This is a genomic window from Streptosporangium sp. OZ121, assembly GCF_051918885.1.
Taxonomy (GTDB): Bacteria; Actinomycetota; Actinomycetes; order Streptosporangiales; family Streptosporangiaceae; genus Streptosporangium.
Genome location: NZ_JBPXMC010000011.1, coordinates 54,822 through 110,362, shown reverse-complemented (window position 1 = coordinate 110,362; position 55,541 = coordinate 54,822). Strand labels below are relative to the sequence as shown.

Below are 55,541 nucleotides of genomic sequence, written 5' to 3'. Positions count from 1 at the left end.
CGGGGTTCTCAGGCCGTGCCACTCGCGTGCCAGTACGGCCGGGGAACAGAGGGGAATCACGGGGACTCACGGATTGGGGAAGACCTCTCTCACCTGCATCGCAGCAGTTCGAGGAGCCGTGTACCGAAATCTTCCAAACTGGTGATGTGCCGCTACAACTGAACTTGCTCTCATGTCGGCTGTGTCTATTATGGAAATGAACCCAAGACCTTCAAGCGCAGCGCCTGGACTGACATGCTGTAGGCATGATCGAGAAGCAGTCCGCGCCACCCCACCAGTACCAGAAGAAAGCTTCGCGGTTCAAGACGTTCATCGTGTGCTCCATCACTGCAAGCTTGGTGCTCATCGGCGGCCTGTTCTTGCTTAATCGTGACGATTCTCAGCGGACAGACATGTCCACCGTGCTCAACCAGCTCCGTTCGGGCAAGGTCTCGGCCGCCAAGATCATCGAGGCTGAGCGGAGAATCGAGATCACCACGATGGACAAGAAGCACTTTCACTCTTATTGGAGCGAGGTCGGCGATCAAGGCTCAGAGCTTGCCGACGAGCTCAATAAGGCCGAGCTTCCGGACGGTTACATAGTCGTGGTTCCCAAGCGCTGGGGGTGGTTCTCGCCGTAGGGTGCCGCCGGGTACCGTTGCACTTCGGGTTGCAATACAGGAGCGTTCAGAACCGTTCAGGATGGACCGCACAGGCCCCCTGACCTGCATTGAACCGCCTGGAATAGCCCGGGGTCGATCTTTTAATCCGCAGGATCATGATTCGAGATGCGCGACGTTCGAGGCTCTCTACTGCAACGAGTACTGCAACAGCCCCTCACAACAGCTCACGATCACACCCGTCCATCACCATCCGAGGGCGGGTCAGGAGCCTCTGATCACGGCCGGGATGGTCCTGATAAGGAAGCGGTCGCCGAGAATAGGGCCACTCTATTCGCGTGCCAGTAAGGCCGGGGAACAGTAGGGGAATTACGGGGACTGACGGTCACCCGAGCTGTATACCTCCAGGTCAACCGCAGGGTTGGCCGCCTTCATGGCCGAGCAGAAGCGATCTTGGCCCGGGCCGCCGGATCACGTCTGCCGTGGATCAGCAGGCGATAGGCGATCCAGGCAGCCCAGAAGACGAACGCAAGCAGGCTGATCTCGTTGAGTCCGGTGAGAACTGTGATGAGAGCATCCGATGGGCCAGCGTCGCCCCATACGGTGCCCGTGTAGAGAAGGATGCTCAGAAGGAGCCAGGAGCCGGTCATCAGGATGGCTAATGCGGCGATCTTAGAATGACGCCAGGTCATGCCGCCGATGACGACGAACCAGACGCCCATGCTGTCAGAGACCATCGCTCTCGGCGACCAGGAGTCGATATAGACAACCGAGCCATAGAGCTGTAGACAGACGAGGGCGGCTACCGGCCAAAGTGCTCCTGACGCGAGAACACATCGCTGCCAACGCGCAGGGGGGCGGAGGATGCGCAGGAGCGCAGGAGTGATCAGGATAAGGGAACTAAAGTACGTGATCTCGTCGATGTAACCCCAGAAGAACAGCAGGAACCTCGCGTTAACAACTGCCGCTGTGGCCGCGCACGCAGCCAGGATGCCGGATACGGTTATCGTTGCGTGTAGTAAAGAACTTCTGGCTGTGATGCTGCTCTCGATGCTAGGTATGTCGGACACGAAGTGATCATGATGGTCGCCTAGTCGGGAGTCAACTCACAGTCATGCCGTAGTGCGTGCGCGCTGAGTTCATCAAGCTGGGCTTGACTCGGTTTGATGGACATCTGAGATCAGGGGTTCATCCCCGGAAGGATGTCCATCATAGAGAGCATGGGGACGAAGAAGCGTCGTCCTCGCCGCTCGTTCACACCGGAGTTCACAGCTGAGATCGTCGAGTTGTGCCAACGGGGCGACCGCTCGGTCGGCCAGGTGGCCCAGAACTTCGACCTGGAGGAACATCCGCCGGTGAACGGCACCCGAAGACGGGCTTGCCCCTCCGCCGCCAGCCCGCTGCTGCTTCGTAGTGGGTCGAGGCAGACGGGATGATCAGGCAGGCGGAGGTATGCGCGGCGCGCAGCTCGAACCCTGCGCGGGTTGCAGTTTGGGTTGCAGTTCACCGCCGTGCAGCCCCGTTCAAAACGGACCGGCTGCGCCTGTTGGTCCAGGTTGAACCGATCAGGACGACCAAGACCCGAGCTGCTAATGCGGTTTGGGTTTACCGCCCATCCGGGGTTCAAATCCCCGAGCCTCCGCAGATCAGAGGCCCTCTCCCGGGATACGGGGAGAGGGCCTTTTTGATCTCTAAGAGCGTCATGGTTGCAGTCCTAGTTGCAACGAGGGCTCAGGACTCTCCCCAGAGTGCCGAGGCCAGGCGCTCGCCGGCGTCGCGCATGAGCGGTGTGGACACATGTGCATGACGCTCGGTCGTGGTCACCCTCGTGTGGCCCAGGACCTCCCGAACGACCCGGATGTTCAGCTCCGCTTTGGCCCCGTCGGCACTCCGTTTCCCTGGGAGCCAAGGTGGGAGCCGAAGGGCCGTATGGCCTGGCACCGAGTCGGATGGATGTGAACAGGGTGCTGCTCGTGTGCGATCCGCGCGGCGAATCGGTCTGGACGCCCTCGGAGACCATTTGGGGGACCTGCGGATCCCATGTCGGAGGGACGGCCCGGTTGTGGTTCTAGTCCGGCCGCGTCGACCGGTCGATTCGGTACACGTAGTGGGCGCGGTCGTCGATCGGGTTGTCCGGCTCCAGGTCGCCTTCCGCGACTCGGCCTAGCCCGGCCTTCTCCAGTGCTCTCCAGGACGCGCGGTTGGCCGCTGACACGGGAACCAGAACGCAGGTGGCGGTCGGGACCTCCACCCAGGTTCGCTGGATGATGTCGCGGATCATTCTCGGCCCGAGGCCGCGACCGACCTGTTGCGGATCGCCGATCAGATAGTCGATGCTCATCGCGCCCTCGGGAACGGCGACGATGGGCGTCAACTCGGCCACGTACTCGGGGTAGTCGGCCAGCATCATCCGCTGGACCAGGCCGAGCGGCCGGCCGTCGAGGAAGACGAGCAGATCCTCGGACGGCTCCTCTCCCTTGACGGCGGGGCCGAAGTCGCGTGCCACCGCCTCCGCCGAGGTTTCGTGATTCCACCAGCGGGCCACATGCGGCTGCTCCAGCCACTCCCTCAGCAGCGGGAAATCCTGCTTCTTGAGCCGACGCCATGTGATCATTGGGACGCTCCGGGGGTGAGGTGCCGACGGTAGTACCGGGCCTGCCGATCCCTGTGGCCACACGAGGGATGGCACCAGCGGCGACGCGGGTGGCTCTTTACGAAGATCAGCGAGCAGCCGGGGCCTTGGCATCGCCGTACTTTTCCCGCCTCAGGCCCGGTCAGCAACTCGATGCAGCAGGTGGCGATCCGGCCGAGCACCGCGGTACTGCCTGTGGTGGTGTCGCGCCACCGCGAAACCGGTCCCCCGGTACCGGCCCAATCCAGCCGCAGACGTGTCGGCGCCGCCGCCGCGAAGCCGTTGACCCGTTCGACGGACACCGCGTCGGGCGTTCGCTCGTCGATGGCCGCGGAAAGCAGGGAGTGCACACAGTCGCGCAGCATCCGGACGCGCTCGGCGTCACGTCCCATCGCGGCTGGAGCCGTCACCCCGTGCTCCACGGAAACCAATGCGAACCACTCGTTGATCCATTGAACAGTCCGCAGGAAGTCGATCTGTTCGTCCCCGCTGCCGTAGAGCGTGTTGGCCAGCTCCACCGCGAGAGGTTCCGTCCCGAGAATCGGGAACTCCGGACCAGGCATGAGACTGACGGTAGCATTTCCATCTATCCGTCAGCATCCCAATATCCGCAGGAATCTCGGCGCCCACTCAGAAGGCACGGCGGCAGCTCCGGCGCGACCGTGACCAGCCTGCTGCCGCGCGGCTTCGGCACATGGAATTGTCAGAGCCTGGTTGCAATTCAGCTCTACGCAACCCTGTTCGGGAAGACCGGTGAGCCCGGCAGGCCAACCTGCTCTACGCGCGGGAGCGCGATCGAGGCGAAGAGCGACGAATCTGGGCACGGGTCAGCCTTGGTCTGTCCCTTCTTGATCGAGCTGTGCCGCCCGCCTATCGGTACGACCGAGGGAGGAGCGATGCCTCCGCGCGGACCCTGCACCCGATCGTCACCGACGTCTGCGCTTCCGTTACCGCTTCAGCCCTACGGCCCTGGCATGCGGCCTGGGGGCCGGTCCCAACCGGCGGAGACCCGGGCCGTCCACCAACCCGCGCACCTGCCGTACCCAACCCAGCGCACCCGCGTACCCAGCCCACTCGCCGACCCCGGCGCCGGGCCGCCCTCAGATCTCCCGCCACCCTGGTTTCACGCGTCAAGATCATCCGGCACACTGACTTGCATGACAACCGCCCCCCAAATCCTGAGGCCAGAAACTCTCGCCGCGAGACGTCACCGTTTCGCGGCTTCCCTTATCGACGGCCTGATCTGTTTCATAGCAGTCTCACCGGTCTACCTGCTGCTTGAAGATGTCGAGGTGCCTGAAGAATCGATCCTCGTCAGTTATCTCAACCCCTACGCGGGAAATCCCAACTGGCCGATCGAAGTCGCGATCACCGTCCTTCTCGCCACCTACTTCTGGGTACAGCACGCGCTATGGGGTCAGACGCTTGGTAAGCGACTCTGCCGCTTGAAGGTGGTGTCCAGCGCAACCGGAGAACCGCCGAGCCTCCGTCATGCGGGAATCCGCGCTCTTGTTTACCCTATTATGATGTCAGTGCCGTATTTTGGGATTCTGCTCAACCTGGTCGATATGTTGTGGATATTCGGCGACCCGAAGCGTCGATGCCTACATGACGTGATTGCCAAAACCGTAGTGGTCGACCTTAGCGGCCATAACAGGAAAGGGCTCGGAGGATCCGGCTTCCTGTTCGGCCTGGGCATCGTCATCGCCCTCTTCGCCGCCCTCGTGCTCATCTCCGTGCTGGTGGCCTTGTAGTCGACTATGTCGACAGAAGACGCAACCTCCGGCAGGGCAGCTCCGGGATGATCGTCAGGAGCAAGAGCCGGGTTCGTAGGTGGCCGGGTGCCGGATCCTCCTGTCGCCTTCATCCCAGGACGAGCCGAGCAGACCGGGGCCAGGGCGCCAAGGTCGTTCGTCCGTGGGGCGCTCCACCTTGGCGCCCTGGCCCCGGCCCGCTTCCCGGAGGGCGGGACGACGGCGACGGGGAGATCCAGCGGACGAGGTGTGCGTCCCACGGGGTTCTCAGGCCGTGCCCTCCGTGTTCCGGTAAGCAGGGGAACAAGGGGGAATCACGGGGACTCACGGACAGGGGAAGACCGCCTCTGACCAGTGCCGCAGCTCACAGGGTCGCGTGCCGAGATCTTCCGAACTGGTGAGCAGTAACCGTGTGACAGCTGATTCGTAAACTACGGAGATGATCGAGTTAGGGTCGCGAGAGCGTACGCAGCCGCCGCCCCCTCACGTCGTGTGGGAGAGCTTGGCCGACCCTCGGCGGCGTGGTGGACGGCAATGGCTGGACCTGCGCCCCGATGAGGTCGAGCCACGCATCCTTCGGGCGGTGGAGCCGGAACTCGTGATCTGGTCGTCGTTGTGGCCGGAAAGGCCTAATGATGAGATCCGGTTCGACATCCGGCCGGCTGAGAGCAGTTGCTCACTGCGCTGGACGTTGTCGACACCTGGGGAGGCTCCGGAACAGGCTGTGATCGACGCCCTGCGTCACCGGCTGAACTTCCTGATCAATGCCCAGCTCCGGTTCTCCTTCGGGCAGTGAGGGTTCTCAGCGGGCGCGTACTGCAACAGAGGCACACGACGGCTCACGTCCACACCCGTCCAGCGCCGCTCAGGACTGGCCTTCCCTTTGGGTTTCCCCCATGGCGTTGAGGCCGGCCCTGAGAGAAGGCCGGGTCGTGGCAAGCAAGGGGCGCCGGTTTGATCCGAAGTTTCGGGCGGGCGCGGTGCGCATCGTCAAGGAGACCGGCAAGCCCGTCGCGCAGGTCGCTCGGGACCTGGGAATCAACCCTTGCACGCTGAACGACCGGATGCGCATGGACCGGCTCGCCGCGCATCTCCCGTGACCCGCGCGTGGCCTTGCCGGGTCCGACAGCGGACGAGCCCGGTCGAGCGTGGTGGCTCGACCGGGCTCGTCAGGTGGGAACGGATCAGGCGAGGTCGAACCGGTCGAGTTCCATGACCTTCGTCCAGGCCGCGACGAAGTCGGTCACGAACCTCTCGGAGGCGTCCTGGCTGGCGTAGACCTCCGCGAGGGCTCGCAGCTGGGAGTTGGAGCCGAAGACGAGGTCGACCGCGGTGGCGGTCCACTTCACCTCATCGGTGTTCACGTCGCGGATCTCGTACACGTGCTCCTCGGACTCCGACGCCTTCCACCGGGTGCCCGGGGAGAGCAGGTTGGCGAAGAAGTCGTTGGTGAGCACGCCGGGCCGGTCGGTGAGGACGCCGTGCCGGGTACCGCCGACGTTGGCTCCGAGAGAGCGCAGGCCGCCGACGAGGACGGTCATCTGGGGCGGGGTCAGGTTGAGCATGTAGGCACGGTCGACGAGCAGCACCTCCGGCGGGGTCTTCTCGCCGGAGGACAGGTAGTTGCGGAACCCGTCGGCGCGGGGCTCGAGGACCCGGAAGGACTCGACGTCGGTCTGCTCCTGGGTGGCGTCGGTGCGGCCCGGGCGGAACGGTACCGTCACCGTCACGCCGGCCTCGCGTGCCGCCTTCTCGACGGCGGCCGAGCCGGCCAGCACGATCAGGTCGGCAAGCGAGATCTTCGCGCCGCCGGCCTCGTTGAACTCACGCTGGATGCCCTCGAGGGTGTCCAGGACCGTCGCGAGCTGCTCGGGCTGGTTGACCTCCCAGCTCCGCTGCGGCTCCAGACGGAGCCTGGCGCCGTTGGCGCCGCCGCGCTTGTCGGTGGACCGGAAACTCGCGGCGGAGGCCCAGGCGGTGGAGACCAGCTGGGCGGTCGTGAGGCCGGACTCCAGGACCTTGGCCTTCAGGGAGGCGATGTCGCCGTCACCCACCAGTTCGTGGTCGACGGCCGGCACCGGGTCCTGCCACAGCTGGGGCTCGGCGACCCACGGTCCGAGGAAGCGGCTGACCGGACCCATGTCGCGGTGCAGCAGCTTGTACCAGGCCTTGGCGAAGGCCAGCGCGAACTCGTCGGGGTGCTCCAGGAAGCGGCGGGAGATCTTCTCGTACGCCGGGTCGACGCGCAGCGACAGGTCGGTCGTGAGCATCGTCGGCCTGTGCTTCTTCGACGGGTCGTGGGCGTCGGGGATGATCGCCTCGGCGTCCTTCGCGACCCACTGCTTCGCGCCACCGGGGCTCGTGGTGAGCTCCCACTCGTAGCCGAAGAGGATCTCGAAGAAACGGTTGCTCCACTGTGTCGGCACGTCGGTCCACGTCACCTCGAGACCGCTGGTGATCGTGTCCTTGCCCTTGCCGCTGCCGTAGGTGCTCAGCCAGCCCAGCCCCTGCGACTCCAGCGGCGCGCCCTCGGGCTCCGGCCCCACGTGGTCGTCCGCGATCCCGGCGCCGTGGGTCTTGCCGAACGTGTGGCCGCCGGCGATGAGAGCGACGGTCTCCTCGTCGTTCATCGCCATTCGCCCGAAGGTCTCGCGGATGAAGTGCGCCGCCGCGGCCGGGTCCGCGTTGCCGCGGGGACCCTCCGGGTTGACGTAGATGAGACCCATCTCGGTCGCGCCGACGTTCGGTGACATCTCGTTTTCGGTGACGTAACGCGTGTCGCCGAGCCAGGCGTCCTCCGGACCCCAGAAGATCTCCTCCGGCTCCCAGATGTCCTCGCGGCCGAAACCGAAGCCGAAGGTCTTGAACCCCATGGACTCCAGGGCGACGTTGCCGGCGAGCACGAGCAGGTCGGCCCACGAGATCTTCTGGCCGTACTTCTGCTTGACCGGCCACAGCAGCCGGCGGGCCTTGTCGAGGTTGGCGTTGTCGGGCCAGCTGTTGAGCGGGGCGAAACGCTGGGAGCCGTCGCCGGCTCCGCCGCGACCGTCGTGGATGCGGTAGGTGCCCGCGGCGTGCCAGCTCATCCGGATCATCAGGCCGCCGTAGTGGCCGAAGTCGGCCGGCCACCAGTCCTGCGAGGTGGTGAGCACCTCGGTGATGTCCTGCTTGAGTGCCTCGACGTCGAGCTGCTCGAGCTCCTTGGCGTAGCTGAAGTCCCCGGCCAGCGGGTTGCTCCTGGAGGAGTGCGCGCGCAATGGCGAGAGGTCGAGCTGGTTGGGCCACCAGTCCCGGTTCGTGTGCGGACGACCGCCGGTCTTCGGAGTCGGCGAGTCGATGGCCGGGTTCTCGCTCTCGCTGCCACGCGCGGTCACGGAGTCGTGCGCGATCGGACAGCCGCCTGCCTCACCCCCGCTCTTCGTGTCGTTGACGATCGCGTCGTGGTTCTCGGTCATGGAAATCCTTCCGGATCAGCTGGCGGTGGAACAGTTGAGGCACACGCCCCAGTAAATGATCTCGGCCTCGTCGATCACGAAGCCGTGATCGTTGGACGCGGTCAGGCAGGGCGCCTCACCGATCGCACAGTCGACGTCGGCGACGACACCGCACGATCGGCACACGATGTGGTGGTGATTGTCGCCGACCCGCCCTTCGAACAGGGCGGGACTGCCCGGCGGTTCTATACGGCGGACGAGCCCCGCGGTGGTGAGCGCGTGGAGGCCTTCGTACACGGCTTGCAGGGAGACCTGGCCGATACGGTCACGCACTCCCGAGGTGAGCGCCTCGACATCGAGATGGTCACCGGTTCGGACGGTTTCGAGCAGCGCGACACGGGCCGCCGTCACCCGTAGGCCGGCACCTCGCAGCTCCTCGGCGGTGGTCGGGGGCTGGGATGCGGTCATGACTCCAACATACCCCCATGAACATGAACAATTTAAGATATTGACTGATTCAAGTCTTGGTAGGTCCCCTTTGATGTCCTGGAGCACATGCGTGTACGTGTTCATGATCAGCTCGATCCGGCTGTGACCCGGCGCCTCCGTCACGACCTGAGGCGAGGCACCGGAGGTGAGCGGGAACGAGGCGCGGGCATGGCGCAGGTCGTGGGGCCCCGGCCGGTCGAGTCCCGCCCCATTCAGGGGAGCACCGATTCCGGGTGATCGGCTTCCGGGTGATCGGCCCGACCCTCACGGTTGTCCCGCCGCGCCACCGCGGTCTCCTCCAGGTCCATGTCCGCGAATGCCTGGATCAGGAGTCACGCCGCTTTCCGCGGTCCCGCACCGGGCTCCTTGTCGTCCATGATCGTAGGTCCAGGAGGGAGCCGCCACGTTCGCTCATGCCGGGATGAGCGCGATGTGGCAGCCTCGCGGGGCGGCCACATCGCGGAGGAGAGTTCACGGTTGGGCGGTGAGTTCCTCCAATGTCGAACGGACCGGCGTGGCCGGGCGCCGGAGGAGGTTCTCGAGCTCCGGTCCGGTGGTGGAGAACTCCCCACGGCGCGTGGCGTGGAACATGCCGAGCAGCATGTTCGCCTGGTCCGCGGGCACACCGTGGCCGATCATCGTGGCCGTCCACGCCGCGTCGTCGGCGACGACGCGGCGGATGGTGCGCCCGGTGAGTTCGGTGACGATGCCTGCGATGTCCGCGAGGTCGAGCGCGTCCGGTGCGGTCAGTGGCGGGGTCGGACCATCGAACCGGCCCTCGTCGGCGAGGATGATCGCGGCCGCCTCGGCGAGGTCGGCGTGCGCGGTCCAGGAGACGGGTCCGTCGGCCGGTGCGACGAGTTCGCCGGTTTCGAGCGCCCGGCCGAGTAGGTGCCGGACGGTGTCGGCGTAGAACCCGTTCCTCAGTGCTGTGAACGGTGTGCCCGTCTTCGACAGGTAGCGCTCGGTGAGGGCGTGGTCGGGCATCGGCGCGAAGACCGAATCCTCGGCGGCGCCCTGGTGGCTGGTGTAGAGGATGCGCTTGGCGCCGGCATCGCGAGCGGCGTCGATCGCCGCGGTGTGCTGGGCGACCGCTGCCTCGCCCGTCTGGTTGGTCGAGACGATGAGCACCTGCGTCGCGCCCTCGAACGCGTCGGCGAGGGAGCCGGGGTCGGTGAAGTCGCCGCGTCGCACGCGTACCCCGCGTGCGGCCAGGTCGCCGGCGCGGTCACTGTCGCGGACGCTCACGCCGACCCGGTCCGCCGAGACCCGGTCGAGCAGCCGATCAACGATCTGGGAGCCGAGCCGGCCGGTACCGCCGGTAATGATGATCATGATTCACCCTCTCCTGCTAACGATGTAATGATATTTATGCTATCAGTGTTAGCAACAGTGATAACAAGAATGCGTTACCATCGGATGTATGGCGGAGGCTAGGCCGGACGGCGCCGGCAGGCACAAGACGCGGGCGAATATCATGGAGTGCGCGGCGCGGCTCCTGCGTGAGCAGGGCGCGAGCGCGGTCACCACCCGCGCGGTCGCGCAGGCGGCCGGTATGCAGGCGCCGACCATCTACAGGTTCTTCGAGGACAAGGACGCGCTGCTCGACGCCGTTGCCGAACACGTCTTCGCCACCTACGTCGCGGAGAAGTCCTTCGCCAAGGAAAGCGGCGACCCGGTTGCGGACCTGCGGGCGGGGTGGGACACGCATATCGGCTTCGGTCTCGCCAACGCGGCGTTGTTCGGTCTCCTCACCGACCCCGGACGCGGGGCGCGTTCACCGGCGGCGGCCGCCGGGCTGGAAATTCTGCGCGGCCGGGTGCGGCGCGTCGCGGCGACAGGCCGGCTTCGGGTCCCGGAAAGGCACGCCGTCGAACTCATCCACGCCGCAGGCACCGGCGTCGTGCTCACCCTGCTCGCCACCCCGCCCGAACACCGGGACCTCGACCTTGCCGACGCGATGTACGAGGCGGTGACGCGATCGATTCTCACCGACGCGCCGATGCTTCCCACGGACAGCGCGACCGCGGCCGCTGTCGCGTTCCGGACCGTCACCCCGAAGCTGACGATGCTCACCGGTGCCGAGCGCGCCCTGCTGTCGGAGTGGCTGGATCGAGTCGGCGACGGCTCGACCACTCCTGATGCCGCGGCCGGCCCCGGCTGAGACCGCGATCAGGTGCCGTCCGAGGTTGACCGCATCCGCGAGAGGTGTTTTCTGTCCGGCACGCTGACTGGCATGAGGACCGCCTCCCGATATCCGGCGACACGAACTCTCGCCGCGAGGCGTTACCGTTTCGCAGCTCTCCTTGTCGACGGCCTGATCTTTCACATAGCGATCTCGCCGATCTATCCCCTGCTCGTGGAAGATTTCGAGGTATCCGAAGAAACGGCCTTCGTCGGTTATCTCAATCCGTACGCGGGGAATCCCGGCTGGCCGATCGAAGTCGCGGTCACCGTCCTGTTCGCCATCTATTTCTGGCTGCAACACGCGCTGTGGGGCCAGACGCTCGGCAAGCGGATTTACCGCTTGAAGGTGGTGTCCAGCACAACCGGAGAAACACCGGGCATCCGCCATGCGGGAATTCGTGCCCTTGTCTATCCTGCTTGTGTCGACGCCGTATTCCGGGGCGCTGATCAATCTGATCGACGCGCTGTGGATATTCGTCGGACCGAAGCGTCAATGCCTGCACGACGTGATCGCCGAAACCGTCGTGGTCGACCTTGGCGACCCCAGCGGGAGAGCTTCCAGGAGAAACGGTTTCCTGTTCAGCCTGGGCATCACCCTCACCCTCCTCACCGCTCTCGTGTTGTTCGTCTCCCTGGTGATACCGAAGTAGCCCACCACGTCGACGGGAGACGCGGCCTTTGGCGGGGACACTCCGGCTCCGGGATGACCGCCAGGAGCATGAGCCGGGTTCGTGGACGGTTGGGGCCGGATCTTCCCGTCGCCGTCGTCCCAGGGCGACTCGCGCTTCCGGGTCGTCCTCTCGGCTGTGGCTCGCTCATGCAGGTCACCCCCGAACGGCGTGGTCCTCCGTGGCCGGGCTCGTGCGGGTCAGTTGGGTGACTCGGCGCAGCCGTCCGTCATCGGCGAGTCGGCCGAACATGTAGATCTCGGTGGTGATGACGTTCCCCTTGCGCATTGACGCGATCAGCCGGTAACGCGCGGCGACCCGGTCGCCATCGACGATCGCCTCGTCCACCTCCACCTGGACGGCGGCCGCCCGCTTGCGGGCGGGGCGGATGTGGTCGAGCAGTCGCCTCCGGTCAAGGAGAATCCCGTCGTTGACGAGCTCGTAGTCGGATGTGTGATACCGGTCCATGACCGTTTCCGGCTCCTCGTCGCCGAAGGTGATCTCGTGGGGGTAGCGGGTCAGGTATCCGGCCAGATCAGTCGCGGGCGTCATGTGCGTGCCGGCCATGCGTACCTCCGGAAGTGTGGTCGGCGCGATGCGAGCGCGCCCCTCGTTTATCTCTGACAGTCATGTCCAAGCTATCGCCATAAGTTATCCTTGACAATCGTGTCTGAGATAAACAGCGACAGGCCCAGGCGTCGTCGCCGTTCCGACGCCGACCGCAGCGCCGTCGCCGTGCTCGGGGCGGCGGTAAGGGTGCTGGGACAGCGGCCCGACGCGAGCGTGGAAGAGATCGCGGCCGCGGCGGGGGTGGCCCGCCAAACGGTCTACGCCCACTACCCCTCGCGGCAAGCGCTGCTGAGCGCGGTGGTCGACCAGATCACGGATGACGTGATCGCCGCGATCGACGCCGCCGACCTCGACGCCGGCCCGGCGACCGCGGCTCTCCTGCGATGGCTGGACACCAGCTGGCACCTCTTGGAGCGATATCCGTTACTGCTGGACCCGTCGGTGGCGACGGCCGACCCGCGGAAGTCCTACGAGAGGCACGTTCCGATCATCGACCGGCTGCAGAGGCTGATCCGACGCGGCCAGGACACCGGGGAGTTCGACCCCGCTCTCTCGCCGACCTGGCTGCTGGCGGCCACGATGGCCCTGGGACATGCGGCCGGGGACGAGGTGGCCGCCGGCCGGATGACCTCCGCGCAGGCCGGCGGAGCACTGCGGGAGAGCGTCCGGCGCCTGTACAAGACGGCCGGTCCGCAGCCCATCGACGAATGACTTCGCTCACCGGGGTTCCGCCGACGGTGGTCACTCCCAGCGACCGGCCGCCACCGCACGCCAGGTGAGGTCACACGACCCTCGTCCTCAATGCTCTCTGATCGCGGTTCCGGTTGCGATCCAGCCCCGTTCGACCCCGTTTCGAGCAAGATCCTCTGGCGTGGACCGAGGAAGCCCCGCGTTCCCATCCCGGGTGGTGGGAATTCAGGGAACTCGGAACTCGCTCACCGCGTGCTCACCCTCATGACGGTCGAGCCCTGGTCCATCCCCTCCTGATCGAACCGTGCCGCTCTTCGTCGTTTCAGCGCCCTCGGCTTCGACGGTCATGCTTGAGAGCCAGCCTCACGGCTCCATAGATGATGAAGAACAGGATCAGGCCGACGATCAGCCAGAAGACCGCCAGTGCGAGCCAGCCCGTCGTCCCCATATACATGCGCCGCTCCCTTTTCCGGTCGGACTTGCCCGCCTTCGCAGGCTATGCCATGAGATCGGTCTCATGATTACCTGAGGCGGGCTGATTTCCGTACGGGGTCGGAGGCGGTCGACGGTCAGGCGCCTCGTCGCTCGGCATCGGCCCACCGGGGATCGGGACAACCGCGAGTGGCCCTGGTCGACCGGGGGTTCGGCTCGGCATCTCGCCGGCCTCCGGCACCTCGCGGTGTCCTTGCCGGGCCTCCTCCAGCGACGCGCGTGCCGAGGCGGACTCGGCGGAGAACGGGTTCGTTACCGCGGGGTCATTCCCGCCTTCTCGCGGTCAAGGCGAACTCGTACTCGACCTGGTCGATCAGGTTGCCGTCACCGAAGTCGTGTCCGCGGACCGCGCCCGACTCGGTGAAGCCGCTCTTGGCGTAGAAACGGCGTGACTGGGACGTATCGCGTAGCGTCCACAGGTGCACCCGGCTGAAGCCGGTCTCGCGCAGCCTGCGCAGGGTCGCGGTCATCAGGGCGCCCGCGCTGCCGGTGCCCCAGCCGTCCGGGTGGCCGTAGAAGCCGAAGATCTCGGCGGCTCCCGGCCGCGTCGGGGAGGAACCGAAGTAGGAGAAGTTCAGCGGACGCCCGTCCAGCGCGGCGAGCAGGACGGTGTCCTGCCCCTTGGCGAGCACGTCGTGCCACTTCCCGCGCCGGTGTCTCACAGCCTCGGCGCAGAACTCCGGGGCGAAGAAGCCCGCGTAGGCCGCCTTCCAGGACTCCGCGTGGATCTCGCCCAGCACGTCCCCATGGTCGACGGAAGCCTGGAAGATCGCGAAGTTCCTGGTCACGGGATCACACTAGGGGAAGCAGCGGCCGAGCCGGTCGTCGCGGTACGCGGGACGGCGCGTGCCCCGGGGGCGGGGCGCGCGCCGTCGTGTGCCGAGAGGAGACGTCAGGAGATGGTCAGCGAGCCGTTCGAGTTGCGGGCGCACGTGACGACCGTGCGGGGTGCGGCGGTGAGGGCGCCGGTCAGGCACTGGCCGAGGACGACGTGGCCCGCGGCGTTGGGGTGCCACGCCTCCTGGCAGGTCTGGAAGTAGGTGCCACAGGTGTTCGCCGCCTTCTGGACACGGATCTTGTCCCAGCCGGACAGGCTGGTGACGAAGTTGCCGTTCGGCGACTCCTGTATCCGGACCGGTGTGGCGAGCGCGTTCTCCGGGCTGCCGGGGTTCTCGCAGAGCCGGGCCCCGTCGAAGGCCTTCTGGACGTCCAGGACGCGCAGGTTGGCCGCCGGACGCTCGGCCGCCAGCGTGTTGTAGGCGTTCCTGACGAGGTTGCCGAGGTTCTGGGAGAACACGTGCCCGGGGGCGAGGCTCGCGCGGTGGATCGGGCAGCCGGCGGCGTACCGCTCGGCGCCGAGGTCGCGGAACTTGTCGCGGGTGTCGGTGCGGTTGTCCTCGTCCCGGTACTGCGGGGCGACGTCGAGCGGCAGCGGGTTGGTGTAGTTCTGCAGGACCACCTGGTGGACGCCGTCGGCGTCGACCTGGGCGAGGGTGTCGAGGATCTGGCGCAGGGCGGCGGTGGTCTCGGTGGTGGCGGCGGCCACCTCGGCGTCGGAGGCCAGGTCCGAGACGGTGCAGGGCTCCTGCGGCACGTCGCCGCCCAGGTAGGCCCAGAACTCCCACCAGCCCGTCCAGGCGTCGGCGATGAAGCGGTTGGCGCACAGCGTGGCCACGTCGCCGAAGGTGAAGTGGCTGTTGTTGGAGCCGAGACCGATGAGGACGACGTCGATGTCGTGGGTCTGGGCGACGGCGCGCAGCTGGTCGAGCTGCGAGGCGACGGAGCGGCCGTTGGGGCGGGCACTGGAGGCGTTCGCGATGTCGGCGGGCCGGCCGCCGGAACACGCGAGGTTGAAGCGGTCCTGGACGCCGGGGAACGACGCCTTGAAGAACGAGGCGTTCGCCGACCGGTGGCAGAAGTAGGCGTTGCTGTTCGCCGCCGACCAGCCGGGGAAGCCCTGTGCCGTTCCGGAGGTGTCGACGACGGGTTGGTAGTCTCCCGCGCCCTCCCCGCTGACGAAACTGTCGCCGAGAGCGACGGCGGCGGTGGGCAGGGCCGCCTGCGCCGCTCCGCCCTGGATGACCTGGACGCCGACCGCGCCCACCAGGAGCGCGACCATCGCGGCCGCACGCCGGAGAACCCTCACAACTGCCCCATTTCCTACTAAATGACCATGGAACAACGACTGCCTAGATCACAACATGTTGCGCCAATGGCGTCAAGATTTCTATGAGGCTGGCTCGTGTTTTCTTGAGAGATCGCGTACGCCCTGATCGCCAATCGCACGCTTGCTTGTTCGGAGGGCGTCCGGCGACCGGGTCGGCCCGGCCGAATCTGGGTGCGCGGACCCGTGCGCGCGGGCATCCTGCCGGTCGGCGGCGACCGCTTGCGGGCGGCGTACCGGTCGTGCTGTTACCCCGCCGTTCCTGTCCCGACGCGCGAGAGAGCACCAGCCCACACGAGGGGAACGGGTGCTCTCGGATGTACGGGTTACGGGCGTGCGTACGGGTTACGGGGCCTTGGTCCGCGTCGGGGTCCCGGTTTCGCCCTTCGGTCCGGCGGGGCCGTGCGGGCCGGGCGGGCCGCGCTCACCCTGAGGTCCACGCGGGCCGGTCGCTCCCTGCCGGCCGGGACCGGAGACCGCGGTCTGGCCCTGGCCGCCCCACGAGAAAGGGATCTCGTTTCTCCGGCCCCGAGACGGCGGCCGGGCCGCCACGTGCGGACGGCGACCGCTGCGGTGAGGTCGCCGTCCGCACCCGACGGCCGGGCCGGCGGCGACCGCCGCGGGGAGGTCACCGCCGGTTGGGCATCACGGTTCCGTACGTCTCGACGGTGCGCGACGCCCCGGTGGTCGCGCCTTGTCACGGCACCGTGGTCGGGGTCTCAGGCGGGAGAGGGTTGAACATCCGGTCGCCGCGGCGACATGATGATCATGGCTCCTCCCGGAGATCCGAGTCGGGGAGACCGGCTAACCGAGATCGTGCCATCGGCTCGGATACGCGCCGTATACGCCACGTATATTCGGCCGGCCGCGAGATCGGATCGTCGCGTTCACACTCGACGTCGAGTGCCCGCCCCGGGAGGACGGTCAACCCGGCGGAGCGGCACCGAGCCGGTCGAGGTGGTCGCGTACCACTCCGGCCTTGCGGTGCCCGAGGTCCTCGAAGAGCGCCAGGGCGGCCTCGAGGCGGGCCACCGCCTCCGCGGCGCGTTCCAGCGAGGCGTGGGCGAGGCCGAGTGCCTCGTACGCCTCCGCCCGCAGCAGGGTGTCACCGGTCCGGGTGGCGAGCGAGAGGGCGCGCTCCCCGCACGATATCGCCTCCTCGTACGCGCCCATGTCGTGATGGAGCGTGCTCATGCTGACCAGGATCTGGGCGATGTCCCGATCGCCACAGCTCGTCTCGCTGATCTCCAGGGAGGTCCGGTAGTGGCGCATGGCCTGGGGGAGGCGTCCGGCGAGGTGGTGGGCCTCGCCCAGGTTGCTGTGCAGCAGGGCGGTGAAGTGGCGGGCGTCCGTCAGCCGCGCTCCCAGGGATCCGGCCTCCTCCAGCCACCGGATCGCCTCTTCCGGGCGGTGGGCGTTGATGCACACGGCGGCGAGGTTCAGCAGGGCCGTGGCCGCTCCCAGGGTGTCTCCGAGCCGGAGGCGGAGCCGGTGCGCGCGGTGACACGCCGAGACGGCGCGCTCCGTGTCGCCCAGCAGGCTGTGAACGATGGCGAGCCGGCCGGTGACCATGGCCTCGCCCGCGGGGTCTCCGGCCGTCGCGGCGGCCTCCGCCGCGACGGTGTAGAGGTCGGCCCACTGCCTCGTGTGGTGGCGCCGGTTCAGCCACCCGAACATGGCCGCCGCGATCTGCCAGGCGAGCGCCGGATGCGACTCCGCCGCTCGCCGTACCGCGGCGTCGAGGTTCGCGGCCTCCGCGTCGAACCAGGACAGGGCGGAAGCCGCGTCGGCGAACTCCACGGGCCGGGCCGGGGAGGCGAAGTTGGGCCGTTCCTTCGGCCGGAGTACCCGGTCGGCCGCGTTGGCGGCGTCGCGGTACCAGGTCAGCAGCGCGGTCACGCACCGCTCGCGCTCGCCCGCGCTCTCCTCGGCCAGGCATCGCTCCCGGGCGTAGATTCTCACCAGGTCGTGCATCGCGTAGTGGTCGCCGGACACGGGCGCGAGCAGGTGGACGGACACGAGCCGGTCGAGCGGCTCTCGCGCCTCGTCGGCCGCCATGCCCGACAGGACCGCGGCGACGGCCAGTGACGGTTCGGGGCCGGGATGCAGCCCGAGCAGCCGGAACATGGCGCGGACCGGTTCGCTCAGCGGGCGGAGCGAGGCGCGCAGAACCGCTCGGATCGATATCTCGTTCCCGTCGACGGCGAGCCTGTCCAGACGCACGCGCTCGTCGGTCATCTCCGCCACCAGAGCGGGCAGGGCCGAACCGTACGCCGACATCTCCAGGCGGGAGGCCGCGATCCGGAGGGCGAGGGGGATCCGGTCGCACAGCTCGGCGAGCTCTTCCGCGTCCGTGATGTCACCTGCGACCCCGCCTGTGATACCGCCTGGGGCATTGTCCGGGACGGCGTTCGCGGCGCTGCCCGTGACGCCGCCTGTGGTGCTGCCTGCGACCTCGCCCGTGACACCGTTCGTGGCGCCGCCCGTCTGGGCGAGCCGGTCCCGGATCAGGGCGACGGCGTCGGCCACCGGCAGCGGCCCGAGCGGGATCCGCGGGACGCCGTGCGTGGTGGCGAGCCCGTCCAGGCGGAGCCTGCTGGTGATCAGCGTCAGGCTCGGCGCCGCTCCGGGGAGCAGCACACGCGCCTGCGCGGCCGAGGCGGCGTTGTCGAGCACGATCAGCATCCGCCGGTCGGCCACCAGCGACCGGAACACGGCGGCGCGCTCCTCGGTGTCGGCGGGGATCCGCCATGGCGGGACGTCCAGGGCACGCAGGAAGCGCTCCAGCACCAGGCCCGGGTCCAGCGGCCCGTCGATCCCGAACCCGCTCAGGTCCACGAACAACTGCCCGTCGCCGAACAGGTGGCGCGCGAGGTGGGCCCACCGGACCACCAGGGCCGTCTTGCCCACCCCCGGCGGTCCCACGACGGCGACGACCCGGGCCTCCTCGTCGGTGTCCGCCGCGATCTCGTCCAGGCGCGCGAGCTCACCGGCGCGCCCCACGAACCCGAGAGGCCTCGCCGGTAGCTGGGCGGGCGCGGCCCGGTGGCCGGGTGCGGGAGGACGCGCCGAAGTGGCGCGGGCGTCCACCCGGAGCGGCCGGTTCCCGGCCGTGTCCCACAGCCGCGGGTCGGCGGTGAGGATGGCTCTCTCCATCGAGCGCAGTTCCCGGCTGGGCTCCAGTCCCAGCTCGTCCGCGAGGATCCCGCGTGCCCGCCGGTAGGTCTCCAGGGCCTCCGCCTGGCGGCCGGACCGGTAGAGCGCGAGCATCAGGTGCGACCACAGCCGCTCGCGAAAGGCGTTCCGGTTCACCAGCGCCGTCAGTTCGGCCACCAGGGAGGCGTCCTGCCCCAGGCGCAGGTCCGCCTCTATCCGTTGCTCGAGGGCCACCATGCGCCATTCCTCCAGGCGGGACCGCTCCTCGCGCAGGGCGGCCTCGGCGGGCAGGTCACAGAACGGAGGTCCCTGCCACAGCTTCAGCGCCTCGCCGAGCGACCGCCGGGCTCCGGCGGCGTCGCCCGCCGCCAGGGCCGCCTGCCCGTCATGGACGAGCCCGACGAAACGGCAGGCGTCGACCTCGCCGCAGTCGACGTCGAGCCGGTACCCGGCGCGGCCCTCGCGCAGGATCCGATCGGTTCCCAGGACCAGGCGCAGGCCACGCGCGTAGAGCCGTATGTTGGCCTCCGCGGAGGGCGGGGGCGCGGAGGCCCACAGCGCGTCGACCAGGTGGGCGACGGAGACGAAGCCGTGCGGGTGGCCGAGCAGCACCGCGAGGAGGAGTCGTTGCTTGGGCGGTCCCAGCGCCGGGGCGGTGTCGCCGGACCGGACATGTAACGGACCCAGAACCTTGAAATGCACAATCACGTTCCTTCCGCGCGCCGCGTACGGCACTGCCGCGGATGGCCGCCGCGACGGCGTCTCCCGGCGTCGGCGGCCCGGGATCACGCGGGTACGGCTACCGCGCCATCGGCGAGTGCTGTGCCGGCGACCAAACTCAGGCGGTGATCATGGGCCAAAGCGTAGACCAAACCAGGACGGCCGGCGGGTGGTCCCGAAGGACGGGCGCCGGGCGGCCGGACCGGCCTCCGGGCCCCCGCGATTCGAGGCCTCCGCGATTCGAGGCCTCCGCGATTCGAAGACCCTCTCCCGGAAACCCGGAAGTCGTGAAACCGGGAACCCGGAAACCGGGAAGTCGGGAAACCGGGAAGTCGTGAGACTCGCAAACCTCCGTTCCAGGGGTCACACGAGGCCGCGACGGCTGGCCTGGGCACCCGCCTGGAAGCGGGTCTCGGCGTTCAGCTCGTCCAGGAGGTGGCGCAGGCGGCGGCGGAGGCTGCGCGGGCTGGTGCCGAGCTGGCGGGCGATGGCGTCGTCCTTGAGCCCGGCCGAGAGCAGCGCCAGGAGTCGGCGATCCTCCGCGTCGAGTTTCGCCCCCTCCTTCTCCTCGTCCTGGCAGGGCTCGCCGGCCGGCTCCGGCGCGCCGTCACGGGGCGCGGGCTGCGGGTAGATCGGAAGCGCCTCCTGCCACAGGCGTTCGAACAGCTCGACCAGGGCCACCACCATGGTGGTCCCCCTGATCAGCACGCCGCGCGTCAGCGGCAGGTCCATGTGCAGCGGCACGACCGCCTGCCACCGGTCGACGATCGCCATCTTGAACGGCAGCTCGGGCAGGACCCGTGCCTCCTCGCCCGCCTTGACCAGGCTGCCCACCTCGTCGAGCGCCCCCGCGTGGTCGAACGCCTCGGGCACGTAGATGGTCCGGTAGCGGACGCCCTTGCGGAGCAGGCCGGTCTGCACCGGGTTGTGATAGTCCAGCACGTACGGGGGCCGGTCGAAGGTCAGCACCTCCTCCTTGGCCTCCTGCTGCAGCCGGACGTACGACCTGGCCTGGTCCTCGGGCCCCGCCAGGACCTCGAACTGGCCGCCCTCCTCCAGGTCCTGGCCGACGGTGCGGAAGGTCTCCTCCAGCTGGTCGGCCGTGTCGGTGAGCCGGTCCAGGTTGCTCTGCATGCCGCGTACCAGCGAGCGGATGGCGGTTCCCGGGTTCGTCGCCGTCCAGCGGGGCGACCGTCCCCACAGGCGGCTGACCAGGCCCTTGGTGCGGAGCCTGGTCAGCGACGTCTGGATGCGCCCCGAGCTCTCCCCGCTCCTCATGACGAGCTCCTGCACCGTGATGCCGGGGCAGGCCAGCACCTCACGGTAGATCCGCTCGTCGAACGCGCTGATCCCCACGACCGCCAGTGCCGGAACGTCATCAAGCATGCCTACGAGCTTGGCCACTTTCGGCAGTTGCCGCAATAGGCCACATGAACCACCTTGTCACCAAAATTCGCATACCGTTAGAAATCGGGATGTGCTTCAGAGAACCGTCCTTATCGGCAGTGTGGTAACGGCCCTGATGGCGGCCGCCACGCCGGTCCAGGCGTCCCCCACCCCCGCCCCCACCCCCAAGACCTCGGCCTCCCCCCAGGCCGGGCAGGCCGCCGCGAAGGCAGGACCGCCCAAGACGATCACTCTCATCACCGGGGACAAGGTCACGCTCCGCGTGCTCCCCGGCAAGCAGACCCAGCTCGACGTCGAGCCGGGCCCCGGCAGGGAGAAGATCAAGTTCGTCCACCGCCGGGCCAAGGAAGGGCTCAGCATCGTCCCCGTGGACGCGATGCCCCTGCTGGCCGAAGGCAGGCTGGACCCCCGGCTGTTCAACGTCACCCGGCTCGCCGAGCTCGGCTACGACGACGCCGCCAGCCCGGCGCTCCCGCTGATCGTGACGTACTCCGGCCAGACCGACGCCGCCACGCTGCGCGCCGCCGGCGGGCGTCCGCTGCCCGCGATCAACGGCATCGCCAGGAGCGAGCCCCGCGCCGCCGCCGGCACGCTCTGGAAGTCCCTGTCCGGGCAGGCCAGAACGGCGTCCGCGCCCGAGAAGATCTGGCTGGACGGCAAGGCCAAGCTGTCCCTCGACGTCAGCGTCCCGCACATCGGCGCGCCCAAGGCCTGGGAGGCCGGCCACACCGGCAAGGACGTCACCGTCGCGGTGCTCGACAGCGGCTACGACCCCGATCACCCCGACCTGCGGGGCCTGGTCACCAAGACGCAGAACTTCACCGCCGAGCCCGACGTCCGCGACCTCAACGGCCACGGCACCCACGTCGCCGCCACGATCGCCGGATCCGGCGCCGCCTCCGGCGGCAAGCACAAGGGCGTCGCCCCCGGCGCGAAGCTGCTGATCGGCAAGGTCTGCGAGCAGAGTGGATACTGCCCGGACTCGGGCATCATCGAGGCCATGACCTGGGCGGCGGAGAGCGGCGCCCGCATCGCCAACCTCAGCCTCGGCGGCCCCGACATCCCCGGTGTCGACCCGCTGGAGCAGGCCGTCAACACCCTGTCGGAGCGGTACGGCACGCTGTTCGTCATCGCGTCGGGCAACGACGGCCCCCAGGCGCTCGGCTCGCCGAGCAGCGCCGACCACGCGCTGTCGGTCGGCGCCTCCTACCGTGACGCCGACACGGTCGCCCAGTTCAGCAGCACCGGCCCGCGCGTCGGCGACGCCGCGGTCAAGCCCGACCTGATCGCGCCCGGCGTGGGCATCGTCGCGGCCAGGGCCGCGGGCACCTCGGGCGGCTTCCCGGTGGACGACCTCCACACGGAGATGAGCGGCACGTCCATGGCCACCCCGCACGTGGCGGGAGCGGCGGCGATCGTCGCCGGACTGCACCCCGACTGGAAGGCCGGCCAGATCAAGGCGGCGCTGATGGCCTCCACCGCGCCCGGCGAGGAGCTCGGCGCCTACGTCCAGGGCTCCGGCCGCGTGGACGTCGCCCGCGCCGTCGACCAGCGGGTCACGGCCGAGCCCGCCTCGCTGAGCCTGGGAGAGGTCGAGCTGCCCAGCTCCGGGCCCAAGAAGAGCACGCTCACCTACCGCAACGACGGCGACGCCGCCGTACGACTGGACCTGAGCGTGAAGGCCAAGGACGGCCGCGGTGAGACGGTGACGCCGTTCAAGCTCGGCGCCACCACGGTGGAGGTGCCCGCGCACGGCACCGCGCAGGTCGAGGTGACCGCCGAGCCGGGTGCGATCGGCATGTACAGCGGCACGGTCATCGCCACCGGCGACGAGGTCTCCGTGCGCACCGGCATCGGCATGCGGGTCGAGCCGGAGAAGCGCGGCCTCAAGCTGGCCTTCACCGGCTCGGACGGGCGGCCCGTGCAGAACGCCTTCGCCGGGGTGATCGACCTCGACACCAAGGAGCAGGTCAACTACGACATCTCCGGCGGCACGCTGGACCTCAGGCTGCTGAAGGGACACCGCTACACGATCGTCTCCCTCATGCTCGACCACGACGGCACCCTGGTGATGTCCGCGGAGCCGGAGTTCACCCTCGACGCCGACCGCACCGTCACCGCCGACGCCCGCAAGGCCAAGCCGGTGGACGTGCGCACCGAGGAGCCGACCGCGCGACTGGCCATCGGCATGCTCGGCATGCTCCAGCTCGCCGACGGCGTCCAGCCGATGGGCGTGGACGTCGAGCTGGCGGACATGTGGGGCGCGGACCGGATCGAGGGCATCAAGGCCATCCCCACGACCCGCACGGCGAGCAAGAAGTTCGCCTACTACCGCTGGACGCAGTGGGCCAAGCCGAAGGGCGACGGCACCTACAACGACAGCCCCTACTTCTACCACCTGATGAAGGCCGAGCCGCGCATCCCCGCCGACCCCGGCTACCGCCCGCGCGGCCGCGACCTCGCCAAGGTCACCTCCACGTACGCCACCCAGCAGGACGCCAAGTTCGGCGAGCACTTCGCCCTGCCCGTGCTGTACGGGACGGAGCTGGCCTGGATGCCGTACGGCAGCCTGTCCCACTTCCCGCTCCCGTTCCAGCGGACCGAGTACTACACGCCCGGCGACACCGGCTGGTACCCCTCCTTCATCCAGTACAAGGCGCTGGACGTCTGGGAGAACATCGACCAGTTCTTCTTCGGTGAGACCACCGTCTACCGCGCCGGCCAGAAGACCTCCGACCGCTGGAACGCCGGCGTCTTCGCGGCCGGGCTCATGCCCGGCGGTGACTACTCCTGGCGCGAGGAGAACATGCTGCAGTTCGCCGGCGGGCTGTTCGAGGACAGCGTGCCCGAACGCAACTCCTACGGCGAGTACACCGCCCCGCAGGCCAAGCTCTACCGCGACGGCAAGGAGATCTTCACCGACACCTACCTGCCCGGCAACATCGAGGTGCCCGCCGACGGGAAGGAGAGCGAGTACCGGCTCACCAAGACCGCCGACCGCGATCCGGTCATGACCAAGTTCTCCACGCGGGTCGGTGCCGAGTGGCGGTTCAGGTCCAAGACCCCCGAGCCGGGCCGGCGGCAGGTGCTGCCGCTGATGGTCGTCAGGATGAGCCCGGAGCTGGACGACCGAAACTATGCCGGTACGGGTCACATGCGCATCCCGCTGCGGGTCCAGCGCCAGGAGGGTTCACCCGACCTGAAGGTGAGCACGCTCTCCGCGGAGATCTCCTACGACGACGGCCGCACCTGGTGGCCCACGCTGGTGCATCCGACCGGCAAGGGCACCTGGGCCGCCGAGACCTGGCACCCGGCCGGCGCGCGCGGCAAGTTCGCCTCGCTGCGCGTCAAGGCCGCCGACACCGGTGGCAACGCCTTCGCCGAGACCGTCATCAGGGCCTACGGGATCAAGTAAGCCCCGGAATCGAGTAAGCCCCGAGAACCCCGCCGCGCCCAACCGGACGCGGCGGGGTTCTCGCCGTCGGACAGGGTGGGTTCTCACCGTCGGACGGTTCGAGGACGACCGCCGGGACCCGACCGGAGACCGGTGCCGGGACCTGGCCGGGACCGTCGGTACTGAAACAGGGCCGTCGGGACCTGACCGGGAAGGAGACCTCTGGACGGGCCGGGACGGTTCAGTGCCGCGGGATGCCCAGGGTGACGAGCAGGTCCTCGTGAAGCTGGAACCACACGCTGTGATAGGACTCGAGGTCGTCCGACACGTAGTCCAGCGCGCCGGACCTGGCGCGCGTGAGCGCGGTGGTGAGCCGGGTCCGATACCGCTGGAACCGGAGCATCTCCGCGAACAGGTCCGCGCAGGCGCCGTCGACACGCCGGTCGAGGTCCGCGAACCGCTCCAGGAGCCGTGAGTCATAGGCGGGGTCGGTGTGGTCGTTCGGTACCGCGACACCGTCGACGGATCGCATCTGCCACGCCGTGCAGAGATCGAGCAGCTCCGGGTTGAGCACGAGAAAGCCGTCGTACGCCTTGGCCACCGTCGCCCGGGTGCCCGCCGCGTCCAGCTCGGCGGAGATCCGCTCGGCGTCCGCGGCGAGACCGGCCTCGGTGAGCCCCCACCCGCCGAAGTCACCCGAAGCATGCGTGACGAGGCCGGCCACCGCGAGATCGATCAGTTCGGATTCGACGTCGGGCTCGGGGAGCCCCGTCGCCCGTGCCACGCGGGCGAGGCCGGCGAACCCGATGCAGCGAAGCGCGTGGAGCGTCAGCAGGTCGACGCTGGTCACATGGGGTGGGTTCGACACGTCGATATGCTACCTCGATGGTGTGGATTCACCCGCTTTCTGCCGAGGTCGAGGAGACAGCGAGCGTCCTCGGCGGCAAGGGGTACGGCCTTGTCGTGTTGCGACGTCTCGGCGTGCCCGTGCCCCCCGGGTTCGTCATCGGCACCGCGGCGTGTCGCGCCTTCCTGCGTGACGGGGAGCTTCCCGGCGGACTCGACGCCGAACTGGCGGCCGCCGTCTCCGGTCTCGAAGCCACCACGCGACGGCGCCTCGGCGGGCCCGACCGGCCACTGGCGGTGGCGGTCCGCTCGGGCGGCAGCGTGTCGATGCCCGGCATGATGAACACGATCCTCAACCTCGGTCTCACCGCCGAGGCCACGGCGGGGCTGGCGGCCGAGACCGGTGATCCGCGGTTCGCGCTCGACTCACGCCTGCGCTTCCTGTCCGGTTACGCCTCGGCGGTGTTCGGTACGGAACCGGAAAGCCTGGAAGCCGCCGCGCGCGGGGCGGCCGAGCGCGGGGCGGCCGAGCGCGGCGCGGGGAACGAGGCCGGTAACGAGGCCGGTAACGAGGAGACACGCCTCGCCGACGCGATCCGGGGAGTCGAGGCCCTCATCCGCGAACGAGCCGGCGGGCCGGTGCCGGACGACGCGACGAGGCAGCTGGAGCCGGCCGTCAGGGCCGTGTTCTCGTCCTGGGACACGCCGCGCGCCAAGACCTACCGCGAGCTGCACGACATCCCGCACGAGCTCGGCACGGCCGTCGTCGTGCAGGTCATGGTGTTCGGGAACCGCGACGACCACAGTGGCACCGGTGTCGCGTTCAGCCGCGACCCCAACACCGGCGAGAGCGTTCCGTTCGGTGAGGTCCTGTTCGGTCGCCAGGGTGAGGACGTCGTCTCCGGGAGGTCGGTGACCCGGCCACTGTCCGAGCTGGCCGAACGGGAACCGGCGGTGTGGGCCGGTCTCCTGGAAGCCATGAGCCGGATCGAGGAGCACTACCGCGACACCTGCTACCTGGAGTTCACCTTCGAGGCGGGTGAGCTGTGGGTCCTGCAGGTGCGGCCCGGCAACCTCGTCGGACGCGCCGCCGTCCGCGTCGCGGTGGAGCTGGCCGAAGAGGGCGTCATCAGCCGCCGCGAGGCGCTGCTCCGGATCTCTCCGCATCATCTTCGCCACGCTCGTACGCCCCGGATCGAGGCGGCCGACGCGAGTGACATCCTCACCCGAGGGCTGGGCGCCTGCCCGGGGGTCGCGGTCGGCAGGGTGGTGACCACCGCCGACAAGGCGGCGCGGATGGCCGCCGACGGCCCGGTCGTCCTGGTGCGCCCGCACACCTCCCCGCTCGACATGCACGGCCTGGCCGCCGCCGTGGGGGTCGTCACCGCCCGCGGCGGGCCGGCCAGCCACGCCGCCGTCGTCGCGAGGGCGATGGGCAAGCCCGCCGTCGTGGGAGCCGCGGACCTCACGGTCGACGTCGCCGCCGCCTGCGTGCGAGCCCGGGGGCGCACCGTCCCGGAAGGCACGTTCATCACCATCGACGGGACCGGCGGAGAGGTCCTCGTCGGCAGCCACCGCGTCGTCACGGCCATGACCGACTCCCACCTGCACCGCCTGCTCGCATGGGCCGACGAGGTCTCGGGCGACGACTCGGACCGCGACGAGGCGGAACGCCTCAGGGCCGCCCGCGCTGCCCTGCCGACCTGAAACGACCCGGGCCTGAAACCAACCGGGACTGAAACGACCCGGGCCTGAAACCAGCCGGGACTGAAACGGCCCGGGACTGACGGAGGCCCTGGTGGGCACCCGGTTCCAGCGTGAGGCGCGTTCCTCGACTCCGGCCGGGGGCTCATCGGGCGGCCCCCGCTGGCCGGGCTCACGCCGCCAGCGGCCCTCGGAGACGCGACACCTGCTTGGCGTACTGGCGACGGCCGACGGTTCTCCACAGCAGCCGGGCGACGGCCGGCAACTTGGCGAGGAAGAACCCGCGCTCTTCCTCGGTGGCCTCCTCCAGGATCGCGCCCATCGAGAGCAGCAGCTTCTTCTTGGGGATCTGTTCCACCGCGCGGGCGCCGACGGCCTCCCACTCCGCGACCGACATGTGCTCGGCGACGAGCGCCAGCACGTACCGCTCCTCGTCGTTCAGATGCTCGACCAGGGCGGCGCGGTGTTCCTCCATCGCGATCGCGAGTTTCTCACCGGCCCCCTTCGAGGCGGTGCGCCGCCACTCGGGCAGGACCTCGGCGATCCGGGTCAGGGTCTCGGTGATCCGGTCGTGCTGGTCCTCCATCCGTATCACCATGTCCCTCTCCAGACGGACCCGGGACAGCAGCAGCGGCCACACCAGCTCGTCCTCGGCGCTGTGGTGGTGGTGCAACCCCTCGGCGTAGTCGAGGTAGTGCTCGGCGATCTCGGCCGCGCGAGCCGTGTCGCCTTCGGGCACCGACCGGACGAATCTCGGCATCAAACCGGACTCTCGCCGGAAGACGCGGTGGACTACCACCATTTCGTGGGTGTACGGGCGTTCTGTGGCATTCATCGCAAGCATCTTTCGTCCTGTGCCAAGGGCGGCGGACCAAGTCTGCGAGAACAGCCTTGGAACCGACTTGCCGTGCTCTTGGAAAGGGCGACGCTCGGCTGCCGGGCCGTGGACGCGCGCCGGCACGGCCACCGCGTGATCTTCGGTTTCCATCCCGGATGGATCACATCGGTGGCCGTGCCGGTCGGCTACGGCCGCGTCGTCATCGGGCTTGATGACGACGCGGTCCGGTGCCGTACGGATTCCGTGAGGTCGTGCCCGTGTCGAAGCGGCTCGCGTCCTGTCCCGCGCGGGTCACGGAAGCGCGCCGCCTCACCACGAGCTACACGCACCCGATGCTTCCCGACGTGTGGAGAACGCCGATGGTGCTGACAGGAGCGGGGACGCAGAGAGGCCCGGGAAAGCTGACGGGAACGACGGGAAGGCTGACAGGAGCGACCGCGCACGTGGATTGGAGAACGACCAGGGGACTGGCCATCGCGCACCCCGTGGGACGGGGCGACTCCACGAGTACCGCCGGTCCCGGAGGGCCTGCCGGTCCTTCCGGTCCCGCTGGTCCCGCTGGTCCCGCCGGTCCTGCCGGTCCTGCGGGTCCGGCCAGTCCGTCCGCTCCCGCGGGTCCTGCCGGTCCTGCGGGTCCCGCTGGTCCCGCTGGTCCTGCGGGTCCGGCCAGTCCGTCCGCTCCCGCGGGTCCTGCCGGTCCTGCCGGCCCTGCGGGTCCCACCGGTCCTGGAGGCCCCGCTGGTCCCACCGGTCCTGCCGGTCCTGCCGGTCCTGCCGGTCCTGCCGGTCCTGCCGGTCCTGGGGGCCCCGCTGGTCCTGCGGGTCCCGGGGGCCCGGGGTCGGACCTGGTGGGAGTGCCAGTGGGAGTGCCAGTGGGAGTGCCGGCCGGCCTGGCAGGTGTGCGGATGGGGACAGGGATGGCGATCACTGCGTCATCGTCATCGTCGTCCCGCTCCCGCTCCCGCTCTCGCTCCCGGTCCCGGTCCCGGTCGTCCTTGCCGCACCTGTCCCCGCCGCGACCGCCCGGGCAGTCACAGTTACGGGCACCCTTGGGGCATCGGCAGGGCCGGCACGGGCGAAGAAGGGGCTTCTCGCCAGGGTGCGCGGAATGTTGAGAACGGGCTTTGCCGCCGGCGCCCCCGGTGTCGCTGTAGGGGGCGAGGTCGAGAAGGTTCGTCCCCCCGGTGGCGTTCGCCGGCGCCTGATTCGACGACATCATGAGGATGCTGGCCATCGCTGCGACGGCCAAAGCGCCGGCGCGCTTACCGGAAAGGGCTGGCGCCCATCTGCTACTACGAGGAAGCACGTTATTTCCCCATATCATTGCTAATTCCGAAAACATTCGGATCTGTCATGCGGTCACGGAAGTGACGACGGACAGGAGATACCCGAGGCTTATGTGGATAACGCGCCGCCATAGTTCGGGAAGAGCAAATAAACAGTGTTGTGAAGGAAAACCTGCACCTCATCTATGATTTAGTCGTATTTGTAATGATTATTCATCCATGGTGTTCAATGGATGATTTCAGCTGCCCGGGGGAGAGGATGCCGCGGGGACGGGAGCCGGGTTGCCGGGAGGGGGCGAGGCGATGTGTGCCGTACCGATGCGTACCGACACGCGCCGGTACGGCACACGCGTTCCTTCCGCGACTCGGCGGCGCCCGATCCGGTGCCGGGCCGGCCGGCCACTCTTCTTCGTCATGCCGTACCGGTCACCCGCCGGATCTCTGTGCCCCGTCCTCGCCTCGGTGGCGTTCGGGGTTCGGCGCCTCGTTCTCTCGGCCTCGTCCTCTCACGCCTTGTCGCGGCCGGTACGGGCGGTCGCCCATCGGGCTCATTTCTCGCGAACGATGATCTCCGGGAACGACGGGTCTTCCTGGAGTTCCCGCATCATCCGCTCGGAACGGGTAAGGCGCTCGCGCCCGGCGGGTGCCGCGTTGTCGCCCCTGCGTCCGCGGTAGCGGTCGTGGGGACGATCCTGGTGGCGCTGCGACCTTCCCCGCCACCTGTCGGAAGGCCTCGTCTCGTGCCCGCGATGCTGGCGGCGGGAGGGGTCGGGGCGGCCGGAGAACCGGTCGCCGGGAGTGCTGTCGGCATTCAGCTGTGAGATCGAGCCGAGCACCCGGGCCTGCCCGATGGTGGCGCCGGCCGGTACCTGGTTCGACGTCATGAGGATGCCGGCGACTGCCGCGATGGCGAGGACGCCCACCTGCCTGCCGGAGTTCGCCCCCGGTGTCCGTCCGCTCTTTCGAGGAAGCACGTTATTTCCCCATCTCATTTCTGGTTCCGAAAACATCTGATATCCCTCACTGCCCCATAAGTGGCAGCAGCTAGGAGATACCCCCCGGACCATGAGATAGCGCATTGAAACGGTTGGGGCAGAGCAAATAAATGGCGTTGTGAAGACTGATGAGATCTTATCTATTGCTATTTGCTGTTTTGTCGTAATTGTTCGCGTGGTGAGGGAAACGGGAATGCCGGGAATGTTCACCGGGTCGGATCACGCCAGGAGCGTGACGGCTCAGCGCCGGACCCCTCGGGAAGAGCCGGGCCCTTTCTCCCGCGAAGGGGCGAGCCCTCCCTCCCGGAAGGGAGGAAGGGCTCGCGGAGCGGGGAGAAAGGGTTCGCGGGCGTCACAGATAGACGCGGATGTCAGCCTGGAGCGGGCGCGACAGGCGCACGGTGATGAACTCGTTGTCGTCGGGCTTGCCCGGGGTGCGGCCGGCGGAGGACGGGAAGTTGTTGTCGTCCAGCACGCCCAGGGTCCGGTCGTTGAGGATCACGACGTCCTCGATGGTCTGGAACGGGAAGCGGAAGGTCTCCCCGAACCCGCCCAGGCCGCGCGGGTTGGCCAGGTCGAGCAGGTCGGCGACGAGGGTCTTGCGCAGGTCCGCGTGGCGGGTGTCCACCATGTAGATGCGCTTGGTCTTGGCCGCGTCCCCCTGGAGGTTGTCACGCTCGATGACGAGGAACCGGTACTGGTCGACCGCGATCATGTCGCCGATCGCGTTGTCGGGGCTCTCCAGCTTGTAGGTCCAGCGCTTGCCGGTGTAGGCCCGCCTGCGCAGGTCGAACTCGTTCATCCGCAGCGTCCCGGGGGCGTCGCCGGTCACGGTGCCTTCGAGCAGCGGGTACAGCGTGCGGCCGTCGACCGAGCGGGCCATGCCCTCGAAGCCCTTGCTCCGTCCCAGGTTCGGCTGCTCGCCGTTGAGGGAGGGGTTCTCCGGGGCCTTCACACCGGGCAGCGGGACCGGAGCCTCGAGCAGCCTGCCCGAGGAGGAGAAGTGCAGCAGGAACGGGCCGAACTCGTCCCCGATCCAGTAGGTGCCGTCGAGGGTCCGCACGATCGACTCCACGTCGAAGTCCGCGCCGGTCAGCTTCCGGTCGGGCCGGGTCAGCGGCCAGGTGACGTGCCTGTCGGGGTCGCTCAGGTCGAACCCGCCCAGCACCGACACCTTCTCGCGGCGGAAGTCGGGCTTCACCCGGTGCACCCGCAGCAGGAAGTCGGCGCTGTTGTCCTTGGCACCGAAGCCGTTGTCGGACAGCACGTCGAAGGTGCCGTCGTGCCGCCGCACGATGCCGCTGAAGCCCTGCACCGGCTGCCCGGCGAACGGCGGGGTCACCCCGTTGATGGGGGCCGTGCCGAGCTGGGACCCCGACGGCTCGCTGCCGGGGACGAAGGTCAGCGCGGGCAGGGACGCGAACCCGGTGAGCGTGGCGCGCCCGAATCCAGAGTGGCCGGACCCGGGGTGGCCGGACCCGGGGTGACCGGACCCCGACTGCTGTGAATCCGCCTGCTGGGTACCGGCGCCGCCGGAGGTGGGAAGGCCGGAGCCGGGCTGCCCGGGGTCGGCCACCGCCGGTGCGGACACCGCCAGTGCCAGCACGGCCGCGCCGATGGTGATCGTCATGCGTCGTCTCATGGCGGCACGCTAGGGAACCCGCGTGAACGGCCGGTGTTGCGTCGCGGGCCGTACAGCGAAAACAAGATGCGGACCGTACGAAAAGCTGGCAGAAGCCAGCCGGAAAGCGGCATCCCGGAGACAGATGAAAAGGAATGCAACAGAACGTGTCCCTGAAGCGTCCCTGGATGCGTGGAGTTCGCCGATTTCGTCGCCGCACGGGGCAGGGCGCTGTACCGGTACGGCTACGTACTCACCGGGAACGCCGAGGACGCGGCCGACCTGACGCAGGAGGCCCTCATGCGTCTGGGGGACGCGTGGCCGAGAGTGAGGAGAAGGGAGGACCCGGAAGGGTACGTCCGTACGACCATGGCCCGCCTGCACATCAGCGTCTGGCGGCGGCTGCACAGGGAACGGCTGGTCGCGACGGTGCCTGAGGCCGCCTACACCGATGACCGTCTCGGAGACGACGTCGGCCTGTGGAACGAGCTGAAACGCCTGCCGCCCAAACAGCGGGCGGTACTGGTCCTGCGCTACTACGAGGACCTCTCCGACCAGGAGATCGCCGATCTCCTCGGTGTCTCGCGGGGCACGGTGCGCAGCCAGGCGGCCCGCGCGTTGGACAAGCTCAGGATCAGGGCGGCCGCGCTTGAGGGGGAGCGAGTGTGATGAGCGACAGGGACGAGGAGGCGCTGATCCGTACGCTGGCCAGGGCGGCGAGGTCCGCGCCCGAGCCGGTCGAGGACCTGGTGGTGACGATCGGCAGGCAGCGCAGGCGGCGCCGGCGCGTGCGGGCGCAGTCGGTGCTCGCGGTCGCCGGGATGATCGCGGTGGTCGGTGGCATGGCGGTGGTCAGGGACACCCTCCCCAACAGGGGCGGAGAGGGTGCGAGCCTGACCCAGGCGGCGCCGCCGCCGGGCGACGCGGCCAAAGACACCGAGCTGCCGGTCCAGAACGGAGCGGGAGGACCGGCGAAAAGGGAAGAGGCCGCGCCGATCGACGTCCGGCCCGTCGCGGAGGTCTGGCCCATGGCGGTCTCCACGATCCCCGTCCGGACCGCGGACGGCCACAGGTACCGCCCGGTCACCGGCCTGAGCGCCACGAAGCTTCTGCTCTCGGCCGAGTCGTCGTTCGAGAGATCGGGCCGCCTGGAGGTGTACGACACGGCCGACCGCAGCAGCACCGTGCTCACGACCATGCCCGTCACGGGGGTGAAGGGCTATTTCGTGCAGGACTTCGAGGTGGGCTCCGACTACATCGCCTGGTGGGGGGAGACGCCCAACGACTCCGACGAATGGGCCGACTTCTGGGTCGTCCCGCGCTCCGGCGGCGTCGCGAAGCGGGTCGGCGAGGTCACCGGTGACCTCTCGAAGGTGACGCGGATCGCCGTCGACTCGAACTTCCTCCTGTGGTCGGTGAGCGGAGGGGGGATCTACCGCATGCCGGTGGGCGGCGGAACCCCGGAAAGGCTCGGGAACACCGACGGACTCCACCTGCTGACCTGGCCGCTGGCCGTCGACGTCGGGGGGAGGGAGGGCGAGGGCGGGGCGGGGAACCAGACCAGGACGGTCAATCTGGAGACGGGCCGGACCACCGAGGTGAGCGTCCCGGCAGGGGGGAGCGACTTCCGGTGCGGCCCCGTCTGGTGTTTCGGGCAAAAGGGGGACACGGCGGTGGTGCAGAGGCCGGACGGTTCTGACCGCAGGCTCCTGCCGGGGTTCAGCGTGGGGAGAGGAGTCGTCGACAGGTTCGGGGTGATGGGGACCTCCTTCAGCGAGAAGCCGGACGCGTACGTTCCCCTGGTGACGGTGTACGACGCGGCCACCGGCCTCGCCGCCGGGATATCGCAGATCCGGGAGGGGGGCGGGGGCTACGGGACGGGAATCTCCTCCTCGCCCAGCTCGATCCTCTACTGGGACGCCGAGGAGAGGACCGCCGAGGATTGTGAGACGGCCGACGCCCGTGGCTTTCCCCGCCCGTCCGGCGCGCCCGCCCCCACCGGGAAGGGCAGGGCGTGCACGACGAGGGAAGTGGGCGGCGGCAAGGAGTTCACGGTGGTGAACCTTCTCGCCGTACCCTCAACGAAATAAAGTTCCGGACATGAGAACTTTCGCCAACATCACCGAGCTCAAGGCCGCCGTCGGGGAACATTTCGGCTACACCGGATGGCGCGAGATCACCCAGGAGCAGGTCAACCTGTTCGCCGAAGCGACCGACGACCACCAGTGGATACACGTGGACGTGGAACGGGCGAAGCAGGGGCCGTTCGGCGCCACCATCGCCCACGGATACCTGAGCCTGTCGTTGCTGCCCTCCCTGATGTCGGAACTGATCCAGGTGGGCGGCCTGGCCATGGGCATCAACTACGGGCTCAACAAGGTCCGATTCCCCGCGCCGGTCCCGGTCGGCGCGCGGATCCGCGCCGGAGCCGAGCTCGTCGACCTCAAGGGCACCCCCTCGGGATACCTGTCGAACGTGCGCATGACCGTGGAGATCGAGGGCGGGAAGAAACCGGCCTGCGTCGCGGAGACCCTCTCCCTGTACGTCCCGGCGGGGGACTCCTGACCCGGGCTCTCCCGGATCGCCTTTCCACGGAGGGTTCCTGACCGGGTTTTCGCGGAGAGCTCCCGGCCCGGCCGCGTCACCTCTCGGCGAAGGGCCCCCGACCAGGGGTCGCGTCCCAGCGGAGGGTTCCCGGCCAGAGCGCGTCACCTCTCGGCGGAGCGCCTGCGGGCCGGGACGGGTCACTTCTCGGTGGAGAGCTCCTGGGCCAGGATCGCGGCCTGAACGCGACTGCGAAGACCCAGCTTGTTCAGCAACCGGCTGACATGGGTCTTCGTGGTCGCCTCCGCCATGTCCAGCTCCGCGGAGATCTCCGCGTTCGACAGGCCCCGCCCGATGCAGGCCAGCACCTCGCGCTCGCGCGGGGTGAGACCGCCGACCTCGTACGACCTGCGCTCGGGCACCGACGCGCCGAAGGCGGAGATCAGCCGCCGGGTGACCGCGGGCGCGATGAGCCCCTCGCCCCTGGCCACCACCCGTACCGCGTCCACCAGGGCGTCGGCGTCGGTGTTCTTGAGCAGGAACCCGGCGGCTCCGGCCCGCAGCGCCCCGAAGACGTACTCGTCGAGGTCGAACGTGGTCAGGATCAGCACGTCGGTGATCCCGCTCAGCTCGCGCGTCGCGGAGATCCCGTCGAGCTTCGGCATCCGGATGTCCATCAGGACCACATCGGGACGGAGGTCGAGGGCCATCGCGACCGCCTGCTCCCCGTTGGCCGCCTGGCCGACGACCTCGACGTCCTCGTGGCCGTCGAGGATGAGGACGATCCCGGCACGGACCGCCGCGTGGTCGTCGGCGACGAGAACTCGGATGGTCATGCGATCTCCCGGGCGGGCGGTCGGGTGGTCACGCGATCCCCAGGCCGAGTGGTCGGGTCGTCATGCGATATCCCGGGCGGCCGGGTCGCCATGCGGTCTCCCGGGTGGGCGGTCGGGTGGTCATGTGATCTCCCGGGTGGGCAGTTCGGCGCGGACGCGCCAGCCGTCGTCGTACGGCCCGGCCTCGAAGACCCCGCCGACGAGGGCCGTACGCTCCCGCATGCCGATGATCCCCGCGCCCGCGCCGGGAAGCTCCCGCCCCGCGCCGTCGATCGGGTTGTCCACGGTCAGCGTGACCAGCCCCGGCCGGTAGCCGATCACCACGTCGGCGGCCTTGCCGCCGTGCTTGAGCGCGTTGGTCAGCGACTCCTGGACGATCCGGTAACCGGCCAGGTCGACCGAGGCCGGCAGTTCCCTTGCCTCGCCGTTCACGCGCATCCGGACGTCGAGTCCCGCCTCCCGCGCACGCTCGGCCAGCTCTCCGGCCTCGGCCAACCGCCGCCTGGTCGCCTCCGGCTCCTCGCCGTCCTGCCGGAGCAACCCGATCATGGCGCGCATCTCGCTCATGCCCTCGACGCTGTTCTCCCTGATGGACGCCAGCACCTCCCGTACGGCTCGCGCGTCCAGGTCCCTGCGGGAGAGGACGGCGGTGGACTGGATGGCGATCGCACTGAAGTGGTTGGCGATCATGTCGTGCAGCTCCCGCGCCATCCGGGTCCGCTCTGCCTGCACCGCCGCCGCCCGGTCCAGCTCCGCCAGCCGTGCCACCTGCTCGGCCCTCGCGCGCTCGGACAGCGCCTGGTCCTGCAGTTGCCTCGTGAGCATGGCGGTGAAGACGGGGGTCACCCCGACCAGGCCGCCCTGGACGAGGAAGATGGCGGCGGCCGACCAGTGCCTGAAGAGGGCCCCCGCGATCACGCCCGCCACGACGGCGATCACCGAGGTGATGCCGAGCATCCACCGGCCCAGCGCCCGAGGACCGTACCTGACCCCCGCGTAGAGGTTGTCCGTGATGATCAGCACCGTGCCCAGGGACGGGCCCATGGCGAAGTCGCCGAGGAAGGCCACGACCCCCAGTCCCAGCGAGAGCAGCGGCCTGCTCCGCCGTACCGCGACCCCCGCGCACGCGATCGCCAGCGGCCCGGCGAACAGCGGAGCGGAGGCCCATCGATGCTGGTAGGCGCCCGCGGCGAGCAGGAGGAGACCGCTGACGAAGCACGCCACGGCCCACAGCGCGTCGTCTCGTCTCATGCCTCCCATCTCATCACCCCGACGCGGCCCGCGGCTCCGGCGCGGGACGGGTCAGCCGTACACACAAGGATGTATCCGGCTCCTCGGCACCTCATCAGCGCCGACGATGCCCCGGGCCTGGTAGGGGTACCGCGGAATCTCCCGAGAAGAGCCGTTGACACCGGGAGCGTGGTCGGCCTCCTCCGCGTCACCCCGGAAGGCGGCTTCCGCCGCCACGAGCTCCGACTCGCCGAGATGGAGATCCGTTTCCCCGGCGTCCTCGCCGCGATCCTCCAGGCAGCCCAGCCCGCCCGCCGAGGGACGGCCTCTCCGGCCCTCTGTCCGGATCCCCGTCCCCACCGAGTAACCCGGCGTCGACGTGCGGATCAGAGGGCGATCGTTTAACCGGTTCGAGGCATCGCCCAAAACCCGCTATGCTTGCTTACGCAGCGAGCGGCCGTAGCTCAATGGATAGAGCATCTGACTACGGATCAGAAGGTTGGGGTTTCGAGTACCTCCGGCCGCACACATGCAAGAAGGCCCCTGAACAGGCATTACGCCGTCAGGGGCCTTCCTGGTTTCTTGATCGTTTGAGCCTCTTGCTAACACCTTTGCTAACAAGGTGGCTCCCGGTTGGCTCCCATCACCCTTCAAGCGTCGTCACCATGAGGTGTTGGAGTGCGCCACCGGCCAGGATGGCGACTGCACCGGCTAGCCACATCGGCGCATGATCTTTCCCTCTGGACAGCAGCAGAGCTCCCCGATCGTGTGGTCTCTGTACGCCCACTTGAACGATGTGAGTGACCAGTGCGAGCAACACTGACAACACGGTGTAGGCGTCGGGGCTCACTCTGGCATCCCAGATCATGACTACATTCACGATCAGTCCGAGAAGACCGGCGCCAGCAATGAGTACTCTGCCCCTCTTCGGTACATCGAGGCGAGCAGCGTTCATCAGCGCGATGACGGTGACAGCGGCAACCCCGCCGAGGAGGGCCACGTATCCCTGCGACTGAAGCCGCCACGGCCGGGGGCGTTCAGCAGCCACCGTCGGTGGCTGAGACGGCACATCCGTGGACACCACAGGAACAACCTCCAAGGTCTGATCTTGGAATTTTTCCCCATTCAGCCTGGATCCGCCAGACGCCGGCAGGCGACGACACACCAGTAGACCCGCTAGGCGAAATGCCGTCACGGGCCTACTGGATCGCGCTTGGGTTTCGATCCTCTTATTCCCCGATGGCCTCGGCGAAGATGTCGGCCGCGGAGGCTTCCGCCGCTCGGATCACGTGCGCGTAGACGCGAAGTGTGATGGACGGGTCGGCATGCCCGAGTCGGGCGGCGACGACGTGGACGGGGACGCCCGCCAGGAGCAGCGTCGTGGCGTGGATGTGCCGAAGGTCGTGAAGCCGGGCGTGCGGGAGCGGATGCTTGGGCTTCGGTCCCTTCGACGGGTCGTTGTAGCGGCGGATCATGGTCGCGGTGAGCGAGCTGACCGTGTCGGGATGGATGGGTTCACCCCAGCCGGTCGTGAACACGTGGTCGCTCGTTCCCTTCCACTCCTGCCCGGTCGCCAGCTTGTCGGCGGCCTGCCTGCTTCGCTGTGCCTTCAGGACCTTGACCGTCCCGTCGTCGAGACTGACGATGCGCTTCCGGCCGCTCTTGGTGCTTCCCTCAACTGCCCGTCCAGAGGATCTGTTGGCGGTCCTGCGGGTCTATGCCGCCGAGCGGGAGCCCGAGGATGGCTCTCCCCACATAGCTTCGGATCTTGAACAGCGGACCTGGGCACGGATGCTGCGATCCGACGATCTCACCGTCTACCTCGCTGAGGTCGACGATCAGGTGATCGGGACGGCGACGTTGATGACGATGCCGAACCTGACCTACGGCTGTTCCCCTACCGCGTTCGTCGAAGCGGTCGTGGTCGCCGTCGGTCATCGCCACGCGGGCGTGGCCACCGCGATCATGCGGCGACTTCTCGGCGACGCGCGATCCGCGGGGTGTAACAAAGTCCAGCTCCTGTCCCACAAGCGCCATGCCGCCGATGGCGCCCATCGCCTTTACACCTCGCTGGGCTTCGAGCCGGAAGCGGAAGGATTCCGGCTCTATTTCCAGGAGGTTCCCGCCGCCGTTCGAACCGCCAGGGTGGCACAGCGCTGAGAACCGGTTTCCTGAAACGCAGAAGGGCCCCGGAGAGTCTCCGAGGTCCTGGTCGTACGGCAGGCATGTCATGCGGTGAGCGCGTCACCGATCCGCTGGTTCGCCAGGTCCTTGTGACCGTCGAGGCACGCGTCGTCGACACGGTCGTGGTCGCCGAGGCGGCGTTGGAGGCTTCACATGTCGAGGTTCAGCCTTGACGGGAGGCGCTTCGGGTCAGGCCCCGGCCGTGGGATCCGATGGCGGTTCGGCGCTGCTGGTGTGAAGCGTAAGGCCGCCACCGCTCACGGGCCGGAACCCCAGCCTATGGAGTTCGGGATCGTCGATCGCGGTGACCACGTGCAGGGCGCCGGCCTCGGCTGCCTCGCAGACCGTGAGACGCACCAGCGCATCGCGTACCTCCGATGGGACGCCGGGCTGGATGTGCACCAGGTCGAGACGGGCGGTGGTGTGCTACTTGTCCTCCCAGGACGCGGCCGCATGGCCGACAACAGGTCTCCCGCGGGCGTTGTCGACGCAGACCTGAAGCCAGCAGGCAAGCTTTGCCTCGACGATCAGCTGTCTGGGGATGGTGACGTCCATCCCCGCCTTGGCCAACCAGTAGCCGGCCTCGGACACAAGCGGGGAAACGGACGCCGACTGCGATCCGAGACTGAAAGTGAAGTAGGCCCTCTTCCAGAAACCCCTTGGCGGCGACACGGGGGAGAGCACGACGTCGTCGAGGGGAACCGAACTGATGAAGAACCCGGCGGGGCACACATCGGGAGCATTGTGGGTGTCCAACACGATGTAGCCATCTCGGATCATCCGGCGGCTTCGACGAATCAGCCCGGTGTCGAGTTCCTCCGCGAGGCGAGCTGCGACGTCTGCGGCCCATTCATCCACCGAGGTCACCGGCAAGCCGGTCCACGAACTTTCCGGCGCCGTCGGGAACTCGACCTTGATGGCGTACGTGTTCGGATCTCGCCGCCAGCGGAAGATCACTAACATGCTGTCGGGCTCCGCCACGACATCGACGGCGGAGCACCCGTCCGTCACGGCGCCCGCACGTAGCAAGCATGTTCTGACCGCTCTGAGGACCTCCTGCCGGGACCACTCAATCGCCATATGTCCAGACTCCCATACCGTTCTCCAGTCGGATCGGGACTTGTCACTGAAGATCGTGGGGTTTTCCTGTCGAAGGGAGAACGGTTCCGTGGACCCTCAGGCTTTTGCCAGAGGCGCGGGTGATGGGCACGATCCGGATACGCCTTGAGCGCGAGGGCGTCAGCGAAGCGGGTGGGGTCGTCGCCGATCTCAGTCAGGACGCGGGCTTCGGTCGGTTTGGTCCTGGGAGCCAAGTTGGGAGCCAACAAGCTGGACGGCCTCGTACCGAGCTGGACTGAGACGGACAGGTGGCTCGTGTGGGACCTGCGTGGTGAACGCCTTTGGACCTTGTTTGGGGACCTACGGATCAGAAGGTTGGGGTTTCGAGTACCTCCGGCCGCACACATGCATGAAGGCCCTGCGGGATGATCTCGCAGGGCCTTCGTCGGTTAAATCGTGCGGATCATCTGCTTCGTGATGCGTCGTCATGAGCGGACTGGCCGGGCGCGCAGACGCTGCTCAATCGTGGGATGAGTCTGCGGCGCCCAATGCTGGCGGATGGCATTTCGCGCTCCTCCGCCCCCATGTTGCAGATGCAGCATGGCCCGCACTGGGGCGGTGCCCACCAGATCGACTGCGAACCGATCGGACGCGTACACCCGGCGACGATAGGTCCACAGTACGGCCTGGTAGGCCAATAGCAGGCCAGCGCTGACAGGGAGCAACACCGGCAGCATCGTGAACTCGATCAGTCCCCATACGGCTAGCACCGCGGTCGCTATCGGCAAGATGTGCTGAGCGGCCCCTAAGACGTACACCTCGAAACTGATGTGTCCCAGCGCGATGTAGCCGAGTTGGTGAGCGACCAAACCGGCCAGCGCATCCTGTGGCCACTGTTCGGCTGTGGTCCGGTCGACGATGAGTGTCGCGGTTGGGCGAGGCCAGGCCCACTTGACGTCGATCGTCGCCGCCACATGCAGGTCACCGACAGCGACGGGCAGGCGGGGATCAAGATCTGCGCGCGCTGTGAGAGCGCGCATCAGCATGTGCAGCCGATCAACGGTGTCTGTGTCCATTGCCTCCGCCTACGAACAAAGATCAGCATACGAGCCGCTGCCATCGATCGGTCACGTTAAATGACGTACATCAGCTTGTACGGCAACACCGCCTTACACGATCACGCGCCACCGGATCGTATCTACCGCCTGAGCAGACCGGGACGTCGCTGACGAGGGCGACCGCCCTTGCCCACGGATCTGGTGGTCAGGTGTCGTACAAGCCGTCCCAGGGTTCGTAGAAGCCGAGAGTTTCCGGGTAGAGCTCGGCGTGTTCGGTGCCTTCGAAGGTCTCGACGACGAGGCCGAAGAGCACGCCGTCGACCTCGTGGCGGAAGGGCCGGATGGCGATGTCGCCGTAGCGGAGACCGGGGAGGGCATTGAGCCACTGCTTCAGCCGCTCCTGCGCCGCGTCGACGGCGGCCCGGTGGTTGTCGTCGGTTCCGGTGCGCTCGATGCGGGAGTCGAGGTGGTGGCCGGCGGCGTCGAAGGTGTGCAGAACGGCGTACCAGCGTTTGTGCGCCTGCCAGTCGTCGGTGTGCGTGTAGCCCTCGGGGAAGGCGGCGACGACGGAGCCGAGGAACTGCCCGCCTTCCCAGAGGCCGATGGTGTCGGTGCGGTAGTCGGGTTCGTAGCTGATGGGGATGATCTCGGGGACTGCCATGGGCGGGAGAGTAGCGATCGGGTCCGGCAGAGCCTCTGTGGTCTTCCATCGCTTGCAGTTGAGCAGCTCGGTCTGCGTCCGTCCCCGGAACGACTCGATGAGGGCGTTGTCGAAGCAGGGGCCGGGGTTCTGTTTGTGCGTGAGCCGATGAGTCTGCCACGGTGCTCGGATGGATGTACTTCTGGGCAACAAACACGGGTTGGCTGCGGAGGCCGGCGACTGGGTCGGTCCGGCCCTGCGTCGAGTGGATCTGTGGGTTGCTGGCCAGTGGTTGACCTGTGATGACAACGCGGTCTTCGTCGCGCATTTCCGTCGTTCGGTGGCGGCTACTGCAGCGAGGGTGTGCTCTGACGGGGGACCGTCTCTGCCCTTCGCCGGACTGTCTCCGGCGGCCGCTCATCGGCGGCTCGTCGATGGGATCAGCGACTTCGTAGAGGAGTATGAGCAGTTTCGGATCTTCAACGACTGGGGACCCACCACCGACAACGTGTCGGCTTTTCTCTTCCGCGATGGAGACCAGTCTGTGATCACGTCGGAGTTCCGACGTGAGGAGCACCTACTGGAGCATCCCGAGCATGCGAGAACGGTTTTTGTGGCCAGACTCCAGGAGAAGGAGCTCGCCGCAATCCTTGAGGACCTGGTCGCGGTGCTCGACCATGATGAAGCTCCTGATCACTGGGTCAGGTGGCGGACTGCCGGAAGCGATGCGTCCTAGGGCCTGTACGGAGTTGAGATCAGAGGGATTCGCCTGCGCGGTGGCTTGCCGTCCTGGTAGGTCATCGCCATGGCGCGTGGAGAGCTCACCGATGATGAATGGTCCTTGATCGATCCTCACCTGCCCTTGGGTGAGCGCGGCCCGATCCCGGATCTGCGGCAGCAGTTCAACGCCGTGATGTGGCGGTTTCGTACCGGCAGCCCGTGGCGGGATCTGCCGGTCGAGTACGGGCCGTGGTCCACCGTCTATGACCGGTTCCGCTCCTGGGCGATGGCCGGCGTCTTCGAGCAGCTGATGCAGGCAATGATCGCTGAGGCCGCTGCGTGTGGGCAGGCCGCCCTTGACCTGGTCAGTGTGGACTCCACCAGTGCCCGCGCCCACCACCACGCCGCTGGAATGGCCTTGGACGGTGAGCTGGTCAAGGCACTGGAGAAGGCCGCCGAGCAGGAAAAGGGGCTACGCCGAAGGGGCAAAACTCCCACAACGGCGAACCCGGCGGAGACGAAGGTGAAGGCGAACGCCGGCGGTTACGACGACGGCGCCGCTTCCGGCTGACAGCGGCCAGGCTGGGCCGCTCCCGGGGCGGGCTGAGCAGCAAGGTCCACCTGTCGGCTGATCGGCGCTGCCGTCCGCTGTCGTTCGTGCTGACCGCAGGCCAAGCCGGAGACAGCCCGCAATTTCGCGCCGTCCTGGCCCGCATCACGATTCGCCTGCCCGTCGGCCGGCCGCGTACCCGCCCAGACGCGGTGGCCGCCGATAAGGCCTACTCCTCCCGCGCCAACCGCACCTACCTGCGCAGCCGCCACATCACGGCCGTCATCCCTGAAAAGACCGATCAGGCGGCCAACCGCAAGAAACGCGGCTCCCGAGGTGGCCGCCCGGTCACTCATGATCCAGAGCTCTACAAGCAGCGCAACACGGCAGAACGGTGCATCAACCGGATTAAGGAGTGGCGCGGCCTGGCCTTCCGTTTCGACAAGACCCCTGAAAGCTACCTTGCGGGTCTGCGTCTCCGCGGAGCCCTTTTGCGGGTCCGAAGCCTTCAACCCCTCTGAAGATCTGAAGTCCGTACAGGCCCTAGTCGCCATCGCCCCAAAGAGCGGGCCTCATGCGCTCGCTCGCGTCCTTGACCTGGCAGCTCGTCCGCTGTCGACCCTGGTCCGCTTCCCCTTCGAGCGGGTCGACGGCATACGGGATGACAGGCGTACGTGCTGGAGTGCAACCTAGGGCACTGATGGGCGTGAACGATCGTCCCTGATCTAGCCAAACCAGTGACCATCCAAGTCCCCGTATACGCTCCCGACTATCAAGCTCCGCGATCTTGGTCTATGGATCGCCAACTGAACTGTCAAAGTGATGCCAGTCTTGGTAGAGCTTCTTTGGCAACCTCCGCGAAGTCGTCCGCGTTCTCATTGGCACCTGCGAGCACGAGGGTCAGTTCGTCCTGGACCATTACGAGTCGCCCGACGCCATCATCGAATTTGACCAGGGCCGCGGCCTCACCCAGCCCGTCAATCGGCTGTCCCTTGCCATACGTAGCGCCCTTGACGAACTCCGCTGCGGTGAGGGTGATGTCCCTGGCGTGTAACGAGAGCCTCAGGGTGAAGGTTCCCGTCGTGTAATCGCATGTACCCACATGGTTTCCGTTGTCAGGCAGTGTGATTTCACCTGCTTCGACTCCGAAAACGCCAAAGATATCGCCAACCCGCTCCGAAGACACCAGCCCACACACCTCCATCGCGTTCGTCCCGTCGTCGAGGTAGACAATGCCTCCGGAAGGGTGGGGGGAGAGCAACGGAGCAACTGACTCCTCTATTCCGACAACCGTGTCGGCTACGGGTGCCTTGGCGCACCCGGTGACCACGATCAGCAATACGAAAAGCCCAAAGACGGCACGAGACATGCTGAATACCGTAGTTCTTTTTATGACCGATCCATACGGACTTGGACGCATGAGGTCCAGCCTGCCGTCCGAGCTCGGGTTGGCCGGCCGGGCGGTGAGGAAACGCCGGTCGCTGACCCGTCAGGGAAAGCGGCCCGCCGCCCCCGACCTGGTCCGCAGGAACTTCACCGCGGTCGCGCCGGACGTGCTGTGGTGCGGCGACGTCACCGAGATCGTCACCGACGAGGGCAAGCTCTCCCCGGCCACCGTCGAAGACCTGTTCTCCCGCCGGCTGCTCGGCTACGCCATGTCCGAGCATCACGACGCGACGTTGACCATCGCCTCGCTGCAGATGGCCGCGGTCACCCGCGGCGGGACCGTCGACGGGCTACCCCCGATCGTCTACGAGCAGCAGATCATGACCATGCGAACAGCCACCAAGGCGAAGTCTCAGAAGACCATCGCCGCACAGCCGAGTCTCCACGCTTTCAGGGGATGGACACCACTAGAGAATCGATTAACAGGGTACTTCTCGACAGATAACTCATACGATCTACGAGTGACCGACCAACAGGTGGAGGCGAGCCCGGTACTCAGACGGGCCATGATCACTGTTGCCGTCCTGCTGGGAGATGGGGTGCTCTTCGCCGCAGTTGATTGGATCTTGGAGCGTGTCCGGTACCGCGGAGTTCTCTGCGATGGGGACAGCGTCTTTTGCGCCGGAGGAGACCCGACCCGTGCGGAGTGGTTGGCGGAGATGCAGTTTCGCAACACTGTCGCGTACCCGCTGCTGGCAGCCGTGGTCGTGATTCTGACGCTCACCGCCGCAGTCGCCTGGAAGCATCGCCGCAGGGAAATCGTGCTGACCCAGAGCCTCGCGCTCCTCCTGGCCTTCGCGCTGCTGGTCATGTGGAAGCCATACAGGCACGTAGAGGATTTCCAGCCTCCTCTGCTCGGCAGTCGTATGGACGTGGCCACAAATCATCAGCCGCGCACAGCGACCTCCCCATCTGTTCGCAAGCCCCACAGTGGCGCTCGAACCCACCAACATCTCTGGGCTTCCTGATCGCTGAGCGAGGTCAGAGCCAGCCGACACATGAAGTTGCTTTTCGCAGGCATGGCTGAGCATCCGGCCCACTTTCTCGGGCGTTTCGGCAGTGCTCGGGCTCAAGGAGAGTGCGCGATCATGTTGGTCATGGCCTCCATGACTTCGCCGGAGCACGACAGCGCCGAGAACAACCGGATCAAGGTGTGGTTCCAGTTCGTGCCGCGAGAAGGCTGGCTTCCCTACAGCACCGAGGGGCTCTGGGCTACGCGGATCAGCGAGGACACCGCGCGTCTGGAGAACATCCCCTTCCTGCAGGAGGGGGTGGCCGAGGGAGATATCGTGCGGTTTCTTACCAATGCCGACGGTCTCCACTGGGCCACGGAGCGCGTGGAAGCGTCGGGAAATTGCACCGTTCGGATCCTGCCTGTTCCCAGTGGTCCACTGGGAGCAAGTGCCGAGGCCGTGCACGAGCAGTTGGCGCCGTTCGGCCTGAGGGGAGAGGTCTTCAGTGAGGAACTGCCGCTGGTCGCCTTCAACGTGCCGGCACGCGCAGAACTCGGCCGGATAAAGGCGCTACTGACACGGGGCGAGGAAGACGGTTGGTGGCACTTCGAGGCTTCCTGCGTCACAGACGCTTGGCACGACTACGCGTGACCTTGCTAACGGAAGTGCTAACACCGTCCCTGGACGCGAGTGGACGTCCACAGAAGACGATCAAGTGTGAGGTGGCTTTGAACAGGGCTTTCCGACACCTGTGGACGTTCTCGAACTGGCTACGGATCAGAAGGTTGGGGTTTCGAGCACCTCCGGCCGCACAGCAGGTCAAAGGCCCTCCGGGATGATCCCGGAGGGCCTTTTTCGTACCCGTACAGCAGCGAAATACAGTAACGGGATCTACCGTCTCCGTCGCCGCCCCTGACGGTGTGCCGGAGAGGGTTCCTGAGAGGCCGCTGACGAGCCCCTGTTCTGTCTCACCCGTCTGCGAAGATCCTGAGCTCCGCGTACCCGAAGTGACGGAGTCTCACGACATGAGCGATGAGCGGCCCGCAGGCGCCGACATGTACCGCTACTACCGACGTCTTCTCAAGGACAACTGGTTAGAGACGGGCATCTGCTGGACCGTCGTCGTTTCTGACGACGGGGGACCACTCACGCTCGCCGAGATCGGGGAACGGGTGAGCGGCGGCGCGAACCATGAGATCCACGAGAAGGCACGCTTCGAGGACGACTACTCCGACGAGGCCGCCTGGGCGATGCTGGTGGGTCAATCCGGCCCGGTGACCGTGTTGTTCGAGTACAACGGCTGCCACGGCGTCTATCCGCCGACGCTTCCACGTCTCAGTGCCGGCGCCCGGGCCTACAGCGTCTACTGGAACGTGAACGCCAACAACCGCGTCGCCTTCGCCGCCGATGGAGAGCTGCTCCTGATGGTCGATGCCATGTACCCGGATGCGTGGACACAGGAGTCGAATCTGGCGCGCTGGCCCGAATTGGCGGCCATGGCGCCGCACTTCAAATGGAGGAACGGGAAGAACTGGCGAGCCGCGGCGCTGGCGACGATCGAGCTGACCACAGGAGCCAGGATGAGTTTGGACTGGTTTGACCAGGAACGCCCCTATCTCACTTCCCACGCGGGTGGCCCCTGATGGTGTACCTCCACTGGAGGGGAGTCGTGAGCGCGACGGCACGGGAGGCCACTCGCCGTGCCGCCGCGCTGCTCATGGAGCCGTCCTCGGCTCAGTGTGGTGCTCGCCGAGTTGTTCGGCGATCCGGGTCGCGACCTGCGGCACGTCATCGGCCGCAGCGGACTCGGCGGGTTCTTCCATGAAGGTGGCGCCCCACGTGAAGAACTCGCCGTTGTGGTCGGTCCACACGATCAGCTTCGAGCTGACCACGAGGCGGGGCGGGCCTTCGTCGTAGGAGATCTCCGGGTAGATCCGGTGTTCGTGCAGTTCGGTTCGCAGACGCCTCAGGGCGGCGATCGCGCCGGGACGCCGGATGGACGCGTCCACCCGGTCGCCTGCGGGGGTGCCGTGGAACGGGATCACGACCGGCCTCTTTCCTGCGGGAAGTGGTGAAATGGGACTCGTTCGTCGGGTCCTATGGGCAGGACGCGGGGGTGGGGAACGAGCCTCAGGGCCAGGAGCGGCGGTGGTGAGATCCGCTGCGGCTCGACTTCGGCCTGCTGCATGAGGTCCCACAGTTCGGCGGCGCTTTGGGCGTGGATGATGTGGCACTCACGTGGGTCGGCACACTGCCATGCCTCGAACCGGCGGTGTCGCAGGCTCCACATGACCAGCCAGGTCGGCGCGTACTGTTGCACCTGCTTGGCGGCGCGTGCCGCGTCGGCGTCAGCGCGGGACAACATGCTGCGCCGGGATCACGTCGGCCAGCAGCGGAAGTTCGCTTTCCAGGATGCCGGCGGCGGGGCGGGCGCGCAGGATCACGTAATGCTCGGCGAGCTGGGCCGCAGCCATGGGCAGTGTCAATGCGGAGCTGAGCACGGGCGAGCCGGAGTCGCTGAGTTCGGGGCTGGTCCACCAGAAGTTCTTGCCGTCGGTGTAGGCCAGCAGACCGAGGAAGACGGACACGATGGCGTTGCCGGAGGCGAGGGGGTGGACGTCGGCCGAGATGCCGTAGACGTTGCCCAGGACGGTGGCGAGGTCCTCGGCGAGCTGGACGGCGGTCGGCTGCTCGGCTGCGGTTGACGGCGCGGCGGCGTTCGCCTGGGAAGCTGGACCACCGCCGCGTCTGCTCATGAGGTTGCCCTGCGGGGTCGCGTTCATGCTGCGACCTCCCAGCGGTGGGGCTGGTGCCGTCGGGGCGGAGGGGCGTCCGGGGGCCGGCCCCGGCCGGGGGCGACGGCGGGTCCCGGCCGGAGGGTCTGGGGGGTGAGCGGCCAGGTGGCCGATTTCAAGCCGATGCTCGGAGATGAGGCACTGTGGTCGTGCGCGCGGGCCGCGATGCGGGCCCTGCGGTGGGCGAGGGTGTCGCGGGCGAGCGCCAGGCGTGTCGCGCGGTCGGCTCGCGTCTCGACCGGGCGGAGTGCGGGGCGTCGGCTGTCGTCGCGTCGGGCCGGTGCGGTGGCGGCGGGCCGTAGGGCCGGGTGGAAGGGGGAGGGCATCCGCTTGGGCAGTGGCGTGGGTGCGGTGGGAGCGGCCGGTGCGGGCGGCTCGGAGCGGCGCTGCGCGGGGATCAGGGGGATGACCTCGGCGGGCGCCACGATGATGGGCTGCTCGGCCAGAGGGAAGGGCTGCGGGCCGGTGCGGCGGCGCGCCTCCAGACGCTGGGCCATCAGTGTGCCGGTCGGCTGCGCGTACTCGTGGTCGGCGGCCTGGCCGGGGCAGTGGTGGGCGTAGGGGGCGTGTCCGCAGACGGCGCATCCCATCGGCAGCGGCGGCGCGTCGGCGAAACAGGCACAGCCACCCACCGCGACCCGGTCGAGAACCGGGGCATTAAGGTTGTTCACGGGTCAGGAGAGCCTTCCCGATCAAGGGCCCGTCCGGACGTCGCAAGCGCCGGGCGGGTCCGTCTTATTTGAGGGCCACACTTGTTAGTGAAGCCGTGCGCATCCTGTCGCGGGAGGCGGAGAATGGCGGAGAATAGCCCGGAGACTTGAAGTCTCCGGGTACTCCGGTCAGGTGGTGCAGCGATGACCCAGCAACAGCGCCCAGCATGGGCCGTACAACTACAGACTCAGCGGGAAGCTCAACACTGGAACAAGTGCGAAATGGCACGCCAGCTCATTCGCGCTGCTGGCTACGGCCATGGATCTGTCGACTCGCTGGCTCGACAGATTCGCGACTGGGAAAAAGGGAAGCATTTCCCCCGCGACTGGACCGCCGCCTACTCCACAGTCTTTGGTATCCCCGAAGGGGAACTTTTCGGCGCGGGAGAACCGAAGCGGCGTGACATATTGGAGATTAGTATCAGCGCGATCGATACCCCCACTTATCCACCTCATCAGGGTCCCGTAGCTCCGGAGCTCGTCATGTACTTCCTCGAACAGCTTCCCGGCCACTACAAGGCCGACATGTGGCTCGGCCCCCGCCATCTCATCCCGACCGTCACGACTCAAGCGCAACTCATCAAGGAGCTCGCACATGCTGCCGACGCGCCGGTACGTCGTGGCTTGCTGGGCGCTGGTGTCGCATATGCGGCACTGCTCGGCTGGTTGCACCAAGATGCTGGCGACATCCATCGGTCGGAGCTCTGGCGAACCATCGCCTTGGACATGGCCCACCGCTCTCAGGACCCTCAGCTCATCAGCTACGCACTCACCAACAAAGCGATGCTCGCGGTCGATGTGGGCGACGGCCGCACCGTTGTCGACTACGCCGAGGCCGCCTTGATCAATGAGAGCAAGTTGTGTCCGAAGGTGCGGATACTTGCTTTGGTACACCAGGCGCATGGCCAGTCGATGCTGCCAGTCGGGGACAAGGAACTGGTCGACCGGCTGCTTGATCGAGCAGCCGAGCTCGTGGATCAAGTCGACGACGAGCATCCCTGGGGCAACGCCTGTCGTCGTACTCACGGATACATCGAAGTTCAGCGGGCGACCGCCTATCTCCGACTAGGCGTTTACCGGGAGGCGGTCGCACTCTGGGATGAGGTGCTTGGTGACGCCCCGGACGCGGCGCGGCGTGACAACGCGGTGTTCTGGGCGCGTCAGGCAAGCGCTCTGGCCGCAGTTCCTGAACCGGAACGGGTTGTCCAGATCGCGTCAGCCGCTGCGGCGATCGTGGAAGGCGCGGGATCGGCTCGGCTGCGTCAGGAGCTGAGGGAAATCCCTCGCCGTGCGACCACTTGGGCAAGCACCTCGTCTGGCAGAGAACTGAATGAGATCATTTCTCAGTTCAACTGACTGCATGACGCGGAGACATCGATGACCCCTCAGCTGTTGTCCGAAGAGCAGATCGTCGCCCATCTGGCCGAGCTGCCAGGGTGGGAGCGTGAGGGGCAGGCCATAGCCCGAACGTTCAAGCACGCCTATCACGAGTGCGTACATCTGGCCATGTACGTCGCGGCCAAGGCTCGCGAGATCGGCCACCATCCTGATATTCACATCACCTGGCAGCGGATCCGATTCGTGATCACTACTCACGACGCCGGAAACCGCCTCACAGCCAAGGACTTCGAGCTCGCCCGCCATATTGACGCGATCGCCATTGGCCACGGCGCCGAAGAGGCCTGAGCGTACGGCTTTTTTGCGTGTGCTTCGAGCGCGGCAGTGTACGCCTGGGAGGGTGATCTACCGCCGCTCCGGATCACCTCGGGTGAGATCCCGGCGGGCCGACGCCTCCCCTCGCAGACCGAGCTTGAGCAGGAGTTCCCGATCAGCCGAAACACGATCAAGAAGGCGTTCGACGTACTCAAGTCGGAACCCCCTGAATACCTCTATTGATCAAGACCTGCGATCTCGCGCCGGGAGGTAGGGGCTGAAATGGTCGGCGACGATCCCCGCGATCGTGGCGGCGTCGAGGGAACCGTCGACTTCGATCACACGGATGCCGAACTGGTGGGCGGTGCGGACGGCGTCCTCCGCGACGAGGCGATCCCGGTTGAGGCGGTTGGCCTGTGCGCGGGCCGGATCGCTGACGCGGTGCCCGAGCGAGGCGGCACGCGGTAGTTCCTGGAGCTGGTGTTGGCGGAACTCCGGCGTGGGCACCATGACGACCATCCGGCGCGGTGAGTCGATGATGGGTGCGACGAGTTCGGGGCGAAGTCCCCAGCCTTCGGCGATGATCGGGTGGCCTGAGACGAGCGCGCGCAGGTCGTCCAGAGCCCACTCGAACCGGTCCGGAAAACCGGCCAGGGTCGTGGTGGCCATCTCCTCCGGGGTGGTGTGGACCCACATCTTGTCCGGGTCGGGCTTGATGGCTGGCTCGCCGAGGTCGACGCGACGGGCGATCCGGCGATCGTTGTGGCCGCGGGCGTCGTGGTAGTCGTAGTGATAGACGGTGATGCGATGTTGGAAGGCCAAAAGCCGGGCCACGGTCGACTTTCCGGCCCATTGGCCACCGCCGATCCACAATGCGCGGCGCAATGTGCCGAAGGGATCCCAGACCTCGCTGTCCGCGAGGGGGTCATGGCTGGTCATCCGGTGTCCTCCTATGGTGAGGTGCGGCGGCTGATTTCGGCGGCGTAGTTGGGCCCGGTCGCCCGCGGACAGATGTTGTCAGCGTCCCGACCAGGCCTGGCCGCTCCTGCCGATTGCTGGGTCAGGGATATCGTCGGGTATAGGTAAAGTCATGATCTTCCTGAGACGTGCAGCCCACACCGCCGTACTCACCTTCGTGCTCGTCCCGATCACCGCCGTCCTCACCACCCCGCAGGCGGCGGCCGAACCGCGCAAGCGATCACAGACGGAGTCCGCGGCCCTCGCCCGGCGCATGCTGGCTCAGCTCAAGGTCGCCAGGCCCCTGTCCATCCGGGGCTACGGCCGCGAGCGGTTCCAGTCCCGATCGGCGCAGCGCAAGAGCAGGTGCAACACGCGGGAGATGGTCCTGGCCCGAGACGGGCGGAACGTACGCCGCAACGCGGCCTGCCACCCGATCAAGGGGCGCTGGTACAGCCCGTACGACGGCAAGTGGCTGAAGAGCGAGAAGTACGTGGACGTCGACCACTTGGTGCCGCTCGCCTACGCCTGGCGCTCGGGCGCCAAACGATGGAGCCAGGCCAAGCGGCGCGCCTTCGCCAACGACCTGGTCCGCCCCGAACTGCTCACCGTCAGCCACTCCGCCAACATCGCCAAAGGCGGCAAAGGCCCGCAGAGCTGGCGCCCGCAACGTCGCGCCCACTGGTGCCGGTACGCGACCTCGTGGATCACGGTGAAGGGTCATTACCGGCTCTTCGTGACCCGCAACGAGAAGGTGGCCTTGCTCAACATGCTCCGTACCTGCTGAAACCTCAGTTCGGCCGTGGTCCGGTCAACGACGATTGTCGCGGTTGGACGAGGCCAGGCCCACCTGACGTCGATCGTCGCCGCCACATGCAGGTCACCGATGGTGACGGGCAGACGGGGATCAAGATCTGCGCGCGCTGTGAGAGCGCGCGTCAGCATGTGTAACCGATCAACGGTGTCTGTGTCCATTGTCTCCGCCGACGAAGAAAGATCAGCATACGAGCCGCCGCCGTTGGTCGGTCACGCTGAACGATGTACGGCAGCTTGTACAGCGACACCGCCTTGCACGGTCACATCCCATCAGTCCGCCTCTACTGTCCGACCAGGCCGCGGACTCGCCGACGTGGGTGGCGTCGTTCACTCGTGACCAAGTGCTTTGAAGTAGATGTTGCTTCGTGCCGTGTGAGATCTGTGTCGTTGTGCTCCTCCTACCGTGTCGGGGCGAAGGACGAGACGACCAGCCAGACGGCGGTGGCCGCGATCACGACCGCGACGGCGACGTTCTTCGCCCGTCCGGGAATCACGTCCTTCGATTGCCCGCGGATCATGTGCCGCGCCAGGCGAACGGTTCCGGCCCAGGAGATCCGCTGCCGGGGGCTCCAGACGGCCGACGCGACGAGAACGGCCGCGAGAAGCAGGTGCCACCGCACCGAATCGACGAGGGGTATCTGGATGTCCTCGCCGTACCAGCGGACGTACTCCGCGACGTCGAGGAGCGGGAAGAGGAGAAGAACCGCCGCGACCACGGTGCCGGCCGGTCGTTCCCATCGGGCGGAGGCCGCCGCTCTCGCGGTTGCCGCCAACGCGACGAGAACGACCGGTAGGCCGATCATGTCGGCACAACCGGACCACCATGCGAGGTCGTTCCAGAACGACTCCGACGCCTCGGCGCCGGTGTAGACGACCGTGAGAAACCTGCCGAACGTGACCGGGAAGCGGTGGAATGCCGCAGCCCACGCCGCGGCGCCGACGGCTCCCGCCCACAGGATGGTCCCGTGCCACCTTGCGGGTAGCGGTCCCCGATGCAGCGGTGAACGGGCCGCCAGGAGCAGCGCCCCCACGGCCACCGAATAGCAGACGATCAAGAGCCAGGGCGGTACGGCCGTACGCTCCTGTCCGGTGCACGGGTCAAGGCCCGGCAGAAGAAACGCGATGAAGAGTCCGAGCGCGAGCACGGCGCCGACCGTTGCGACCGCCGTGAGCGTGGCCCGACGTGACCCGCGCAGGAGAAGACCGGCCACGACGACCGGCAGCAGGAGAACACCCCAGAACAGCAACTCTCCCGGCACGCTCACCAGCGCGTAAGGAGCCCCCGGCGGGTAGAGGGCGGAACCCGTCGCGGAACAGAACCAGCCGACGCTCTGTCTGCCGGCTCCGAACGTCATCAGGATCACCGGCCCTGACACCGCCAGAACCGCACCGAAGCGCGGCACCGCCGCCATTGATGATCGCGCTTCTGATCCGGGCTCCTGCGTCACGGCACCCTCTCCCGGAAACGATCAACTTGAGCGAGGGTAGCGGATGACCGTCGACTGAGCGGGAGGTTGCTTTCTGCGGCGGTGCAGACCGATCGCCGGCGTCGGCAGGAGGAGAGCGACCGGCCTGTGTACGCTCCGAACGCCGGAGCGGGCGGCCCGGTCCTGAATGCGGCGCGGAACACTTGCCACAGAGGTGCCCGGATGAGTGAAGCGATCCGGGTTGGGTGGAGGTTCTGGTGTGCCCTGGTCCTGTGGAGGCGGGTCCTTGGATTCTTGTGCCACTCGTTGAGAGGAGAGTGGCTTGGGCGTTGTCGTGAGGCAAGCTGATGACGTGAGTGTCCACGTGTCTTCGGACGATCTCGGAGCCCCGCGGTCACAGGCCGGCCCCAACCCGCAGCACCTGCTGACGACTTTGCTCGGTGAGTACCTCGACTCCTCGGACGCCGACCTTCCGTCGGTGGCGGTGGTCGCGATGCTCAGGGAGTTCGGCATCAGCGAGTCCAGCGCGCGGGCCGCGTTGTCCCGGCTGACCAAGCGTGGACTGATCGCCGTGCGGGGATCCGGGCGGCCGCCCGTGTACCACCTCACGCCTCAGGCGATCGCCAGGCATCGCTCCCGGATGGATCACTTTCTGAGCTTCGGCGCACGCCCGCCGCGGTGGACCGGCGACTGGGTGACGGTCTCCTTCTCGATCCCCCAGTCCGGCCAGGCCCCACGGCACGCGGTCCGCAAGGCTCTGGGGTCGCTGGGTTTCGCGCGGTTGTACGACAGCGTGTGGATCCGGCCCGGCTCCGGCTCCGGTCCGGTGACTCAGGCGCTGCACGACATCCTGAACGACGTCGACGGTAGTAGATGGTCGGTGATGCACGCCCGTTTCGACGAGGAGACCGGCCCGCACGGTCCGGCCGCCGCCTACGATCTGGCCGGTCTCGCCTCGGCCTACGAGGCCTTCATCGCGCGGTATTCGGACCTGCGGGTGGCCGTCCGCAACGGGGAGGTCGACGCGACCCGGGCGCTGGTGGCCCGGACCTCCGTCATGGATTCCTGGCGGAAGTTCCCCGACATCGACCCGGACCTCCCCGAGCATCTCCTGCCGGCACCGTGGCCCCGCCAGGCAGCCAGGGACCTGATGCTGGAGATCCATTCCGCTCTCGGCTCGCTCGCCGAGGCGCGGCTCATCCGGGTCGCGACACCGTACTGGCCGGACGCCGCGTCCTGGATCACCCACTTCCAGGCATCGGAGAACTCCGTATCGGCCCCGGCCGGCAGGGACGGCTGAAAGAAACTTTCATTCACTCGAACGACTGCCCGGCCGCCAGGACGCGTACCGCTCAACCGGCTGAGTGCGCTTGCTTGACACTTTTTATTACCGCAGTGATAGTAACTGCACGTTGATCTCGTCGGCTCGTTCCGCCTGACACGAGCGCGACCTGTCGTCGATGGCCCGCCACATCGATCTCCGGATTCGGTCGGCGCCGGCCGGCCTGGCCGCGGTGGGAGTGGTCGTGCCGCTGTCGGGCTCCGTCGGGCTCTGCCGGCGTGCGCCGCGCATGCCACATCGGACGTAGAGCGCTGTCTTGACACCCTTGGAGGGCGAAATGAGAAAACGCTCGATCATCAGCGCGGCACTGGCGGCCGTGGTCGCCACGGTCGGTGCCGGAATGGTGGCGCTCACCATGACGCCGAGCGCCGCGGCGGCCCTCAACTCGGGTCCCTATCCGGCTGGTTACGAGACCTCGACCGGCCTGCCTAATCACACCATCTACCGGCCAGAAAGCCTCCCGTCCGAGAAACTTCCCGTTTTCGTGTGGGGCAACGGGGGCTGCTCCGCCAACGGGACGTCGCAGCTGAACTTCCTCCGCGAGATCGCCTCGCACGGATTCCTGGCCATCGCCAGCGGCGGCCCGAACGGCTCCGGCTCGACGACGTCCCAGATGCTCACCCAGTCCATCGACTGGGCGGTCGCGGAGAACAGCCGCCAGGGCGGCAAGTACTACGGCAGGCTCGACACCAGCAAGATCGCCGCAGGGGGCTTCTCCTGCGGGGGGCTGGAGGCCTACGCCGTCTCCAACGACCCACGCATCACCACGACCACCATTTTCAGCAGCGGGTTGTTGAACGACGCCGACGACTACCAGCTCAGGCGGCTGACGAAGCCGATCGCCTACTTCATCGGCGGGCCCAGTGACATCGCCTACCCGAACGCCATCGACGACTGGGGCAAGTTGCCTGCGGGGCTGCCCGCGTTCATGGGCAATCTGAACGTCGGGCACGGCGGCACCTACGGCCAGCCCAA

At 67.7% G+C, this 55,541-nt stretch carries 53 protein-coding genes, 1 tRNA gene and 4 pseudogenes (1 of these 58 only partly in view); 27 read left to right on the top strand and 31 right to left on the bottom strand.

All coding sequences use genetic code 11. From position 1 onward, the window contains the following. The first annotated feature begins 245 nt into the window (after window positions 1–245). A complete protein-coding gene (locus ACTOQ1_RS21135; protein WP_440069546.1) occupies window positions 246–620 on the top strand; it encodes a hypothetical protein in 375 nt (124 codons plus the stop codon). A 410-nt stretch (window positions 621–1,030) separates the two neighbouring features. On the opposite strand, the gene ACTOQ1_RS21130 is transcribed toward ACTOQ1_RS21135, so the two are convergent. Further along, entirely contained in the window at window positions 1,031–1,669 is a 639-nt protein-coding gene (locus ACTOQ1_RS21130) for a hypothetical protein (RefSeq protein ID WP_440069544.1), read from the bottom strand. Between the two features lie 150 nt (window positions 1,670–1,819). Here ACTOQ1_RS21130 and ACTOQ1_RS21125 point away from each other — a divergent pair, with 150 nt between their 5' ends. Further along, the gene (locus ACTOQ1_RS21125) at window positions 1,820–2,035 is read left to right on the top strand and encodes a transposase (RefSeq protein WP_440069542.1); all 216 of its coding nucleotides are present in this window, start codon (window positions 1,820–1,822) and stop codon (window positions 2,033–2,035) included. A 632-nt stretch (window positions 2,036–2,667) separates the two neighbouring features. Here ACTOQ1_RS21125 and ACTOQ1_RS21120 read toward each other — a convergent pair. Next, a complete protein-coding gene (locus ACTOQ1_RS21120; RefSeq protein WP_440069540.1) occupies window positions 2,668–3,213 on the bottom strand; it encodes a GNAT family N-acetyltransferase in 546 nt (181 codons plus the stop codon). Next, window positions 3,210–3,749 (bottom strand): CGNR zinc finger domain-containing protein, encoded by a 540-nt coding sequence (locus ACTOQ1_RS21115; RefSeq protein WP_440069538.1) that lies wholly within the window; start codon window positions 3,747–3,749, stop codon window positions 3,210–3,212. Before ACTOQ1_RS21115 ends, ACTOQ1_RS21120 begins: the two co-directional genes overlap by 4 nt. A gap of 639 nt (window positions 3,750–4,388) precedes the next feature. Between ACTOQ1_RS21115 and ACTOQ1_RS21110 the strand changes: the two genes are divergently transcribed. From ACTOQ1_RS21110 to ACTOQ1_RS21100, 3 genes are all read left to right on the top strand, one after another. Further along, entirely contained in the window at window positions 4,389–4,985 is a 597-nt protein-coding gene (locus tag ACTOQ1_RS21110) for an RDD family protein (RefSeq protein WP_440069536.1), read from the top strand. Between the two features lie 439 nt (window positions 4,986–5,424). Further along, window positions 5,425–5,781 carry a hypothetical protein gene (locus ACTOQ1_RS21105; protein ID WP_440069535.1) on the top strand — a complete coding sequence of 119 codons (357 nt, stop codon included), beginning with the start codon at window positions 5,425–5,427 and terminating at the stop codon, window positions 5,779–5,781. A 136-nt stretch (window positions 5,782–5,917) separates the two neighbouring features. Further along, window positions 5,918–6,085, top strand: coding sequence for a transposase (locus ACTOQ1_RS21100; RefSeq protein ID WP_440069533.1), 168 nt, complete (start codon window positions 5,918–5,920; stop codon window positions 6,083–6,085). A gap of 84 nt (window positions 6,086–6,169) precedes the next feature. Here the strand turns inward: ACTOQ1_RS21100 and katG are convergent, their stop codons facing one another. From katG to ACTOQ1_RS21080, 4 genes and pseudogenes are all read right to left on the bottom strand, one after another. Then, on the bottom strand, window positions 6,170–8,440 hold the full coding sequence (gene katG, locus ACTOQ1_RS21095; RefSeq protein WP_440069532.1) for a catalase/peroxidase HPI: 2,271 nt from the start codon (window positions 8,438–8,440) through the stop codon (window positions 6,170–6,172). Between the two features lie 15 nt (window positions 8,441–8,455). Continuing rightward, window positions 8,456–8,887 carry a Fur family transcriptional regulator gene (locus ACTOQ1_RS21090; protein WP_440069530.1) on the bottom strand — a complete coding sequence of 144 codons (432 nt, stop codon included), beginning with the start codon at window positions 8,885–8,887 and terminating at the stop codon, window positions 8,456–8,458. Window positions 8,888–8,980: 93 nt separating this feature from the next. Beyond that, window positions 8,981–9,124: pseudogene (locus ACTOQ1_RS21085) on the bottom strand (site-specific integrase); the annotation flags it as partial. 255 nt (window positions 9,125–9,379) lie between these two features. Continuing rightward, window positions 9,380–10,243 carry an NmrA family NAD(P)-binding protein gene (locus ACTOQ1_RS21080; protein WP_440069529.1) on the bottom strand — a complete coding sequence of 288 codons (864 nt, stop codon included), beginning with the start codon at window positions 10,241–10,243 and terminating at the stop codon, window positions 9,380–9,382. A gap of 88 nt (window positions 10,244–10,331) precedes the next feature. Between ACTOQ1_RS21080 and ACTOQ1_RS21075 the strand changes: the two genes are divergently transcribed. The 3 genes and pseudogenes from ACTOQ1_RS21075 to ACTOQ1_RS21065 all read left to right on the top strand — a co-directional run bounded on the left by ACTOQ1_RS21075 (window position 10,332) and on the right by ACTOQ1_RS21065 (window position 11,745). Continuing rightward, window positions 10,332–11,072 (top strand): TetR/AcrR family transcriptional regulator, encoded by a 741-nt coding sequence (locus ACTOQ1_RS21075; RefSeq protein WP_440069528.1) that lies wholly within the window; start codon window positions 10,332–10,334, stop codon window positions 11,070–11,072. Window positions 11,073–11,144: 72 nt separating this feature from the next. Further along, window positions 11,145–11,447: pseudogene (locus ACTOQ1_RS21070) on the top strand (RDD family protein); the annotation flags it as partial. A 34-nt stretch (window positions 11,448–11,481) separates the two neighbouring features. Then, window positions 11,482–11,745 (top strand): hypothetical protein, encoded by a 264-nt coding sequence (locus ACTOQ1_RS21065; RefSeq protein ID WP_440069788.1) that lies wholly within the window; start codon window positions 11,482–11,484, stop codon window positions 11,743–11,745. A 174-nt stretch (window positions 11,746–11,919) separates the two neighbouring features. Here the strand turns inward: ACTOQ1_RS21065 and ACTOQ1_RS21060 are convergent, their stop codons facing one another. Continuing rightward, the gene (locus tag ACTOQ1_RS21060; RefSeq protein ID WP_440069526.1) at window positions 11,920–12,330 is read right to left on the bottom strand and encodes a nuclear transport factor 2 family protein; all 411 of its coding nucleotides are present in this window, start codon (window positions 12,328–12,330) and stop codon (window positions 11,920–11,922) included. 99 nt (window positions 12,331–12,429) lie between these two features. On the opposite strand from ACTOQ1_RS21060, the gene ACTOQ1_RS21055 reads away from it, so the two are divergent. Further along, window positions 12,430–13,044, top strand: coding sequence for a TetR/AcrR family transcriptional regulator (locus ACTOQ1_RS21055; protein ID WP_440069524.1), 615 nt, complete (start codon window positions 12,430–12,432; stop codon window positions 13,042–13,044). Window positions 13,045–13,345: 301 nt separating this feature from the next. Here ACTOQ1_RS21055 and ACTOQ1_RS21050 read toward each other — a convergent pair whose 3' ends face one another. The 5 genes from ACTOQ1_RS21050 to ACTOQ1_RS21030 all read right to left on the bottom strand — a co-directional run bounded on the left by ACTOQ1_RS21050 (window position 13,346) and on the right by ACTOQ1_RS21030 (window position 20,941). After that, entirely contained in the window at window positions 13,346–13,477 is a 132-nt protein-coding gene (locus ACTOQ1_RS21050) for a hypothetical protein (RefSeq protein WP_440069523.1), read from the bottom strand. Window positions 13,478–13,778: 301 nt separating this feature from the next. After that, window positions 13,779–14,303 (bottom strand): N-acetyltransferase family protein, encoded by a 525-nt coding sequence (locus tag ACTOQ1_RS21045; protein WP_440069521.1) that lies wholly within the window; start codon window positions 14,301–14,303, stop codon window positions 13,779–13,781. 104 nt (window positions 14,304–14,407) lie between these two features. Next, window positions 14,408–15,661, bottom strand: coding sequence for a hypothetical protein (locus ACTOQ1_RS21040; protein ID WP_440069520.1), 1,254 nt, complete (start codon window positions 15,659–15,661; stop codon window positions 14,408–14,410). A 942-nt stretch (window positions 15,662–16,603) separates the two neighbouring features. After that, window positions 16,604–19,537 (bottom strand): AfsR/SARP family transcriptional regulator, encoded by a 2,934-nt coding sequence (locus ACTOQ1_RS21035; protein ID WP_440069518.1) that lies wholly within the window; start codon window positions 19,535–19,537, stop codon window positions 16,604–16,606. A gap of 381 nt (window positions 19,538–19,918) precedes the next feature. Next, window positions 19,919–20,941 carry a TrmB family transcriptional regulator gene (locus tag ACTOQ1_RS21030; RefSeq protein WP_440069516.1) on the bottom strand — a complete coding sequence of 341 codons (1,023 nt, stop codon included), beginning with the start codon at window positions 20,939–20,941 and terminating at the stop codon, window positions 19,919–19,921. A gap of 121 nt (window positions 20,942–21,062) precedes the next feature. Between ACTOQ1_RS21030 and ACTOQ1_RS21025 the strand changes: the two genes are divergently transcribed. Further along, window positions 21,063–24,377, top strand: a complete 3,315-nt coding sequence (locus ACTOQ1_RS21025; protein WP_440069514.1) for a S8 family peptidase — start codon at window positions 21,063–21,065, stop codon at window positions 24,375–24,377. A gap of 220 nt (window positions 24,378–24,597) precedes the next feature. Here the strand turns inward: ACTOQ1_RS21025 and ACTOQ1_RS21020 are convergent, their stop codons facing one another. Beyond that, window positions 24,598–25,224: a transcriptional regulator gene (locus ACTOQ1_RS21020; protein WP_440069512.1), complete on the bottom strand. Its 627-nt coding sequence runs from the start codon at window positions 25,222–25,224 to the stop codon at window positions 24,598–24,600. Between the two features lie 17 nt (window positions 25,225–25,241). Between ACTOQ1_RS21020 and ACTOQ1_RS21015 the strand changes: the two genes are divergently transcribed. Next, complete coding sequence (locus ACTOQ1_RS21015) at window positions 25,242–26,909, top strand: pyruvate, phosphate dikinase (RefSeq protein WP_440069510.1); 1,668 nt, start codon at window positions 25,242–25,244, stop codon at window positions 26,907–26,909. A 169-nt stretch (window positions 26,910–27,078) separates the two neighbouring features. On the opposite strand, the gene ACTOQ1_RS21010 is transcribed toward ACTOQ1_RS21015, so the two are convergent. From ACTOQ1_RS21010 to ACTOQ1_RS21000, 3 genes are all read right to left on the bottom strand, one after another. Further along, window positions 27,079–27,708, bottom strand: a complete 630-nt coding sequence (locus ACTOQ1_RS21010) for a hemerythrin domain-containing protein (RefSeq protein WP_440069509.1) — start codon at window positions 27,706–27,708, stop codon at window positions 27,079–27,081. Between the two features lie 1,870 nt (window positions 27,709–29,578). Beyond that, a complete protein-coding gene (locus tag ACTOQ1_RS21005) occupies window positions 29,579–30,004 on the bottom strand; it encodes a hypothetical protein (protein ID WP_440069507.1) in 426 nt (141 codons plus the stop codon). A 373-nt stretch (window positions 30,005–30,377) separates the two neighbouring features. Next, complete coding sequence (locus ACTOQ1_RS21000) at window positions 30,378–31,667, bottom strand: esterase-like activity of phytase family protein (protein ID WP_440069505.1); 1,290 nt, start codon at window positions 31,665–31,667, stop codon at window positions 30,378–30,380. A 171-nt stretch (window positions 31,668–31,838) separates the two neighbouring features. On the opposite strand from ACTOQ1_RS21000, the gene ACTOQ1_RS20995 reads away from it, so the two are divergent. From ACTOQ1_RS20995 to ACTOQ1_RS20985, 3 genes are read left to right on the top strand one after another with little or no spacing between them, the layout of a single operon-like run. Beyond that, complete coding sequence (locus ACTOQ1_RS20995) at window positions 31,839–32,315, top strand: SigE family RNA polymerase sigma factor (RefSeq protein ID WP_440069503.1); 477 nt, start codon at window positions 31,839–31,841, stop codon at window positions 32,313–32,315. Continuing rightward, the gene (locus ACTOQ1_RS20990; RefSeq protein ID WP_440069501.1) at window positions 32,315–33,736 is read left to right on the top strand and encodes a hypothetical protein; all 1,422 of its coding nucleotides are present in this window, start codon (window positions 32,315–32,317) and stop codon (window positions 33,734–33,736) included. The genes ACTOQ1_RS20995 and ACTOQ1_RS20990 overlap by 1 nt, the downstream gene beginning before the upstream one ends. Before the next feature lie 10 nt (window positions 33,737–33,746). Then, a complete protein-coding gene (locus ACTOQ1_RS20985) occupies window positions 33,747–34,211 on the top strand; it encodes a MaoC family dehydratase (RefSeq protein ID WP_440069499.1) in 465 nt (154 codons plus the stop codon). 179 nt (window positions 34,212–34,390) lie between these two features. Here the strand turns inward: ACTOQ1_RS20985 and ACTOQ1_RS20980 are convergent, their stop codons facing one another. Both ACTOQ1_RS20980 and ACTOQ1_RS20975 read right to left on the bottom strand, forming a co-directional pair. Next, complete coding sequence (locus tag ACTOQ1_RS20980) at window positions 34,391–35,026, bottom strand: response regulator (RefSeq protein WP_440069498.1); 636 nt, start codon at window positions 35,024–35,026, stop codon at window positions 34,391–34,393. Between the two features lie 120 nt (window positions 35,027–35,146). Then, window positions 35,147–36,277, bottom strand: a complete 1,131-nt coding sequence (locus ACTOQ1_RS20975; RefSeq protein WP_440069496.1) for a sensor histidine kinase — start codon at window positions 36,275–36,277, stop codon at window positions 35,147–35,149. A gap of 432 nt (window positions 36,278–36,709) precedes the next feature. On the opposite strand from ACTOQ1_RS20975, the gene ACTOQ1_RS20970 reads away from it, so the two are divergent. Continuing rightward, window positions 36,710–36,782: transfer RNA gene (locus tag ACTOQ1_RS20970), tRNA-Arg, on the top strand. 117 nt (window positions 36,783–36,899) lie between these two features. Here ACTOQ1_RS20970 and ACTOQ1_RS20965 read toward each other — a convergent pair. Then, window positions 36,900–37,355 (bottom strand): hypothetical protein, encoded by a 456-nt coding sequence (locus ACTOQ1_RS20965; RefSeq protein WP_440069494.1) that lies wholly within the window; start codon window positions 37,353–37,355, stop codon window positions 36,900–36,902. A gap of 130 nt (window positions 37,356–37,485) precedes the next feature. Further along, window positions 37,486–37,914: pseudogene (locus ACTOQ1_RS20960) on the bottom strand (tyrosine-type recombinase/integrase); the annotation flags it as partial. A 40-nt stretch (window positions 37,915–37,954) separates the two neighbouring features. On the opposite strand from ACTOQ1_RS20960, the gene ACTOQ1_RS20955 reads away from it, so the two are divergent. Continuing rightward, on the top strand, window positions 37,955–38,416 hold the full coding sequence (locus ACTOQ1_RS20955) for an N-acetyltransferase family protein (protein WP_440069493.1): 462 nt from the start codon (window positions 37,955–37,957) through the stop codon (window positions 38,414–38,416). Between the two features lie 450 nt (window positions 38,417–38,866). On the opposite strand, the gene ACTOQ1_RS20950 is transcribed toward ACTOQ1_RS20955, so the two are convergent. From ACTOQ1_RS20950 to ACTOQ1_RS20940, 3 genes are all read right to left on the bottom strand, one after another. Continuing rightward, entirely contained in the window at window positions 38,867–39,520 is a 654-nt protein-coding gene (locus ACTOQ1_RS20950; RefSeq protein WP_440069491.1) for a hypothetical protein, read from the bottom strand. Between the two features lie 464 nt (window positions 39,521–39,984). Continuing rightward, entirely contained in the window at window positions 39,985–40,575 is a 591-nt protein-coding gene (locus ACTOQ1_RS20945; protein ID WP_440069489.1) for a M48 family metalloprotease, read from the bottom strand. A gap of 187 nt (window positions 40,576–40,762) precedes the next feature. Then, the gene (locus tag ACTOQ1_RS20940) at window positions 40,763–41,218 is read right to left on the bottom strand and encodes a hypothetical protein (protein ID WP_440069488.1); all 456 of its coding nucleotides are present in this window, start codon (window positions 41,216–41,218) and stop codon (window positions 40,763–40,765) included. A gap of 169 nt (window positions 41,219–41,387) precedes the next feature. On the opposite strand from ACTOQ1_RS20940, the gene ACTOQ1_RS20935 reads away from it, so the two are divergent. Together ACTOQ1_RS20935 and ACTOQ1_RS20930 are read left to right on the top strand one after the other, a co-directional pair. Then, on the top strand, window positions 41,388–41,933 hold the full coding sequence (locus tag ACTOQ1_RS20935; RefSeq protein WP_440069486.1) for a hypothetical protein: 546 nt from the start codon (window positions 41,388–41,390) through the stop codon (window positions 41,931–41,933). 69 nt (window positions 41,934–42,002) lie between these two features. After that, a pseudogene (locus tag ACTOQ1_RS20930) lies at window positions 42,003–42,988 on the top strand (IS5 family transposase). Between the two features lie 293 nt (window positions 42,989–43,281). Here ACTOQ1_RS20930 and ACTOQ1_RS20925 read toward each other — a convergent pair. Next, a complete protein-coding gene (locus tag ACTOQ1_RS20925; RefSeq protein ID WP_440069484.1) occupies window positions 43,282–43,836 on the bottom strand; it encodes a hypothetical protein in 555 nt (184 codons plus the stop codon). Here ACTOQ1_RS20925 and ACTOQ1_RS20920 point away from each other — a divergent pair. The 3 genes from ACTOQ1_RS20920 (at window position 43,835) to ACTOQ1_RS20910 (ending at window position 46,509) form a co-directional block, all read left to right on the top strand. Further along, on the top strand, window positions 43,835–44,881 hold the full coding sequence (locus tag ACTOQ1_RS20920; protein ID WP_440069482.1) for a DDE-type integrase/transposase/recombinase: 1,047 nt from the start codon (window positions 43,835–43,837) through the stop codon (window positions 44,879–44,881). The two genes, ACTOQ1_RS20925 and ACTOQ1_RS20920, sit on opposite strands and share 2 nt — an antisense overlap. 120 nt (window positions 44,882–45,001) lie before the next feature. Next, on the top strand, window positions 45,002–45,517 hold the full coding sequence (locus tag ACTOQ1_RS20915) for a DUF4265 domain-containing protein (protein ID WP_440069480.1): 516 nt from the start codon (window positions 45,002–45,004) through the stop codon (window positions 45,515–45,517). Between the two features lie 374 nt (window positions 45,518–45,891). Next, a complete protein-coding gene (locus tag ACTOQ1_RS20910) occupies window positions 45,892–46,509 on the top strand; it encodes a DUF6461 domain-containing protein (protein ID WP_440069478.1) in 618 nt (205 codons plus the stop codon). Between the two features lie 72 nt (window positions 46,510–46,581). Here ACTOQ1_RS20910 and ACTOQ1_RS20905 read toward each other — a convergent pair whose 3' ends face one another. From ACTOQ1_RS20905 to ACTOQ1_RS20890, 4 genes are read right to left on the bottom strand one after another with little or no spacing between them, the layout of a single operon-like run. Continuing rightward, on the bottom strand, window positions 46,582–46,911 hold the full coding sequence (locus ACTOQ1_RS20905) for a hypothetical protein (RefSeq protein ID WP_440069477.1): 330 nt from the start codon (window positions 46,909–46,911) through the stop codon (window positions 46,582–46,584). Continuing rightward, window positions 46,908–47,231, bottom strand: coding sequence for a hypothetical protein (locus ACTOQ1_RS20900; RefSeq protein ID WP_440069475.1), 324 nt, complete (start codon window positions 47,229–47,231; stop codon window positions 46,908–46,910). Before ACTOQ1_RS20900 ends, ACTOQ1_RS20905 begins: the two co-directional genes overlap by 4 nt. Next, window positions 47,215–47,649, bottom strand: coding sequence for a hypothetical protein (locus ACTOQ1_RS20895; RefSeq protein WP_440069473.1), 435 nt, complete (start codon window positions 47,647–47,649; stop codon window positions 47,215–47,217). The genes ACTOQ1_RS20900 and ACTOQ1_RS20895 overlap by 17 nt, the downstream gene beginning before the upstream one ends. After that, window positions 47,646–48,332 (bottom strand): hypothetical protein, encoded by a 687-nt coding sequence (locus tag ACTOQ1_RS20890; RefSeq protein ID WP_440069472.1) that lies wholly within the window; start codon window positions 48,330–48,332, stop codon window positions 47,646–47,648. Before ACTOQ1_RS20890 ends, ACTOQ1_RS20895 begins: the two co-directional genes overlap by 4 nt. 261 nt (window positions 48,333–48,593) lie before the next feature. On the opposite strand from ACTOQ1_RS20890, the gene ACTOQ1_RS20885 reads away from it, so the two are divergent. Genes ACTOQ1_RS20885 through ACTOQ1_RS20875 form a run of 3 tightly spaced genes read left to right on the top strand, consistent with a single transcriptional unit; the run spans window position 48,594 to window position 50,267 of the window. Then, entirely contained in the window at window positions 48,594–49,727 is a 1,134-nt protein-coding gene (locus ACTOQ1_RS20885; protein WP_440069470.1) for a hypothetical protein, read from the top strand. 21 nt (window positions 49,728–49,748) lie between these two features. Then, window positions 49,749–50,057: a 4a-hydroxytetrahydrobiopterin dehydratase gene (locus ACTOQ1_RS20880; RefSeq protein ID WP_440069468.1), complete on the top strand. Its 309-nt coding sequence runs from the start codon at window positions 49,749–49,751 to the stop codon at window positions 50,055–50,057. 36 nt (window positions 50,058–50,093) lie between these two features. After that, window positions 50,094–50,267 carry a GntR family transcriptional regulator gene (locus ACTOQ1_RS20875; RefSeq protein WP_440069466.1) on the top strand — a complete coding sequence of 58 codons (174 nt, stop codon included), beginning with the start codon at window positions 50,094–50,096 and terminating at the stop codon, window positions 50,265–50,267. Here the strand turns inward: ACTOQ1_RS20875 and ACTOQ1_RS20870 are convergent, their stop codons facing one another. Beyond that, entirely contained in the window at window positions 50,268–50,963 is a 696-nt protein-coding gene (locus ACTOQ1_RS20870; protein WP_440069464.1) for a hypothetical protein, read from the bottom strand. It abuts the gene before it with no gap. A 151-nt stretch (window positions 50,964–51,114) separates the two neighbouring features. Between ACTOQ1_RS20870 and ACTOQ1_RS20865 the strand changes: the two genes are divergently transcribed. After that, window positions 51,115–51,768, top strand: coding sequence for an HNH endonuclease family protein (locus tag ACTOQ1_RS20865; RefSeq protein ID WP_440069462.1), 654 nt, complete (start codon window positions 51,115–51,117; stop codon window positions 51,766–51,768). A 427-nt stretch (window positions 51,769–52,195) separates the two neighbouring features. Here the strand turns inward: ACTOQ1_RS20865 and ACTOQ1_RS20860 are convergent, their stop codons facing one another. Then, on the bottom strand, window positions 52,196–53,152 hold the full coding sequence (locus tag ACTOQ1_RS20860; protein ID WP_440069460.1) for a hypothetical protein: 957 nt from the start codon (window positions 53,150–53,152) through the stop codon (window positions 52,196–52,198). Between the two features lie 424 nt (window positions 53,153–53,576). On the opposite strand from ACTOQ1_RS20860, the gene ACTOQ1_RS20855 reads away from it, so the two are divergent. Next, window positions 53,577–54,524 carry a PaaX family transcriptional regulator gene (locus ACTOQ1_RS20855; protein ID WP_440069459.1) on the top strand — a complete coding sequence of 316 codons (948 nt, stop codon included), beginning with the start codon at window positions 53,577–53,579 and terminating at the stop codon, window positions 54,522–54,524. 319 nt (window positions 54,525–54,843) lie between these two features. Beyond that, a protein-coding gene (locus tag ACTOQ1_RS20850; protein WP_440069457.1) for a cellulose binding domain-containing protein crosses the window boundary here: on the top strand, window positions 54,844–55,541 show its 5' portion. 505 nt of this gene lie beyond the right edge of the window; 698 of the gene's 1,203 nt are visible here — the first part of the coding sequence; it begins with the start codon at window positions 54,844–54,846; the stop codon falls past the right edge of the window.

Bases quoted from the DNA above. Each gene is read 5' to 3' on its own strand.
- ACTOQ1_RS21135 (WP_440069546.1), top strand. From the start codon at position 246: ATGATCGAGAAGCAGTCCGCGCCACCCCACCAGTACCAGAAGAAAGCT.
- ACTOQ1_RS21125 (WP_440069542.1), top strand. From the start codon at position 1,820: ATGGGGACGAAGAAGCGTCGTCCTCGCCGCTCGTTCACACCGGAGTTC.
- ACTOQ1_RS21120 (WP_440069540.1), bottom strand. From the start codon at position 3,213: ATGATCACATGGCGTCGGCTCAAGAAGCAGGATTTCCCGCTGCTGAGG.
- ACTOQ1_RS21110 (WP_440069536.1), top strand. From the start codon at position 4,389: ATGACAACCGCCCCCCAAATCCTGAGGCCAGAAACTCTCGCCGCGAGA.
- ACTOQ1_RS21105 (WP_440069535.1), top strand. From the start codon at position 5,425: ATGATCGAGTTAGGGTCGCGAGAGCGTACGCAGCCGCCGCCCCCTCAC.
- katG (WP_440069532.1), bottom strand. From the start codon at position 8,440: ATGACCGAGAACCACGACGCGATCGTCAACGACACGAAGAGCGGGGGT.
- ACTOQ1_RS21090 (WP_440069530.1), bottom strand. From the start codon at position 8,887: ATGACCGCATCCCAGCCCCCGACCACCGCCGAGGAGCTGCGAGGTGCC.
- ACTOQ1_RS21080 (WP_440069529.1), bottom strand. From the start codon at position 10,243: ATGATCATCATTACCGGCGGTACCGGCCGGCTCGGCTCCCAGATCGTT.
- ACTOQ1_RS21075 (WP_440069528.1), top strand. From the start codon at position 10,332: ATGGCGGAGGCTAGGCCGGACGGCGCCGGCAGGCACAAGACGCGGGCG.
- ACTOQ1_RS21065 (WP_440069788.1), top strand. From the start codon at position 11,482: ATGCGGGAATTCGTGCCCTTGTCTATCCTGCTTGTGTCGACGCCGTAT.
- ACTOQ1_RS21060 (WP_440069526.1), bottom strand. From the start codon at position 12,330: ATGGCCGGCACGCACATGACGCCCGCGACTGATCTGGCCGGATACCTG.
- ACTOQ1_RS21050 (WP_440069523.1), bottom strand. From the start codon at position 13,477: ATGTATATGGGGACGACGGGCTGGCTCGCACTGGCGGTCTTCTGGCTG.
- ACTOQ1_RS21030 (WP_440069516.1), bottom strand. From the start codon at position 20,941: ATGCTTGATGACGTTCCGGCACTGGCGGTCGTGGGGATCAGCGCGTTC.
- ACTOQ1_RS21015 (WP_440069510.1), top strand. From the start codon at position 25,242: ATGGTGTGGATTCACCCGCTTTCTGCCGAGGTCGAGGAGACAGCGAGC.
- ACTOQ1_RS21010 (WP_440069509.1), bottom strand. From the start codon at position 27,708: ATGGTGGTAGTCCACCGCGTCTTCCGGCGAGAGTCCGGTTTGATGCCG.
- ACTOQ1_RS21000 (WP_440069505.1), bottom strand. From the start codon at position 31,667: ATGAGACGACGCATGACGATCACCATCGGCGCGGCCGTGCTGGCACTG.
- ACTOQ1_RS20990 (WP_440069501.1), top strand. From the start codon at position 32,315: ATGAGCGACAGGGACGAGGAGGCGCTGATCCGTACGCTGGCCAGGGCG.
- ACTOQ1_RS20985 (WP_440069499.1), top strand. From the start codon at position 33,747: ATGAGAACTTTCGCCAACATCACCGAGCTCAAGGCCGCCGTCGGGGAA.
- ACTOQ1_RS20980 (WP_440069498.1), bottom strand. From the start codon at position 35,026: ATGACCATCCGAGTTCTCGTCGCCGACGACCACGCGGCGGTCCGTGCC.
- ACTOQ1_RS20975 (WP_440069496.1), bottom strand. From the start codon at position 36,277: ATGAGACGAGACGACGCGCTGTGGGCCGTGGCGTGCTTCGTCAGCGGT.
- ACTOQ1_RS20950 (WP_440069491.1), bottom strand. From the start codon at position 39,520: ATGGCGATTGAGTGGTCCCGGCAGGAGGTCCTCAGAGCGGTCAGAACA.
- ACTOQ1_RS20945 (WP_440069489.1), bottom strand. From the start codon at position 40,575: ATGGACACAGACACCGTTGATCGGCTGCACATGCTGATGCGCGCTCTC.
- ACTOQ1_RS20940 (WP_440069488.1), bottom strand. From the start codon at position 41,218: ATGGCAGTCCCCGAGATCATCCCCATCAGCTACGAACCCGACTACCGC.
- ACTOQ1_RS20935 (WP_440069486.1), top strand. From the start codon at position 41,388: ATGGATGTACTTCTGGGCAACAAACACGGGTTGGCTGCGGAGGCCGGC.
- ACTOQ1_RS20920 (WP_440069482.1), top strand. From the start codon at position 43,835: ATGCTGAATACCGTAGTTCTTTTTATGACCGATCCATACGGACTTGGA.
- ACTOQ1_RS20925 (WP_440069484.1), bottom strand. From the start codon at position 43,836: ATGTCTCGTGCCGTCTTTGGGCTTTTCGTATTGCTGATCGTGGTCACC.
- ACTOQ1_RS20915 (WP_440069480.1), top strand. From the start codon at position 45,002: ATGTTGGTCATGGCCTCCATGACTTCGCCGGAGCACGACAGCGCCGAG.
- ACTOQ1_RS20910 (WP_440069478.1), top strand. From the start codon at position 45,892: ATGAGCGATGAGCGGCCCGCAGGCGCCGACATGTACCGCTACTACCGA.
- ACTOQ1_RS20900 (WP_440069475.1), bottom strand. From the start codon at position 47,231: ATGTTGTCCCGCGCTGACGCCGACGCGGCACGCGCCGCCAAGCAGGTG.
- ACTOQ1_RS20895 (WP_440069473.1), bottom strand. From the start codon at position 47,649: ATGAACGCGACCCCGCAGGGCAACCTCATGAGCAGACGCGGCGGTGGT.
- ACTOQ1_RS20885 (WP_440069470.1), top strand. From the start codon at position 48,594: ATGGCACGCCAGCTCATTCGCGCTGCTGGCTACGGCCATGGATCTGTC.
- ACTOQ1_RS20880 (WP_440069468.1), top strand. From the start codon at position 49,749: ATGACCCCTCAGCTGTTGTCCGAAGAGCAGATCGTCGCCCATCTGGCC.
- ACTOQ1_RS20870 (WP_440069464.1), bottom strand. From the start codon at position 50,963: ATGACCAGCCATGACCCCCTCGCGGACAGCGAGGTCTGGGATCCCTTC.
- ACTOQ1_RS20865 (WP_440069462.1), top strand. From the start codon at position 51,115: ATGATCTTCCTGAGACGTGCAGCCCACACCGCCGTACTCACCTTCGTG.
- ACTOQ1_RS20860 (WP_440069460.1), bottom strand. From the start codon at position 53,152: ATGACGTTCGGAGCCGGCAGACAGAGCGTCGGCTGGTTCTGTTCCGCG.